The sequence below is a fragment of the Polyangium jinanense genome (genome assembly GCF_028435365.1).
In genome coordinates this window covers 1-50,291 of sequence record NZ_JAGTJJ010000073.1, presented here as the reverse complement: position 1 = coordinate 50,291, position 50,291 = coordinate 1, and the positions used below count along the sequence as shown (strand labels likewise).

Genomic DNA, 50,291 nt, shown 5'->3' with positions numbered 1-50,291 from the left:
TGGTCTTGACCTGGCCTGTTCGATGAACTGCGCATCGCGCAGTTCATCGACCCCGAGTCCAGCGCTTGCGCTGGTCCGGGTCCAGGGGCGGACAGCCCCTGGTGGGGCCTGGGGCAACGCCCCAGCGCAGCGCCTCTCAGACGGGTGACCTTTCGCTCGGCCCTCTGCGGCATACAATCCGGCCTCGTGGAGCCGCGATTCTTTTGCGACGCGATGCTGGGAGGGCTTGCGCGGTGGCTACGCGCCGCGGGCTACGATGCCGCGTTCGAGCAAGGGATCGACGACGGGGTCCTCGTTGCGCGGGCCGGGGAGACCGGGCGCATCCTTTTGAGCTCCGACGGAGGCATCTTCGAGCGCACGGCCGTCCGGGAAGGGCACGTCCGCTCGCTCTTCGTGCCGCGCGCGCTGGGTTTGTCCGGGGAGCTCCGGTTTGTCCTCGGCGCGTTCTCGCTCCCGCTCCTTCCGCCGCGGTGCATGACCTGCGGCGGTGCGCTCGTCGAGCTCACGAAGGATGAGGCGCGCGCCGAGGCGCCGCCGAGGACGCTTTCGAGGATCGAGACGTTTTACCGCTGCGCGGGCTGCGGCAAGCTGCTCTGGCGAGGCTCGCACTGGGAGCGCATCGCGCGCGTGCTCGCCGAGGCGGAGGCGGCCGCGCGCGTGCGCTGATGCGGCGTGCTCAGGGCGTGCCTGGACGAACCTCGACGTTCGTGACCTTCGTGTTCCACGGGCAGTATTGCTTGACCTGGTCGATCCACTCCGCCGTGTGCTCCTCGACGTACTCGGGCGTCCCGTCGCAGAGCTCGATCGTGGCGTCCACGAACGTGGCCTTCTCGGGGTCGACGTGGAAGGTCCACTTCGGATCGCAGTCCTGCCCGTCGATGACCTCTGCGAAGTTCGGGATGCGCGTCGTGCCCTGCTCCTTCAACTGGATCGCCTCGTCGATGAAGGCCTGGTTCGTGATCCAGACCGTGAGCGACTGCCCCACGACATCGAACGTCACGAGCGCGCCGCCCGTCCGATCCGCGCAGAGCGCGCTGCCGCCGCCGCCTTGACCGCCCTGCCCTCCGGCGCCGCCTTGACCGCCGGAGCCGCCTTGACCGCCCTGACCTCCGGCGCCGCCTTCACCGCCCGCGCCGCCCTGCCCTCCGGCGCCGCCATCGCCGCCCGCGCCGCACTGGATGTCGCACGTTTGCGCCTCCTCGCAGCCCTGGAGGAACGCGGTGGTCACGGCAAGCGAAAGTACCATTGCAAGCGAACGAATCTGTTTCATGCCCTCCCTTCAGCACGCTCTGTGCCAGCGGAAAAATCGATTCTCGACACACCTTCGCCGCACCGCGTCTGGCCTCGGCGCCGTACCTGGCACAACCTGGGCCGGAACGAGGGCTTCGACGTCTTGCGGTGCGGGCGGGGTTTTCGTTTAGAATGCGCCCATGCACCCCACGCTTCGGCTCTCGGCAGGTTACGCCGACAAATCCCCGCACCTGCGGGACGAGGTGAAGATCCTCCAGCGCGCGCTCGTGGGCTGGGGGTTCGACGTGACGCCCGACGGGCAGTTCGGCCCCGGTACGGAGCGGGCCGTCCGCTCCTTTCAACGGCGCCAGGGGTTGGTCCCGGACGACGGCATCGTGGGGCCGAGGACCTGGGAGGCCTTGCTGCAGAAGAAGGCCACGCCCGTCGGCACGTCGGTGCGCGACACGCCCATCATCACGGGCAGCGAGTGCTTCCCGCTCAGCAAGCTCCCCACGGTGAACTGGACGAGCTCGCCGCGATCGTTCGGATCACGCCGGAGCGGCGGCACGCGTGCGCATGCGGGCTGCGACCTTTACGCCTCGCTCGGGACGTGGATCCACGCCATCGCCGACGGCGAGGTGATCCAGGGCCCGTACCCGTTCTACTGCGAGACGTACGCGCTCGAGGTGCACCACGGCTCGTTCCTCATCCGCTACGGCGAGATCCAGCGGTTCACGACCGTGAAGGCAGGCGACAAGGTCAAGGCCGGGCAACGGATCGCCAAGGTCGGGCACCTCGTCGGCATCAAGGTCCCGAGCGACATGCTCCACCTCGAGATGTACAAGGGCAACCTCTCCGGCGCCCTCACGCAACGCTCGGGCGGAGCGAAAACGGCGGACGGCGCGGCCTTCCAGCGCCGCGCGGACCTCATGGATCCGACCCAGCACCTGCACCGCTGGGCGAGCAATTTGCCGCACGATTGACGCGGATCCGCGGGGCGGACGCGCTGCTTGCCAAGCGCTCTGGATTCGCTGTACCAACGTTCCATGCGCCCGCTCCGCCCGTCCTTCGCCTTCCTCTTCGCGTCGCTCCTCGCCCCCACGCTCGCTGGCTGCGGCGGAGATGAATCGCCGCCCGAGGGCCCCGCGCGCACGCCGATCGCCGACGATCAAGGCAAAGCGACGAACCTCTCGTGCCCCGGGGCCGCCGGGTGTGAAAAGGCCGAGGGCGACCTCTTCGTCGGCGCCTCGGCGCAGAAAATCACGCCCACGATCGAGACCTGGACGGACACGAACGAAAATGGCCAGCGGGACGAGGGCGAGGCGTACGAGGACGCGAATGGCAATGGCAAGTGGGACGGCATCTGGCTCGCGGGCTTCAGCAATGGCCGCGCCGCGACGGGCGTGCACGACGACGTCTGGGCGCGCGCGGTCGTCCTCGAGCAAGGCGACGTCTCCGTGGGCATGGTCTCGCTCGACCTCGTGGGGTATTTCCAGCAATACGTGCTCGACATCCGCAGGGCCGCGTCGGCGGAGGGGCTCGATTTCGATCACATCCTCGTCGCCTCCACGCACGTGCACGAGGCGCGCGACACGATGGGCATGTGGGGCCGCGACCCGAGCACCACGGGCATCGATCCGGCCTACATGGATCACATCGTCAAGCAAGCCGTCCTCGCGCTGAAGGAAGCGAAGGCGGGCCAGAAAAAGGCGAAGCTCGTGGCCGCGCAGGCCGAGGCGCCGGAGCTCGTGAACGATACGCGAAGGCCTTTCGTGATCGATCAGAACATCACGACGCTGCAGTTCCGGGACGAGAGCGACGCGGTCCTCACGAACGTGGTGTTCTGGGGCAATCATCCTGAGGCGCTCGGATCGGACAACACCCTCGTCACCTCGGATTACCCGCATTTCCTCCGCGAGACGATGGAGGCGAAATGGCCGGGGGCGCCGACGGTCTTCTTCAATGGCCCGCTGGGCGGCCTGACGACGACGATCGGGATCGTCGGCTGCCCGGATTTCAGCGGGATGGAGACGTGCAAGCAAGGGACGTGGGAGCGCGCGGAATACGTCGGCAAGGGCGCGGCGGAGGCGGCGATCGCGGCGCTCGAAGGCGCGAATACGACGAAGGACGAGGCGCCCTCGCTGGAAGTGCACCGCCGGTCCTTCCTCATGCCGGCGACGAACACCTCGCTCGCCATTGCGGTCCTCTCGGGGCTCATGCCGCGCGAAATCTACTGGTCCGATGGCAAACGCGTGGTGGAAGAGGAGCGCCCGGGCATCGGCGTCGGGCTCTTGCTGAATGGCGACGTGGTCATCGCGACCGAGGTGAACGGCATTCACATCGGCCCGGTGGCGATCGCGACGGTGCCCGGCGAGCTTTACACCGAGCTCTGGCTCCAGAAGCCGGACGGGAGCTCGTACATCGAACAACCCGAGGGCGCCGATTACCCGGACGCGGTCCCCGAGACGCCGATCCAGGCCGTCCTGCCGAAGGACTCCATGAAGGTGATGGTGAACAACGCGAACGACGCGGTCGGCTACATCATCCCGCTCCCGCAATGGGACGTGCTGCCGCCCTACGATTACGGCGACAACGACAACGAGTACGGCGAGGAGAACTCGTCGGGTTACCAGGCGGCGCCGATGATCACGAGCGAGTTCGGCAAGATGTACGAGAAGTGAAACGTCACGCCCGCCCGACGACGAGCACCACCGCCGTCGTCGCGCTCCCGCCGATGTTCAGCGTCGCCACGCGCTTCGCCCCCGGCACCTGATTCTCTCCCGCTTCGCCCGTCACCTGCTTCTGCGCGTCGAGCAGCATCCGCACGCCCGTCGCGCCCACGGGGTGGCCGATGCCCATGAGCCCGCCGCCGGGATTCACCGGTAGCTTCCCGCCGCGGAGCACCGTGCCGTCCTCGATGACCCGGAACGGCTCGCCCGCCGGCGCGATGCCGAAATGGTCGATGCCCATGTAATGCGAGATCGTGAAGCAGTCGTGGACCTCGACGGCCGAGAGCGCGCTCGGGCCTTCGATCCGCGCCCGGGAGAACGCGTCGAGCACCGCGCCGCGCACATGGGGGAACACGTACGGCTCGCCACGGCTCCCCTCGAGTTTGTCCTTCATGCTCATTCGTGCCGTCCGATGCCCGTACCCCTCGATACGCCCGAGGCCCTCGAAAGGCACGCCGCGCCGCCGCGCCCATTCGGCCGCGTACTCCGCCGACGCGAGCACCACGCAAGCGGCGCCGTCGGTCACGGGGCTCGCGTCGTAACGGCGCGTGCGGCCGGCGATCACCGGGTTTTCCTTGTCGTCCTCGGCGAGCGCCGCTTCCGAGAGCGTCCACTTGCGGGTCTGCGCGTTCGGGTTCTTCAGGGCGTTCTCGTAATTGTTCCGCGCCAGCGCCGCGAGGTGCTCGCGCCGAAGCCCGTAGCGGCGATCGTATTCCTCGGCCACGTGGCTGAAGAGCTCCGGCCATGGATACGCCACGCCTTCCGTCTCGCGCGGCACCCAGGCGGCCGCGCCGAGCTTCTGCTGCGATTCGAAGCCCGGCAGCACGCGCATGAGCTCCACGCCGACGACGAGCGCGACGTCGTATCGCCCGGCCTGCAGATCCGCCATCGCCGCGAGCACGGCGACGCCGCCCGAGGCGCAAGCGGCCTCGTGCCGCGTGATGGGAATTCCCGCAAGGTCGGGATGCACCTCGGCGACGAGCCCGCCGAGATGGCTCTGGCCCGTGTAAAGCTCGGGGATGAAGCTGCCCACGTGCCCCACCTCGACCTCGCGCGCCAGAACGCCTGTATGTGCGAGCGCGAGCGTCGTCGCCTCACCGATGAGGTCGACCAGGCCTTTGCCCTCACGCGTGACATTTCGAGCGAAATCGGTCTGGTGGCCGCCGAGGACGAAGACCGGGGGCAGCGCGCGATCACGCGGCGCGACGCGGGGGGAAGTCGTCATGGTGAGACGACTCTACGGCGCGCGCGGCCCCGGCGGCAAGGGCGTCCATGTGCGTGCCCCGGGACCGGCGCGCCGACCTGGATATCGGCCATCATCCCCGCGCGTGTTTGGCACGACGCGCGCGATGGTGCTCGCGCATCACCAGAATGCGCCGGGTCCGCCGCAGGGGCCGCAGGGGGGGGCGATGCCGACGCCGCCGCAGGGGCCGCAGGGGGGGGCGATGCCGATGGGACCGCAGTTCACTTCGAAGGGGTCGTCGCAGGGGCCACCGCCCCAGATGCCGATGCCGCAGTCGCCCCCATAGAAGCCGCCGACACAGCCGCCGCCCCAGCCCCCGATCGGGCCGCCGCACGGTGCGCCACAGAGGCCGCCGAGGAATCGGCGGCCATAGTATCGGCCCGCCCCCCACCCCCAGGTCGAGAGGGCCGCAGCATCTTCCGCCGTGGCCTCGTCGTTTGCGTCCGCAACGGCGGCGTTCTCGTCCGGCGCGGCCAGGGTGTCGTCCGCAGCATCGGCGCTTTCGTCCGCAACGATGGCCCCTTCGGCGGCGATATCGTTCTCGGTGTCGGCTTCGGACATCTCCGTAGCGCAGCCCGTGCAAAGCATGGCCATCGAGGCAGACAGCGCGAGCAGCAGCGTCCCGACCTTCGACATGGAATGCATAGCGGGTGACCTCCCGTTTCTCTTGGCTTCCTGGACCTCTCCGACGAGGCCGCTTCACGATGCTCGCCTCGTGCGCAGGTCGGCCAGGTGCCCATTTCCTTCGGGCCATTCGCTGGGATGTCCAGTCGTCTGGGCCACGCCCATTCAAGAAGGAAAAACAGACGACAGGAATGCGCGCTGCCCGCGCGAAGGCGGGAGCTTCAGCGGGACGGAAACGGGAGCGGGGATCTCGGGATCCCGCCCGGGGACGGAGATCGTACCGTCGTGCTCGGCCTTTTCAGGGCCATGCCGTCCTCGCCGTCTTCGCGCTTCGCGCTCTGGGCGTTCCTCATACCGGTGACGAATACCTTGCAGGCCATTGCAGTCCTCTCGGGGCTCATGCCTGTCGCAGCGGGCTCCTTCGTTCATGTTGGAGGAGCCGGCGCGCGTCCCGGAGGCGACCGCCGCTTCGACGCGTGCTGCCCCTTCTCCCGTCACGCAAAGCGCACCTTGACGAATGCCTGCATTCGATGCGAAGACAAGATATGCACCTCGCTCATTCCATTCGCATCTCCGCCGCCGCGTATTTTCTCCTCGCCGCTGGATGCGCTCCAGAATCGCGAGAATACTCCGCCGGGAGCGCAGGAGGAGGTGGCGGCGCGGGCGGTGCGGGCGGCGCACCGGCTTCTTCTTCGTCGTCCGCGGGCGGCGGAGGCTCGTCAAGCAGCGGCATGCAATGCACCGACGATGGCGAATGCGCCCCCGGGTATTGCGGTGGCGGCGCGTGCGTGCAGCCCGAGCTATTCGCGTCGGGGCAGAATTACCCGAGCTCGCTTGCGCTCACGGCGGACGAGGTCCTGTGGACCAACAACACGGGCGGTGAGGTCATGCGCCAATCCAAGGCCGGCTCCGTGCCCGCGCCTTTCGTGAAGGGGCAACAGGCTCCGAGCGAGCTCCTCGAGCGCGATGGGGTCCTCTTCTGGTGCAATACCGAAGGCAACTCGATCGGCACGGCCAAGCTCGACGATCCGCCCGGCGGCGTCGGGCAAAAGGCCCTCGACATCGACTCGCCGCGGCGATTGGCCACCGATGGTGTGACGTTCTTCATCGCCACCCCCGATCTCTTGCTCCGCGCGCCGGTCACGGGCGGGCCGATCTCGGACCTCGTAACCGACGTGGATTGGTACGGCATGCTCTCGCAAACGGTAGGCATCGCGCATCACGAGGGGATGGTGTATTTCAGCGAGTATCTCGGCGGGCGTGCCGCGCGCGTGCCTGTGGCAGGCGGCATTCCGGACGTCCTCGCGCCCGGCCCTGGCATGCTCGGGACGATCGCCGTCGACAAGAGCGGCGTCTACTGGATGAGCGTCGAGGCGACCGGCACGAAGCTCTGGGTCTCCGACCACGCGGGCGTCGGCGCGACGAGCGTCTTTCAAGGAGAAAAGGTCATACCGTTCTCGCTTCCGAAGGTCGTCACCGACGACGAGGCCATCTATTTCAGCATGGATCCGGAGAGCGGCGGCGGCTCGGCGCTCCGGCGCAAGACGAAGGTTGGCGCGGACGTCGCACGTGTGCTCGCGAGCGGGCAAGAGGTGATCGTGGACATCGCGGTGGACGCGACGCACCTTTACTGGATCTCGGGGTCGTCCATTCTGCGGATCGCGCTCCCCTGATCGGCGGACCTGGCGAGCCGAACTGCTAACGGCCCCGGCCCAGGATCGCGTCCACGGTCTCGACGTCGATCTCGGGGTTGAAGCTCGCTCTTTCTACTTTGTTGGGGCGCAACACCACGAAATCGGGGTGATCGGCGCGCGAGTTCTCGGTCCACGCGCCTCCGCGCACGATGAAACGACGCCCCTCCCACGCGCCGTGGAGGTCGTAGGTATACTCGCGGGTCGTCACATCCATACCCACGTAATCGTATGTCTTCACGTCGGGGGTGGACACGAACAGGACGGTACGGACGTGCACGACGTCGCGCGCCCTCGCGTCACGCGTGATCTTCGTGATGGCCTTGTACACCGGCAGGTTCCAGACCTCGTGCCCGGCGTCCCTGTCGATGATGAACGGACGCCGATTCTTGAAGAGCTCGACGACGAGGACTCGATGGAACGTATGCGGCAAGATGTCCGCGTAGACATCGTCCCACTCGCCGTCATTGCGATCGCCGATGGTGGGCGTGTCGGTCACGGCCTCGTACGTCTTGAGAAGAAGCGCCTTGAGGTCACCCACTTTGAAGCGCAGCGAACCGTGGACCATCGGCTTGTTCGGCTCGGGCTCCATGATCGAGGCGAGCGCCCACGCAAAGCATAGACCCGACCATGTATCGGCCCGCGCGTCGTACAGCTTATCGCGCTCGTAGGCCGCGGCCTTCGTCGTCTTGCGCTGGAACGTGCTGTTGTAGAGGTCGTACTTTTGGAGAGGCGAGAGCTCTCCGTTCTTCTCCGCGAAGAGGAAATCCTCCGCGGTCGGGAACCACCACGAGGACCAGGGCTTGGTCGTTGCTTCGGCGGAAAACTCCCCCTCCGATACCACGAGGTTTTTCCGGGTGCTCCCACGTCTCTCGGTGACTTCCTCCACGGAAATCTCGACATCGCTGTCTTCTTCCGGTGCGACATCGCCGCACCCAGCGAGCGTACCGAACAACATCAGCAAGAGGGCAGCATGATGGACACGAGACGCCATGGTGGAACTCCTCTGTGCAAACGAGCGATTGTCGCGTTTTGGACTCCAAAGGCTACAGACGGGAAGAGCCGGAAAGGCTGACCGCTCGGCGGTCCGCCTTCCCGGCGTGAGACGGCTCCTTCTACCGCTGCGGCGTCTGCGTAGCAGCCTCACCGCAGGTGTTCACGACATTGCCGGTCTCCCTCGCATTCACGAAGGACCACGCTCCCTGGGCTTCCTTCAGCTTGGCATCGCACAGCTCGGCGACGCTGCTGAACGACAAGAGCTCCCTGCAGTCGGAGACGGTCACGTCACGCTTGAACGTGGTCTCCATTTCGGTGAACTCGCGACAAGGAGCCTGGACCACGATGGTCTTCCCGTGCTCCTTGTTGCCCGTGTCGCTGACGCAGGCCTTTTCGCAGCTCATCTCGGCGTAGGTCGAGCTGCTCACCCCGAGCTCGATCGGCACGAGGAACTCCCTCTGCTTCCATGTGAGATCCGTGCGCGTGCACGAGATGCTGAACCACTTCGGCTCCCTCTGCCAGCCCATGGATCGCGGGTCCCCGCACCTGTTTTGGATTTCCTCGAAACTGAAATGCTTGGCGCAGGTGGCGTCGGACTCGACGGGCCGATAGCCTTCCTGTCCGGCGAGGGCCTCCGAGGTGGTCGCGTCCACGAATGCGAGAGAACCGAATGCGACGGCAGTCAGACCGATGGCGAAAATGCGCTTCAACATGGCTTCCTCCGGTTTGCGTGGAGAGGGCGCCCGCACCTCGAGAGCCCCCCCACGCGCAGCGTCCGCGATGCAATCGTTCTGCCGCGGGCAAACCCGGACGAACGTGATGTGGAGGCCCGCGCTCCTCCGGACAGGCCAGGATTGCCTTGCCTCGGACGGGGTCGTCAGGGGGCGCAAATTGCTCCGTGGGTATGCCCCGCCCAGGCGCGGCGGGCGTTGGGCTCCCCGCCGGCGGCGCATGCGCCATCCTGGAGGACCAGGTGGGGGAAGACCCGGGACGTCGTAAGGTCCGGGCGGCAGAAGGGTGTAGCCGGGGACGTCGTGCGGGGCCCTACGAAGGCCGCCTCAGCCTCAATGCGAATGCGCCTGAACGGGCGTGCCGACCTGAATATCGGCCATCATCCCGTTCTCGCTGTGCTCCGAGATGTGACAGTGCACCATCCAGCGCCCGTGGTTCTCGAAGTACGTGAGAATCGTGGCGGTCTCGTTGCCGCGCACCTCGACGGTGTCGCGCAGCCCGGGCTCGAAGACGGGTTTTCCGCCGCGCTCGAGGATCTGAAAGAACTGCCCGTGGATATGGAACGGGTGCCGCGGGCTCACGTTGCTCGACAACGTGATCTTCACGGGCACGTTCGGCTCGAATGTCTCGAGCAGCACGTGCTCGTGTCCCTCCCCGACGTAGGACGGCACGCCATTGATGGTGAATTGCACCTGACCGTCCACGACCCCGCCCGAGAGCTTCCATTCGTGCGACGCCGCCTCCACGGACGTCGCGGGCAACGACACCTTCGGGTAGATGGGCTCCGCCGTCACGGTTTCGCCTTCGATCGTGCCACGCGCGAGCTCGAAGGGGGCCTCGACCACGTTGTCGTTCTCGTCGAGCACCAGGACGAGCGCCTCCAGCACGACCTCGGTGGCGTCCGGCTTCGGGCGCACCTCGAAATCGTACCGTTGTCCCGGCGCGATCTCGACGCGTTCGAGCGCGAAGGGCTCGGGCAGGAGCCCGCCGTCGGTGGAGATCACGCGCACGTCGGCGCCCCGGATCCGCAGCCCGTACGAGAGCGCGTTCGTCGCGAGTACGAAGCGCCAGCGCTCGATCGAGCCGCGTGGCATCGTGAACGTCACGGGCCCCTCGCCGCCCTCGCCGTTGATGATCCTGCCATTGGAGAGGAGCCGATTGCCGACGCGCCCCGCGCCGATATCGGGTCCGCTCGTGAGAAAACCCGAGACCTGGTTGTTCGTGGTCCGGAGCCGGATGTCGTCGCCGACGAAGATCCGCTCGGTCGAGAACACGGGAAACTCTCGCTCGTGGACCACGATGGCGCCATAGAGCCCGTATTCGAGCTGCTGGATCTGGTGCAGGTGCGTGTGATACCAGAACGTGCCAGCGTCGGGGACGACGAAATCGTACGTGAAAGACGCACCGGGCTGCACCGGATTCTGAATCACGGGCGAGCCGTCCATTTGATCCGAGATCCGGAGCCCGTGCCAGTGCACCACTGTCTCCTCGGCGAGCTCGTTCTTGAAATGGACGATGACTCGATCGCCGACCCGCGCGTGGAGCAGCGGCCCCGGGAATTGATCATTGTAATTGAAGAGCTGCGTCGGTTCCCCCGGGAGGAGCTGCACGGCGTGGGACCGCGCGACGAGATCGACCTCCAGGATGTGGGGGTCCGGGTTCAGGTCCGGCAGGGGCGTGAGCCCCGATACCTCGGGAAGCGGCGGCAACGCGGGATGAACGACCTCTCCGACGGTCGTGCTCGGCGCGGGCGCATCGCTCCCGCAACCCACGAGGATCCCGACAAGGGCAAACGCGCCCATCGTGTAACGACTCATGGAACGTGAAGCTACCAGTCCCTGGCAAAGATGAAAATGAAAATCGTTCTCATCTTCACAGGCCGAACCATGTGACCTGAGCCACAACAAGTTGCGCCCTACCCTCCACCCCACGTGGTTTGTCCTGCGAAAACATCGAGCCGCGAATCAGCGCTCTTGCAGCCTCCCTCTTGACGTCCCGCGCGTATTCGTGTCCCGTCGGGCCATGCGCACTTCGCTCGTCCTTCCGCTCTGTTTTGGTGTGATCGTCCTCGGCTGTGGTGACTCCGGCGAGATCGGAGAGACCGCCGGCTCAGGCTCGAGCTCGGTCGGATCCGGAGGCCGCGGAGGAATGGGCGGCAGCGCGACCGTGGGATCCGGGGGAATGGGCGGTCTCGGGGGCATGGGCGGCGCCGGCGGGAGCGGTGGCGGCGGAAGCGGTGGCGCGGGCGGAAGCGGCGGCGCTGGCGGTGCCGGAAGCGGCGGCATGGGCAGCGGCGGAATGGGCGGCTCCGGCGGCATGGGAAGCGGCGGAATGGGCGGCTCCGGCGGCATGGGCAGCGGCGGAATGGGCGGCTCCGGCGGCATGGGAAGCGGCGGCATGAGCGGTAGCGGTGGAATGGGCGGCTCGGGCGGCATGGGCGGCGCCCCTCCCCTTTGCGTCCCCGGCTCGGTCGAGCCCTGCTACACGGGCCCGCGCGGCACGCAAAACGTCGGCGCTTGCAAGGCGGGAACAAGGACCTGCAATCCGGATGGAATGGCCTACGGCCCCTGCACTGGCGAAGTGCCCCCCTCCGCAGAGGTCTGCGCGACGGCCGAGGACGACGATTGCGACGGACAAACCAACGAGGAAGGCGTCGACTGCGTCTGCGCCCCCGGCACGTCCATCCCTTGTTATACCGGGCCCATGGGCACCGACGGCGTCGGCATCTGCATGGCGGGAACGCAGCTCTGCAATGATCTCGGCACGGCCTACGGCCCCTGCGCCGGCGAGATCACGCCCGCGGCCGAGACCTGCGCGACGGCCACCGACGACGATTGCGACGGACAAACCAACGAGGAAGGCGCCGATTGCGTCTGCCCCCCGAACGCCGTCCTCCCTTGTTACACCGGACCGGCGGGCACACTCGGCGTCGGCCTTTGCCAGGCGGGGACCGCGATGTGCGACGTGCTCGGCACCTCGCTCGGCCCCTGCATGGGCCAGGTCACGCCCGCGGCCGAGTCCTGCGCCACGACCGGCGACGACGATTGCGACGGACAAACCAACGAGGGCTGCGTCTGCGTCCCGGGGACGACCCAGAGCTGCTACAGCGGCCCCGCGGGCACGGCGGGCGTCGGCGCCTGCAAGGCCGGCACGCGGAGCTGCAATGCGCAAGGCACCGGATACGGCGCCTGCACGGGCGAGGTCCAGCCGCAGCCCGAGAGCTGCATGACGGCAGCCGACGACGATTGCGACGGACAAACCAACGAGGGTTGCGCCGGACAGACCTGCGCGGTCTACCAGGAGAACTTCGACGACGGCACCGCGAGCCCGCTCAGCGCGGGCGTCTACAAGGTCGAGTGGTGCGACGATTACATTCCGCTCGCCTCGAACACGCCGCTCTGCATGACGGGCCGCACCCTCCGGACGAACGAATCCACGATCGATCCCACGATCTGGGTCTACAAGGGTGACGCGAGCTGCACCTCCGTGCGCTTGAATTACACCTACTACCAGTTCGCGCTCGCGAACGTGAACGTTTCCTACCAGCAGAGCAACGACACGATCGAATCCTGCGAGAAATCGGGCAGCTTCACCAGCGTCACCGGCCATAACGCGCTCCAGGCCTGCACGGTGCAGACGCAGATCACGATCCCGTTCGGCAGCTCGAAGGGCGTCTACATCCGCTTCGACCACGGCACGGGGCAGAACGCGCTCTGGATCGACAACCTCTCCCTGGAGCTCGTCGGCTGCGGCTGTTGAGCCTCCGCGCGAGTCGCGTTATCGTCGGGCATGGTCTCCCGCGCCCGTCGCTCGCCCTCCCCTGCCCTCGCCGCGCTCCTCGCCGCCCTCCCGCTCGGATGCGGCGCGCCGCAAACCCCGGCAAAGGTCGACGCGAACGCCCCGAAGCCCGCGGAATCCCCGGCCCCGCTCGCGAGCACGGCGCCGCCGCCCGAAGCCGCGCCCGCCACGAACGAAACGCCGAGCCCCGCCCCCGAAAAACCCGCGCGGCCGCCGAGCCCCTTTTACCCCCTGATCGTGCACGGGCAGCCGAGCTTCCGGATGTTCGTGCTCCCCTCGTTCATCGCTGCGATCAGCGGTGATTACCTCTCGACGCCCATTCGCATCGACGGAAACGGCGCCCGGGTCGATGGAAGCCTCTACGCCGGGCTCAAGGGCCTCGGCGAGCAAAATGCATTTTACGTCATGTGGATCACGGGGGATCTGCCAAAGCACGGCAAGCTCGGGCTCAACCTGCCCGGCGAGCGCGGCGGCGAGGACGTCTTTTACTCGTGGAAGGGCTCGGCCTGGGCCCGCGACCCGGACAAACCCATGCCACCCGCGGTCTCGTCCGCGTATTATATGGGCGGGATCTATTCGAGCGCGCCCTGGGGCGATCGGGCGCTTTACGAGATCAACGATCCCAACCTCGACGAAGCCAAGCCCATCTTCGTGCTCGGCCCCGGCGGAAGCAGCCCGCCCGTGCCCGAAATCGCCAAGGGCACGGGGCGCTGCAAGACGAAGCTGCTCGGGCATGCAGACCTCAGGGCATTACCTTCGGGGGACCTGATCGGCTTCGGGAAGGAGTGCCGTGAGGGAGACCAGCCCTCGTTTTACGGGCAATCGGGCGCGGGACCGCTCGCCGTGGAGCGCTGGCCCAAGGGATCACGCACGTCGGTGATCGATGTGCTGCCGGGCTCCGACGTCGTGACCTCGCTCCGCCCCGGCTCGCGTTTTTACGTGCTCGGCCCGAACGACGTCCTCGCCGTGGCCCTGCCCGGCGACCGCGGGGCAGCCTACGCGGCGCACTGGAATGGCAAGAGCTGGAGCGACATCTCGCCCGGCGGCAGCGAGAGCGTGAACGACGCCTTCCGCACGAAAGACGGCTCGCTCTGGCTCCTGCGCGAGAAGGGGCTCGATCGATACACGTCCGGGAAATGGACGACCTTCACGCCCGGCGGCATACACAACACGATCGAATGGGCAAAGGTCGGCCCGGACGACAAGATCTGGGCCGGCCGCTCCGAGGAGCTCTTGACCCTCGAAAAGGACGGCTTCCGCGTGATCCCGCTGCCGGAGCTCGATCCCCGGGAGGAAGGCACGCCGATCGACATCCTCTTCCGCGGCGACGAGATCCTCGTCCCGGCGCGCGCCGGCGGCCAGGTGACGGTGCTCTCCACGAAAAAGCCCACGAAGGTGCTGGATCTCGACGCCCCGGACGAGCCCGCGGAAGGCGCGCCGCCGCCGCGCCCAGCACCCAAGACCGAGCTCCACGCCTTCTCCCGCATCACGCCCGGGACACCGGGCTGCAAGGAGCTCTTCGTCGTGCTCTACAAGCTCGCGAAGGTGGCCCCGCCCGATTACGATTTTCCTCTGACCCGCGCCGCGCTGAAGGGCCACACCGAGCTTTCGAGCGTGAAATTCGCCGAGACCGAGGACGCGGGGCGCCGCTATTTCGTGGCCTTCGTGCCGAGTTTTTCCATCGGCCAGAAGCTCGTGAAGACCGTGCAGGAAGGTGTAAAAAACTCGACGCCGCAGCTCCTCTGCGGCAAACCCGCCCGGACGAACCGCGATATCCGCATCGACCTGCGCACCGGGGAGATTGTCAAGGCGAACCCATGATCTCCGGAAGGATCGTCCTCCTCGCCACGCTCGCCTCGGGGCTCTTCGGGCTCGCCGCCGCGCAATCAGCCGAGCCACCGAGAATGCCGGGGCCCGCGCCCGTGCCACGCCGCGCCCACGCGGCCGAGGAGAACACCCGCTGCGAGGGTTGCCACGCGGATATCGCAGCGGAATGGCGCGCCTCGCTGCACAAGAAGGCCCACGACGATCCGGCATATCAACGGGCCCTCGCCATCGAGCCCCTGCCCTTTTGCCGCGGCTGCCACGCGCCGGAGGCCGATCCGATGCGCGATCCGCCGCCCGAGCTCGGCTCCCTCGGCGTCGCGTGCACCTCGTGCCACGGCGACCTCGCGCACGTGCTCGCCGCCCCGCGGGAGACGCCGCGAAGTGCGCTGCATCCGGTCGCGCGCGACGCCGCCTTTGCCTCGGCCTCCGCGTGCGCCCATTGCCACGAATTCTCCTTCCCCGATCCCGATCGCCGCTTCGCGCCGCTCTTCATGCAATCGACGGCGAGCGAGCATCGCGCCTCGCCGTTCGCCGGCCAAAGCTGCGCCGAATGCCACATGCCCCTCGTCGGCGAGGGCGCGTCGAAGCACCGCAGCCATCGTTTCCCGGCCTCACGCGATCCCGCGCTCCTCCGCGCCTCGGCCCGCATCACGGCCTCGCGCGGAGGCACGGGCGCGGTCGTCGTGCGTATCGAGCCCCTCGCCCTCGGGCACGCATTCCCCACCGGCGACCTCTTCCGGCGCCTCGCCATCCGCGCCGAGGCCGTGGGCCCGGAGCAAAGCGTGCTTTCCGAGAACGTCCGATACCTCTCGCGGCGCTTCGGCCGCGGCAAAGGCCGCGACGGCCGCTCCATCAAGGTGCTCACCGGCGACGACCGCGTGATGCCCGGCGCGCCAACCGTCGTCACGCTGTCGCTCGGCGAAAAAGCGGAAGGCGCGCCGATCCTCTGGCAAGTCGCCTACGAGCGGGTGGAGCACCCGATTGAAGAGGACTCGGATCAGGCCGTCGTGGAAGGCGAAGTCGTTCTCGCCGAAGGGACGCTCGTGCCGCCCTGAGGTGGTGCTCGACAGCGTAGCGCCGGGGTTTCACCCCGGACCCGAGCAGGGGCTATCCGCCCCTGCACCCGGACCAGCGCAAGCGCTGGACTCGTGGTCGATGAACTGCGCTCCGCGCAGTTCATCGAACGGGCCGGGTCAAGACTGGCGACGACCTTGCCAGTCAAAACCGCAGCGCCGACGTGTCTGCTGGAGGCTGGGGCAGCGCTGCCGTCTTGGTTGGCAACGTGGTCCGTGGCCTTGCCCCGGACCTGTCCGAGAAACCGCGCATCGCGCGGTTTCTCGGCCCTCGGTCCAGGCCGTGCCTGGTCCGGGGTGCAGGGGGCGGACAGCCCCCTGCTGGGGTGCGGGGCAAAGCCCCGCGGCGTTACGCTCGAATCTCCGATCCGGGCACCCACCACGCGTGATACCCGGTCGGTACGCGTTGCGGGAGTTTTACCCGCGCGAGAGGCGCCCTCGTGACGTCCTTCGCGTCGAGTACATACGCCTCGCTCTCGCCACTCGCCTCGTCGACGACGAACGTCACGAGATAACCGTCGTCCTCGCCGACCGAGCCCACGCGCGGCGCGAACACGACCTCGCTGCCGAAGCGGCCCGCCGGATACGAATGCGCGGCGCTCGTCCCCGCCTCGTAATCGTACTTGACCACGCCGTCGAAGAGCAGCGTCGGCGAAGACGCGTGGAGCCGCGGGTTGTAGCTATATCGCGTCTTCCGGCCGAGCGCGCGGTTATCCATCCGCGGGAACTCGGTGAGCACGTCGTCGAGGCGCGACTCCTTCACGCCCCCCGTCTTCGTATCGAGCTCCCATCGATACAGGTTCGGCTCGAGCCGCAAGAACCCGATCGTCGGCACCTCGCGCGCGGGATTTTGCGGATCCCCGACGACGGGCGCGTCGATCTTGCACCCGACGAGCACGATCCGATCTCCCTCCTCCCATGCATTGATGGTGTGGTACATGTAAAACGGCTCGGTCTCGAACCAGCGAATCTGCGACCCCGGCGCATGGCGCGGGAGCAAGCCGATCCGCGCCGGTTTGTCACGAAAATATTTGACCTTCGTCTTGCCGACGGCGAGGAGCGCCGGGTCCCATTGCATCGACATGTCGAAGAAGAGGGTGAAACGCTCGGTGATCGCGAGATCGTGCTGGAGGCGCGGGCCGGGCAGATCGATCTCAGTCCTGTGCACGAGCGCGCCCGAGGGCGAGACGACGGCGTACGTGAGGTACGGCGGGTACGGCTTGTAATCGAACAGCATCATCTCGCCCGTGACCGCGTCGACCTTCGGGTGCGCCGAGATCGTCGGCATCCTGTCGCCCCACGTCTCGGTGCCGCAGGTCTCGAGCGAAAGCGGATTCACGACATAGGCCGCGCCTCCAAGCCACCAGAGCGAATACAGCCGGCCCCCGTGAAACACGAGGTCGGTGTTCGAGGTGTCCTTGAAGGGCCCGCGTGGATTCGTGAAATCGGGCCGCTCGGTGACGCCCGTCCAGAGCGACGCGCCCGCCTTCTCTTCTTCGAGGAACGCCCATGTGCGCACCCAGCGGTTCGCATACCTCGCGCGCCCATCCTCGAACTGGAGCGCGTGGATCATGCCGTCGCCGTCGAACCAGTGATAACGCCCCTTCTGCCGGAATCGCGGGTTCGAGCCGTTGCGCACGAACACGCCCGCGAGGTCTTTCGGAATCTCGCCGATCACGGGCAGATCGTGCGTCGTGATCTCGCGATCGATGGGCGCATAGTTGCCCGAAAGATAAGGCGGCGCGGGGCTCTCGGCGCTCGAAGTCATGGACATCGTCATGGCTCTCTCCGGCGTGGACGGGGCGGCTCGCGCGCCCCCCGTGCGCGAGCCCGGGAGGATAAGGAACCACGTTTCGGTGCGCAAGGGCCGATGTCCCAGGGAAACGAGCTCTCGCAAGGGACGTGGCGGCGGCCCGCGCACGTGCTAGCCGAAAGCATCCCGTGGCCAAGCCTTCTCCCACTCCCGTCCTCGAAAGCCGCACCGCGCACATCCCCGTCGGCCCCCGGCTCGAAGCCGTGCTCGAGCTCGCCTATCGAGCGCGCCGCCCCGTGCTGCTCGAAGGGCCGACCGGCATCGGCAAGAGCGACATCGTCAAGAAGCTCGCCGATCGCCTCGGTATCGCCCACGTGGTGCTCGACCTGTCACTGCTCGAGCCGCCGGACCTCGTGGGCCTGCCCGTCATTCAGGACGGCCGCACGCGTTACGCCGTGCCCGACATCCTGCCGCAAGACGGCGCAGGCATCCTGATGCTCGAGGAGCTGAACCGCGCCGAGCGTTACATCCAGCAGCCGGCGCTGCAGCTCCTCAGCGCGCGGCGCCTGCACGGATACGAGCTGCCTCCGGGCTGGGCCTGCTTCGCCGCCGTCAACCCCGAAAGCGAAGGCTATCACGTGACGCCGCTCGACAAGGCGCTCCGGGCCCGCTTTCTGAGCCTGCCCGTGCGCGCCGATCGCCCGAGCTGGCTCGCGTGGGCGCAGGTGAACGACGTGCACCCCGGCGTCATCGCGATCGCGCAGGCGCACGAGCGCGTGCTCGACGACGTGCCGCCGCGGACCTGGACGTACGTCTCGCACCTGCTCAAGACGCTGCGCCCCGAGGAAATCGAGAACGTGGGCCTCCTGCGCGACGCGCTCTCGGGGTATTTGCCGACGTCGTGGCTCGAGCTCGTCGTTTCGAGCCGCGGCGTGTGGTCGAGCCGCCTGCCCTTCGACGTGCGCGCGCTGCTCGCCGACTACGATCGCCGCGCCGATCTCTCGCGCGCCGTGCGGGGTTTTGCGGAGGCCGGACAAACCGATCGGCTCGACGAGATCACGACGCGCCTCGTGCGCCTGCTCGAAGGGCCCGAAGCCGGCGTGCTCGCCGGCGAGCGTCAAATCACGCTCGCCTCGTTCGAGGCGCTGCTCGCGGATCTGCCCGGCGATCAGCGGGACAAACTCGTGGAGGCGCTCGGGCGAAACCCCACGGCGACCTCGCTCATCGACGTGCGCCCCGAGGAGCTCTGCGAGCGTTACGCGAATAGCCCCGCGCAACGCAAGCTCCAGGGCTGGGCTGCCGATCCTTTGAAGCAGCACCGCGTGGGGCTCTCCGTGACGGCGCTCTCGTCGCACCTCGAACGACAAACCAAGCTCGCGGAGGTCAAGCGCAGCAACGTCGTCCGCGCGAGCCTCGGCGTGCTGCTCGCAGAGCTGCCCGAGCGCTGGGCGCTCGATCTCGTGGCGACGTGCAAACGCCTCGGCATCACCCCCATCCGCCCCGGTTGACGTTCAAACGATGGTGGCTACGCTCGGACGAGCCGAGCTCCGCCCCCAAACCCCCCGTCATGGTCGATCCCGTCCGCGCCTTCCTCGACGATTTCGTACGGACGAGCGATTTCGCGCGGCGATACCCATATTACGCGGCCGTCCTCGCGAAAATGGTGCCCGTCGCCGATCCGTCGGTGAAGCGGATGGCCGTCTCGCTCCACGAAGGTCGGTTTTTCCTGCACGTGAACGTGGACTCGTTCCTGCGCGAGCCGCAATGGCTGCGCGGGGTGCTCCTGCACGAGGTGCATCACGTGGTCCTCGGGCACCTCTCGCACCCCAAATTCGCGGATCCCGCCGAGCCGGAGCTCCTCGATCTCGCGCTCGAAATGAGCGCGAACGAGTTCATCGAGGAGCCGTTGCCCGACCCGATCACGTGGCAAAAATACACGTCGTTCGGCATTCGTGCGGGCCAGAGCAGCCTGGAGCGCTACGAAAAACTGCTCGAAGCGGCGCGGGCTGGTAAATTCACGGCCAAGCACGCGCCGGGCGGCGAGACGGTCGACGAGCACAAGCTGCTCCGGCGCGCGGCAGGCGCGCCCGGCTCGGTGGAACAAGCCCGGATGCTCGTGGCGCGGGCGATGGACACCGCGGGAGACGTGGGGCCGGAGGGGCCGCCCGAGCGCAGGCTGCTCGCGGGAAAGGAGCCGGGGCGGCTGCTCGCGGAGCTCGACGGCGTGCTCGGGCCGCCCGAATGTTACGTCGACTGGAAAACGGCACTGCGCATGTTCACGTCGCGAAGGCGCACGCCCGTGGGCACATTCGCGCGGCCGAGCCGGCGTTTTCCCACGCGAATCGGCGAGGTCCCGGGGCGCGCGTGGTCGCCGCGGGCCATGGCGCGGCCGCGCGTACTCGTGACGATCGATACGTCGATGAGCATGACGGACGCCGAGCTCGCCGAGATCGGAAAACAGCTCGCGCTGCTCGCCGAGGAGGCCCGGATCACGGTGGTCGAATGCGATTGCGAGATCCAGCGCGTCTACCCGTTCACCGGCGTGCTCACCGACGTGCAGGGTCGCGGCGGTACGGATCTCCGAAAGGTTTTCGCCGAGAGTTTTTGGCGCACACACACGCCCGACGGAATCGTGTATTTCACCGACGGCGAAGGCCCGTTCCCCGAGGAGCCGCCGCCCATCCCCACGCTCTGGATCCTCACGAAGCCGCAGAATTTTGCGTGCCCCTGGGGCGAACGCGCAATCCTGGAGCGCCGTCGCGCGCGCTGACAGGGTGCCGACATGGGAGCCTTCGACGAAGTCCTCGCAAGGGTGTCTTGCCCTGCGTGCGTCATGAATGCAAACCGCTGCGCCGGGGCGCTGCCCCGGGCCCCGCGGGGGCTGTTCGCCCCTCGACCCGAACCAGGGCAAGCCCTGGACTCGGGGTGGAAGAACTGCGCGATGCGCAGTTCTTCCAACAGGCCGGTGGCAAGACCATGGAGGTGCGTTGCACGCTGGCGACGGGCACGTTGCCTGTTGAATCGTCAGCGCTGCGGTCTTGATGGGCAGGCTCGTCGTTGGTCTTGACCTGGCCTGTTCGATGAACTGCGCATCGCGCAGTTCATCGACCCCGAGTCCAGCGCTTGCGCTGGTCCGGGTCCAGGGGCGGACAGCCCCGGTGGGGTCTGGGGCAAAGCCCCAGCGCAGCGCCTCCCCATCAGCTCGCCATCAAGACCGCGGCAGCGGCGTCGCTCCGCTGTCCGACCCCTTCGAGGCCGCGCGGTTTTTGTCGACGACCGCGTAAATGATGAGGGCGTTCGCGACGAGCCGGACGAGATACACGTAAGGATAATTGTCCTCGGGCAGCTTCACGATGGCGAGGATCAGCCGGTTCACGGCCATGAGCGTGAACGAGAGCGCGAAGAGCGCGAAGAGCCGATCCCGCGTGCTGCGCCAGAAGCGCAGGAAGAACAGCGCGATCACCGCGAATCCGAGGATCAGAGCTCCGCTGAGCAGATCGTTCATACCCTCACGTCTCACCACACCGGCGCTTCATTCGCGCAGATCGTACACCAAACCATAAAGGAGAAACGTGACGCCCATCAGGGCGGGAATTTGCCTGACCGTGGAGAGATCGTGCTCAGGGATGACGATCAGATCCGCGAACAGAAGCACGTTGTTCAAGGCGAGCCCGGCGAAGCAGAGGCCACTCCACAGCAAGAGGCGCACCTTGCGCGCAGCATACGCACGCAACAGCAGCGTCATCGCGACGAGGCTCGTGAGCGTGCAGAGGATGTACACGACGGCCGGTACCATGCTCCCCCCTCATTTCTTCTTCAGCATGAACGCATCCGAGAACGCGCGAAGGTCGCTCTCGGGACGCCCATAAACGAGATCGATCACGGCGAGCCGTCGCTCCTTGTAGAGCCTCGCCGCGGCGTCAATCAGCGCGGCTATGTCCTCGGATTCGGGGCCGTGTTGGTACACGGGCCCGCGCTCGGTGTGTCGGACCTTGATGAACTGCTGGTCCGCGAGGTGCTCGAGGCGACGGCCGATCGACATCAAGCTCGATCCGAGCTCACGGCTCACCTCGTCGGCGCGCCATTCCCGCGGCGCGCTGTTACGCAAGAGGCAGATCACCTCGAGCTGCTCGAGGGAGGAGACGTGCTCCTGGATGAATCGCACGAGCTCGACCGGAATGGGCCCCGAGAAAAACTTGACGCCTCCGTCCGGTTTCGAGCCCCGATCGTGCTGGTCTCCCCCCATTGCAATCGTCCAGGATCGCCGTCAGGGGACCTCGCGGAGGGCCACGGCCTCCGCAGGTTCGACGCGCGAGCACGGCGCACCCACGAGCCCCGCAATGGCGCGGACGAGCTCGGCAGGATCGATGGGTTTGGCGGCGTGGCGCTGGAAGCCCGCCGCGAGCGCGCGGGCCTGATCTTCCGCGCGCGCGTGCGCCGTGAGGGCCAGCGCAGGCACCGCGCCCCCGCGCTCGGGCGCGCGGCGTCGAACGAAATCGATGAAGTCGTAGCCATCCTCGCCCGGCATCGCGATGTCACTGACGAGCACGTGCGGGCGCGCGGCGTCGAGCTCGGCGATCGCCTCGCGCACCGTGGCCGCGATGCGGACGTCGGCGCGATGCGCGGCGAGGACCTGGCGCAAGATCTCGCGCGTGTCCTGATCGTCGTCGACAACGAGAACCCGCAGGCCGCTGAGATCGGGCAGCGGGAGGCGCGCTTTGCCGTAGGGCGGAGGCGTCGGGCCGTCGCCCTCGCGGGGCAGGAACGCCGAGGGCAGGCGCACGGTGAACGTCGAGCCCTGGCGCGGCCCTTCGCTGTGCGCGGCGACCGTGCCGCCGTGCGAGACCACGATGTGCCGCACGACCGCGAGGCCAATGCCGAGTCCGCCGTGCATGCGGCGGCTGGAGCTGTCGCCCTGGCGAAACCGATCGAAGACGTAGGGCAGAAAATCGGGGCGGATGCCCTCGCCGTTGTCCGCGACGGCGAGCTCGAGCTCGTCGCCCACGCGGCGCAAGCGCACCTCGATGCGGCCGCCGCGCGGGGTGAATTTGATGGCGTTCGAGAGCAGGTTCGTCGCGACCTGCCGCAGCCGCTCTGGATCACCCTCGACCGAATCCCTGCCCGCCGAGCAGACCACCACGAGCGTGATGTCCTTGGCCTGCGCGGCGGGGCGGAGCGCGTCGACGGAAGCCTCGACAAGCGACCCGAGGCGCACCTGCCGTTGCTCCATGCTCATCTTGCCGGTGACGATGCGCGAGACGTCGAGCAGGTCCTCGATGAGCTTGTTCTGCGCGCCGGCGTTGCGATCGATCACTTCGAGCCCGCGCGCGAGCTTGGCCGCGTCGGGCTGCGTCTCGCGCAGGATCCGTGTCCAGCCGATGATGGCCGTGAGCGGCGTGCGGAGCTCGTGCGAGAGCGTCGCGAGGAACTCGTCCTTGAGCCGGCTCACCTCGCGCTCCTCGGCGTGGAGCAGGTTCTGCAGCGCGACCGAGGCGAGCTGCGCGGAGAGCAGGAGCAGCGACTCGTCGTCCTCGCTGAAGCCGTCGGCCTCGCCGTTCGTGACCTCGATCCACCCGACGCACGTGCCGTCCGCGCCGACGAGCGGCACGGCCATGAGCGGGCCGGGTTCGTCCGCGTTCACCGGCTCCCGTTGCGCGCGCTCCGACGCGGAGAGCGTGACCACGCTCCCCGCGGTGGCGACGCGCGTTAAGATCCAGTCGCTCGCGGGATCCGCCGGGACCGTCCGCGGCGCGGCGAGCCCGCCCGCCGAGCACGCGGCGGTGCCGTGCTTCGAACCGCTCACGAGCGCGACGAACGACGACCTCGCCCCGAGCGCGGCGCATGTGCCCGAGGCGATGGCGTCGAGCATCGCCTCGACCGATCGCGCTGCGTTGATCGAGAGCGACGCTCGCGCCAGCGCCGCGAGCTGACCGGCTTTCCTGGCGATCGCCTGCGCCGCGAGGTTCGCCTCTTCCGTCTTGCGGTAGAGCTCGACGAAGACGGAGACCTTCGCGCGCAGGATGTCCGGATCGACGGGCACCAGCATGTAGTCGACGGCGCCGAGCGCGTAGCCCTGCTCCGCCTGGATCGCGTCGCCGAACGCGGTGAGGAAGATGATCGGCGTCTGCCGCGAGCGCTTGCGCTGTCGGATGAGGCGCGCCGTCTCGAAGCCGTCCATGATCGGCATGTCGACGTCGAGCAGGATGACCGCGAAGTCCTCCTGCAGGAGGAACCGAAGCGCGTCCCGCCCGCTCTGCGCGAGGACGACCCGCTCCCCGAGCTCGGAGAGCATGGTCTCGACCGCAAGGAGCCTGTCCCTGCGATCGTCCACGACGAGAATTCCGACCTTGTCGCGAGCGTGCTTCATGCCGCTCTCCCCTCTTGGTGGATGGCCCCCGCTCACCTGTGCAGCCAGAACCGCAGCCGCGCGAAGAGCTGCTCGGGATCCACGGGCTTCGCGATGTAGTCGGTCGCCCCGGCCTCGAAGCACTTCTCGCGATCACCCTTCATGGCCTTCGCAGTCACGGCGACGATTGGGAGCGCGCGCCATTCCTCGCGTGCCCGTATCGTCCGGATCGTATCGTATCCGTCCATCTCGGGCATCATGATGTCCATCAGAACGACGTCGATCTCGGGGCTCTCTTCGAGCACCTTGATCGCGTCCCGCCCCGTCTCCGCCGCCTGCGTGATCATCCCCTGCTCTTCGAGGATGGTCGTCATGGCGAAGATGTTACGGATGTCGTCGTCGACGATGAGCACGCGCTTGCCGGCGAGAACTTGCTGCGAGCTGTGAAGCCGCTCGAGCGCCTGCCGCTGCGCGGGCGTGAGCCTGTCGATGGGCAGGTGCAGGAAGAGCGCGACCTCGTCGATGAGGCGCTCCTCCGAGCGGCTGTGCTTGAGCACCCCGACGTGCCCGAGCCGCTCGATGCGCTCCTCGTCGGCCGGTGACATGCCGCCCGGCACGTGCACGATGAAGGGCACGTTCGCGAGCGCCGTGATGCTCGAAGCGCGCCGCACGAGGTCGAGCCCGTGCCCGTCGGGCAGGTCGACGGCCGTGACGACCGCGTCCGGCCGGTCCACGGTGAGCGTCTCGATGGCCTCGTCGAGCGAGCCCGCAACACGGACCTCGACGTTGTCGTGCTTGAGCAGGTTGATCTTGGCCGTGCGCTCCGGACCCTCGGGCTCGACGACGAGGAGCGTACGCCGCGGCGCGTCGAGGAACTCGATGAGCCGCTCGATCGCGTGGGAGAGCGCGTCCCGCGTGCGGACGGGCTTCGGGAGCACGTCCCGCGCGCCCATCCGCAGCGCGCGCTCGCACTCGTCGACGTCCGTCGTGATCACCTGCACCGGCACGTGCCGCATGCCGAGGTCGTGCTTGAGCCGATCGAGGACGCGCAGGCCGTCGATGTCGGGCAGGTGCAGATCGAGCGAGACCGCCGAGGGCTTGAGCTCGCGCGCCATGGAGAGCGCGTCCGCCCCGCGATGCGCGACCACGGCCTTGAGCCCGCGCTCGCGCGCGACCTCCACGATGAGCCGCGCGAACGCGAGATCGTTCTCCACGACGAGCAGCGATCGCTCGCCCGGCCGGATGATCGTGCGATCGTCCTCGATCGACACGGGCAGGAGCGGCGGGGCGTCGATGATCAAGGGCTCGGGCACCTCGTAGGCCGCGATCGCGCTCGAGGACTCGAGCATCGCGGTCGGGCGCGCGCGGGACACGCGCTGCGGCGCCGCGTACACGTGCGGCACGTAAAGCGTGAAGGTGCTCCCGCGCCCCGGCTGGCTCGACAGGCGCAGCTCGCCGCCGAGCAGGTTCGCGATGCCGCGGCTGATGGCGAGGCCGAGACCCGTGCCGCCGTACTTGCGGCTCGTCGAGCCGTCCGCCTGCTGGAAGGCCTCGAAGATGATCTGCTGCTTGTCGGGGGAGATGCCGATGCCGGTGTCGTGCACGCTGAACGCAATCGCCCAGCCCGCGCGGCCGATGTGTTCGTTCTCCGGGCTGTAGCCGTCCGATACGGTGCGAACCTCGAGGCGCACCTTGCCGCGCTCGGTGAACTTGAAGGCGTTCGAGAGCAGGTTCTTGAGCACCTGCTGCAGGCGCTTGGCGTCGGTGTGGATCGAGCGCGGCAGCATGGGCGCGAAGTCGAGCTCGAACTCGAGCTTCTTCGCGTCCGCGACGTGCCGGAACGTGCGCTCCACGTAGTCGGCGAGGTCGCGGAACCAGACCTCCCCGACGTCGACGACCACGGTGCCCGACTCGATCTTCGACAGATCGAGGATGTCGTTGATGAGGCCGAGAAGCTCGTTGCCGGATGAGTGGATCGTCTTGGCGAAATCGACCTGCTTGGGAAAGAGGTTGCCGTCCGTGTTCTTCGAGAGCTGCTCGGACAGGATCAGGAGGCTGTTCAGCGGCGTCCGGAGCTCGTGCGACATGTTCGCGAGGAACTCGGACTTGTACTTCGAGGTCAGCGCGAGCTGCTTGGCCTTCTCTTCGAGGGCCTGACGGGCTTGCTCGACCTCGCGGTTCTTGCGCTCGACCTCCACGTTCTGCTGGGCGAGCAGGCGCGCCTTCTCGCCGAGCTCCGCGTTCGTCTGGCGCAGCTCCTCCTGCTGGCTCTGCAGCTCCCGCGCGAGGGACTGCGACTGCTTCAGCAGATCCTCGGTGCGCATGTTCGCCTCGATCGTGTTGAGCACGATGCCGATCGACTCCGTGAGCTGATCGAGGAACGCGAGGTGCGTGGGGCTGTACCGCTCGAACGAGGCGAGCTCCAGGATGGCCTTGACCTGGCCCTCGAAGAGCACGGGCAGGACCACGATGTTCACGGGCGCGGCCTCGCCGAGGCCGCTCGTGATCGTGATGTAGTCGGGCGGCGCGTTGACGAGCAGGATGCGCTCCTTCTCGAGCGCGCACTGGCCGACGAGCCCCTCGCCGAGGCGGAACTGGTTGTCCGAGTGCTTCCTCTGCTTGTACGCGTAGCTCGCGAGGAGCTTCAGGATCGGCTCCTCCTTCGAGACGTCCATCGTGTAGAAGACGCCCTGCTGCGCGGAGACGACGGGCGCGAGCTCCGAGAGGATCAGCCGGCCGACGGTGAGCAGGTCCTTCTGGCCCTGGAGCATGCGCGAGAACTTGGCGAGGTTCGTCTTCAGCCAGTCCTGCTCGCTGTTCTTCAGCGTGGTGTCGCGCAGGTTCCGGATCATCTCGTTGATCGTGTCCTTCAGGGCGGCGAGCTCGCCCTGGGCCTCGACCTTGATGCTCCGCGTGAGATCACCCTTCGTGACGGCGGTCGCGACCTCGGCGATCGCGCGGACCTGGGTGGTCAGGTTCGCGGCGAGCTGGTTGACGTTGACCGTCAGATCACGCCACGTCCCCGAGGCGCCCGGCACGCTCGCTTGGCCGCCGAGTTTGCCCTCGACACCGACCTCGCGCGCGACGGTCGTCACCTGATCGGCGAACGTCGCGAGCGTGTCGATCATGCCGTTGATGGTGTCCGCGAGCTCGGCGATCTCGCCCTTCGCGTCGACGGAGAGCTTTCGCTTGAGATCACCGTTCGCGACGGCGGTCACGACCTTCGCGATGCCGCGGACCTGGTTCGTCAGGTTGCCGGCCATCGAGTTGACGTTGTCGGTGAGGTCCTTCCACGTGCCGGCGACGCCCTTCACCTCGGCCTGACCGCCGAGCTTGCCTTCCGTGCCGACCTCGCGCGCCACACGCGTCACTTCGGAGGCGAACGAATTCAGCTGATCGACCATCGTGTTGATGGTGTTCTTCAGCTCCAGGATCTCGCCCTTCACGTCGACGGTGATCTTCTTGGAGAGATCGCCATTGGCGACCGCCGTCGTCACGGCCGCGATGTTGCGGACCTGCGCCGTCAGATTCCCGGCCATCGAGTTCACGGAGTCCGTGAGATCCTTCCACGTACCCGCGACGCCCTTCACGTCCGCCTGACCGCCGAGTTTGCCCTCCGTGCCGACCTCGCGCGCCACACGCGTCACTTCGGACGCGAACGATCGGAGCTGATCGACCATCGTGTTGATGGTGTTCTTCAGCTCCAGGATCTCGCCGCGCACGTCGACGGTGATCTTCTTCGACAGATCACCATTCGCGACAGCCGTCGTCACGGCCGCGATGTTGCGGACCTGCGCCGTCAGGTTCCCGGCCATCGAATTCACGGAGTCCGTGAGGTCCTTCCACGTACCCGCGACGCCCTTCACCTCGGCCTGACCGCCGAGCTTGCCTTCCGTGCCGACCTCGCGCGCCACGCGTGTCACTTCGGAGGCGAAACCCGAAAGCTGATCGACCATCGTGTTGATGGTGTTCTTCAACTCCAGGATCTCGCCCTTCACGTCGACCGTGATCTTCTTCGACAGATCACCATTCGCGACCGCCGTCGTCACGGCCGCGATGTTGCGGACCTGCGCCGTCAGGTTCCCGGCCATCGAATTCACGGAGTCCGTGAGATCCTTCCACGTACCCGCGACGCCCTTCACGTCCGCCTGACCGCCGAGTTTGCCCTCCGTGCCGACCTCGCGCGCCACGCGCGTCACTTCGGACGCGAACGAATTGAGCTGATCGACCATCGTGTTGATGGTGTTCTTCAGCTCGAGAATCTCGCCCTTCACGTCGACGGTGATCTTCTTCGAGAGATCACCATTCGCGACGGCCGTCGTCACGGCCGCGATGTTGCGGACCTGCGCCGTCAGGTTCCCGGCCATCGAATTCACGGAGTCTGTGAGGTCCTTCCACGTACCCGCGACGCCCTTCACGTCCGCCTGACCGCCGAGCTTGCCTTCCGTGCCGACCTCGCGCGCCACGCGCGTCACTTCGGCCGCGAACGAGCTCAGCTGATCGACCATCGTATTCGTGACGTTCTTGATCTGAAGGATCTCGCCACGCGCATCGACAGTGATCTTCTGGGTCAAATCGCCGTTCGCAATGGCCGTCGCGACCTTCGACACGTCGCGGAGCTGCACCGTGAGGTTACCGGCCATCGAATTGACGGAGTCCGTGAGGTCTTTCCACGTCCCCGCGACACCCTTCACGTCTGCCTGACCGCCGAGCTTGCCTTCCGTGCCGACCTCGCGCGCCACGCGCGTCACTTCGGCCGCGAAGGAGCTCAGCTGATCCACCATCGTGTTGATGACGTTCTTGATCTGGAGGATCTCGCCGCGCGCATCGACGGTGATCTTCTGGGTCAAATCGCCGTTCGCAATGGCCGTCGCGACCTTCGACACGTCGCGGAGCTGGACCGTGAGGTTACCGGCCATCGAATTGACGTTGTCGGTGAGGTCCTTCCACGTACCGGCGACACCCTTCACCTCGGCCTGGCCGCCGAGCTTGCCTTCCGTGCCGACCTCGCGCGCCACACGCGTCACTTCAGACGCAAACGAGTTCAGCTGATCGACCATCGTGTTGATGGTGTTCTTCAGCTCGAGAATCTCGCCCTTCACGTCGACGGTGATCTTCTTCGAAAGATCACCATTGGCGACGGCCGTCGTGACGGCCGCGATGTTACGCACCTGGCTCGTCAGGTTGCCGGCCATCGAATTGACGGAGTCCGTCAAATCCTTCCACGTGCCGGCGACGCCTTTCACCTCGGCCTGGCCGCCAAGCTTGCCTTCCGTGCCGACCTCGCGCGCCACGCGCGTCACTTCGGACGCGAACGAGTTCAGCTGATCCACCATCGTGTTGATGGTGTTCTTCAGCTCCAGGATCTCGCCGCGCACGTCGACGGTGATCTTCTTCGAAAGGTCGCCATTGGCGACGGCCGTCGTGACGGCCGCGATGTTACGCACCTGGCTCGTCAGGTTGCCGGCCATCGAATTGACGGAGTCCGTCAAATCCTTCCACGTGCCGGCGACGCCCTTCACGTCCGCCTGACCGCCGAGCTTGCCTTCGGTACCGACTTCGCGCGCCACGCGCGTCACTTCGGACGCGAACGATCGGAGCTGATCGACCATCGTGTTGATGGTGTTCTTCAGCTCCAGGATCTCGCCGCGCACGTCGACGGTGATCTTCTTCGAAAGGTCGCCGTTGGCGACGGCCGTGGTCACGGCCGCGATATTGCGGACCTGGGCCGTCAGATTGCCGGCCATGAAGTTCACGGAATCGGTCAGGTCCTTCCAGGTGCCGGCGACGCCTTGCACCTCCGCCTGACCGCCGAGCTTGCCTTCGGTGCCGACTTCGCGCGCCACGCGCGTCACTTCGGACGCGAACGAGCCGAGCTGATCGACCATCGTGTTCACCGTCTTCGCGGTGCGGAGGAACTCGCCTTCGAGCGGACGACCATCGACTTCGAGCGCCATGGCCTGCGAGAGATCGCCCTTGGCCACGGCGCCGATGACGCGCGCCATCTCGCTCGTCGGATGCACGAGATCGCTGATCAGCGCGTTGACGCTGCCGACCTTCTGCGCCCACGCGCCGAGCAGCCCCGCGACCGCGGCGCGATCGCCGATGCGGCCCTCCTTGCCGACGACGCGGCTCACGCGCTCGAGCTCCGTCGCCACCCGGCTGTTCAACTCGACGACGTCGTTGAAGGTATCTGCGATTTTTCCATCGAGGCCCTCCCAATCGATGGGCAGGCGCACGGAGAAATTGCCCTTTTTGAGCGCCGTGAGCGCCTCGAGCATCAACCGGCGATCGAGGGAGCCGCCGGTCGGCGAGGTGTCGCGTGGTTGTCGCTCGGCGGCATTGGCGCCCCGCGTCTTCTTCACCTCGGCGGAAGCGGCCTTCGACTTGGCCCCCACGGGTTTCGAGCCGGCTACCCTCTTTTCACGAGCGCTCGACGTCCGCGCACTACGGGTCGCTCCATCCAAAGCACGTTTGGGCATGGTACCCCCTGGGACGACGACGCGCCGCCCGCAACAATGCGCATCCTACCGAGGGAGACCCTTGGCGGAATCCGGGGCTCACCGGTTCCGGCGTAGGGCACACCCTTATGCCCCAGTGGAATTCGTGCTTATGGATCGTGTGCGCCCAAACGGCTCAAGAAAAACCGTTCGAGGTCCAATTGTCGGTCCGGACAACCAGACTGTGATTTGCCGCTAGGACGCAAAATTGCGAATGTCGTCGAACGTGCGAATACGCACCCCGGCCGTGTCATCGGATACCAAGCCGCCCACCATGGCCGCCGCGACGTCACGCGCCTCAATGGCGCGATAAACGCGCAACGGGCCGATCATCGCTCCACTCACGATGCGCAGGATGGGGGCGGCGAGCGCCTCGCCCGTTCTGTGCTCGGTGCGATCACCGAGCAGCATGCTCGGACGCAGGATATCGACGCATTCGTAACCGAGCTCGCTGATATCGCGCTCCGCCTCACCTTTGACACGCAGATAAAAATTCATCGATGTGCGATCTGCCCCGATACTGGATACGAGCGAAAGCCTGCGGGCCCCCGCACGTTTACCGAGCTTCGCGACCGAGACCACATAATCGTGATCGACCTTGTAAAATGCCGGTCGTGATCCCGCCGCCTTGATGGTCGTGCCGAGGGCGATGAAGACGTCGTCGACGGCGGGCAAGGCCGGAAGATCGTCCAGCGCGTCGAAATCGGCGCGGAGCTCCTGCAGTTTGTCGTGGTTCATTCCCGTCGATCGGCGCACGAGCACGACGACACGCGCGTACGCCGGGTGCTCGAGCAGACGCGCGAGGCAGTCCCGGCCAACGAGGCCCGTCGCGCCCGCGAGGAGCGCGGTTCGCCCTTCCAAACTCATTCCGGCTTTCCTTTCCCTTTGCGAAGAAAAAACAGGGCGTAGCACGCGAGGACCACGGAGGCGATCACCACGACGACGCCCTTCGTGCCGAAACCCGTGCTCGGCGCCGGCGGCGGGCTCGTCGCGGCGGGCGCCGCCGGAGGCGCGGAGGCGCGGGCATCGAGGAGGTTCTGCTCGGTCGTGGCCACGCGCCGGGTCTCGGGATCGGGATGCGATTTCGCCACGCGGGCGAGGATCTCCCGCGCGGACGGCGAACTGATGCGGCGCAGGCTTCCGAGCGCGGCGAAGCGCAGCTCGTCCGGCTCCCGATCGACGGCGCGCCCGAGCGGCTCGACGGCGGCCTCGTTCCGCTCGACGCCAAGGGCCCGCGCCGCCGCGATCGCCGCGTCGCGATCGCCCTTCTCGAGGATCGAAGCGAGCTCGGCCGTGACGGCCGGAACGAAGGCACGCGCCCCCGCCGCGCGGATGACCTGCACGCGATCGTTCGGAGGCGCCGAGCGGAGGAGCGGGATCCAGCTCGGCCCGACGGGGACGAGCTTGCGGCGTTCGAGCTCCATGAGCAGGCCGACGCGCAAGGTGGCGGGCCGCGCGGCGTCGTCGAGGAGCGTGGTCAGCGCGGGGACGTCGGCGTCGCCGATCAGGGGCGTGGTGCCGGCGAGCGTGAGATCCCGCAGCGCGAAGGTCGCGATCCGGGGCTCCTTCGAGCCGAGCATGGTGGCGGTGACGCGCCCGAGCGCGGCTGGATCGCCGCTGCGCGCGCCCTTGCCGAGCGCGGCATACGCGCGCGTGGCGTCGATCCACGTCGCGCGCGTCGCGGGCACGAGCACGATACGATCGGCGATGGCCTCGACGGATTCATACGGCACGGCCGCGGCGTCCTTCGCGTCAGGGCGCCTGCGTTCGAGGAAAAGAAGGATCTCCTCGCCGGGGACGTAACTCTCGTCGGCGTGACGGTGCGGCACGAAGCGGATCGGGCCGACCATCGCGTCGCCCTCTCGAAAAAGCTCGAGAATCCGGGCCTCGACGGGCGAGAGCGGACCGGCGCCGCGGGGCTCGGGGCCGACGCGCTCGATCCGCGCGGCCGCGATGACGTCGGCGGCGCTCGCCATCTGGTGCAACGTGAGTCCGCCGGGAATCGTATGGGCCTCGGCAAAGGTCGGCGCGAGCGCCGCGAGCGCCAAAGCTGTGGCGGAGACGAAAAGCGACGCGCGGACGCGGTGCACGGCGCGGATGCTACTCGAAATCGGCTTCGGGTGGCGGCGGCGCGCCTTAGCAGGATCGGGGCCCGGAGCAAGCGACGGAGCCTTGCTCGGACCTCGGAAACACGTCAGGATCGGGCCTCAACGTCGGGGGCGAATGGCCCGGGGTGGGGAACTCGGGAGAAAAACCATGAACGATCCGCAGGACCCGCAAGAGATCGTCGATCAGCTCGAAGAGCGGCTCGATCTCCCGGTCCATCCCACCTACCCGCTCCGGGACCGGGAAATCGTGGGCATCTGGCGCAAGCGGAGCGTCGAGGCGCTCCGCGCGCTCGGGAGCCGCGGCTTCTTCGAGCGCAAGGACGCATTCGGAAAACCGCTGCACGAGAGCCTCTGGACCGTGGCCGACGCGCCGATGGTGGCCTCGTTCGAGGATGCGCCGGGACGAACCATCCTGCTCGGCGAGCTCATCCGGAACATCGTTCATCCGGGCCGCATCACGCAGGGCCTCAAGGGCACGTGCGCCGCGACGTGCGTGGAGATCTACGTAGCCGAGCGGGATCCGGCGGAGTACGCGCGGATCGTCGCGGGTCTCGTGAGCCCCGCGGGGCGGGTTTTGCTGCGGAGCGGCGGGGAGCTCGTGCGCGACGAGGACGTGCTCGAGCCGGACGAACAGGAGTTCCGCAGGAGCCCGGTGAGCCGGATCTTCCAGGTTGCCTGCATGGAGTTCGCCTACCCCGAGCTCGACTACCGCAACGCGGCGGACGGGCAGTTCGAGGGCGTGAAGAACACCGGCACGGGGCTGAGCCTCGGCGCGTTCGATCGGCTGCTCGTGGGGATCACCGGGCACCGCTGGGAGACGCTCTCCGACGGGCACGCGCGTTTCGCAGCGCTCTTCAAGCGGTTCGGCCTGGATACGAGCGGCGTGGCCGACCTGCACCGCGACGCGCTTTCGATCATCGAGCGCGTGACGAGCGCAGGGGAGGCAGTCTTCGCCACGCTGGAGCTACCCAAGGTGCGGAGCCCCGTGCGGCGAGCCGCGGGCAACGTCGATCACGCGGCGCACAAGATCCGGGTGCTCAAGCTCGATCGTCCGAATGGAACCGTCGTGTACGACGATCCGATGGACCCCCAACAAAGCTGGTTCGAGGGGATCCGGACGAACATCGTGGACCGGTACGGCCGCTGTACGATGCCGATCGCGGATTTCGAGAAGCTGCTCGTGGAGCTGAGTTATCCGCCCGAGCTCTGGCCCGGGCCGGAGCAGGCGCGGCCTGCCCCGACCGAGACGCAACCGGAATCGCGTTAACGCGGAGGCGGAGGCGGGGGCGCCTCGGCGTGTCGCGCAGCATCCACGCAAATCTTCGCGACGTGATGCTCGAAGTGCTGCCTTCGTTGCCCGCTGTGACAACGCAGGCTCGCGAAGCCGGCGGCATATCCGCCGATGGTCCCCAGGGTCAATAGCACGATCGCAAGTCTCCGCTTCATGGTCTCACCTCTCGTCTGAACACGCTCCGCGCCTCAAATCTCCACGCCCCGCCCACCAAAACCGCCCCAGAACCCCGGGGCCTGCTCGATGAAATCGGAAAGGCGCGCCCGCTGCCGCTCGTCGAGCACCTCGTGCACCTTCGCCAGCGAGCCCACCAGCGCCTTGCGCATCGCCTCGAGCGCCGCGTCGTGCCGCGCGAAAAGCTCGCCCATCACGGTCTCGTCGAAGCTCGGGCTGCGCATCGCCTTCGCCAGATCCTCGCGGCTCTTGCGCAGCTCGCCGCGGTGCTTCGCCGCCGCGTCGCGCATCTCCTCGAACGCCGCCACGATGGCCTTCTCCTGCCCCGGCGTCGTGTCGAGCGCCTCGAACAGTCGCCGCAGGACGAAGTGCGGCACGCCGTACCCGCCGGGCCGGAAGCCCGCCCGCCCGTGCGTCCGGAAGGGCCCGCCGTGCTCGCGGTCGTACCCCCCCTCCCAGCCGCCGTGGCCGTACCCACCCCCACCCCAGCCGCCGCCGCCGTACCCGTTGCAAGCGCCGCCGTAGCCGAAGCTCCGGTAGCCGTAGCCGCGGTGACAACCGCCATGGCGCAAAACCTTGATGAGGCCGATGAGGCAAGCGGTGCCGATCAGAAATCCGAACATGTTCCCTCTCTTCCGCGGCTCGTCGCGCGCCGCGTCGTTCACGCAGAGGAACATCACTCGCTCGTGTGAAGCGCGCGCCCCGCTCGATGTGAAGAAGCGCAAAGGCGCGCCGAGGCCCAGAAGACTGGCCGGATCCGACCGGCCGCGGGTATAGTCCTTTCGATGCAGCGGTGGTTCTTCGGGCTCGTTTTCCTGGTCTTCCCCGGCTGCGCGGCCACCGCGCCCGCGGAAGCAGGCCCGAAGACGAGCGGGCGCGCGCCGATCCTGGTGCAGCCGGTGCAAGCCACGGCCCCCAAACCCGCGCCGAGCCCCGCGCCCGTCGCGACGAACGAGCCCGCCGCGGACCCCGATGCCGATGACGAGGAGGGGCCGGACGACGACGAGGCCGAGGCCGCGGAGGAAGCCGCCGAGGCGGAAGGCCCCGCCCCCACCCCGCCGCCGGCCCCCAAGCTCCCCTCCCCGCTCCTCGCCCTCAGCGTGACCCAGCTCGAAGCACGCTACCGCAGCGATCCGGCCTCCGTGGGCCCGCTCTCGCTCGGCGCGACGAACGCGGGCGCGCTCGTGAACGGCGTGCAGATGCCGAAGAGCGAGAAGTGGCTCGTGGCGGATCCCTCGTGCGCCTGGGGCACGCAGGAGACGGTGGACGCGATCGCGCGCAGCATCGAGAAGGTCGCGGCCGAGCACCCGGGCGCCCCGCCCCTCGCCATCGGGCACATCAGCAGCCGGAAAGGCGGCCACCTCTCGCCGCACCGGAGCCACCAATCGGGCCGCGACGTGGACCTCGGCTACTACCACAACCCCCCGAAGACCCACTTCGTCCGGGCGACCGAGGCAAACCTCGACCTCGAACGCACGCTCGCCCTGGTGAAGACGATCGTGAGCGACACCGACGTGGAGCTCGTGCTCATCGACACGTCCGTGCAACGCCTGCTCGTGGCCCACGCGCTGCGCAAGGGTGAGGACGAGGCCTGGCTGGATCAGGTCTTCCAGGTCCGCGGAAAACACCCCCGGCCCGTGGTGCGTCACGCGCGCGGGCACGGAAACCACCTGCACGTGCGCTTCGTGAGCCCGGTCGCGCAGGAGCTCGGGCGCCGCGCGGGCGCGTTCCTCCGGCGGGAGAAGGTCGCGCCGCCGCACGTGGCCGACTCCGTGGTGATGCACAAGGCCCGGAGCGGCGACACGCTGCAGATCCTGGCCCGCAGGTACGGGACGACCGTCGAGGCGATCCAGGGGGCAAACGGGCTCAAGACCATCGACATCAAGATGGGCCGGACCTACCGGATCCCGGTGCCCAAGCCCCCGGCGCCTTCGAAGGCGCCGGCCGTCTCCAAGCGACGCGTGGCGCCGCCTCCGCGGACCACGGCGCACGGGCGGTAGGGCCATGGAGTACCGGAACAACCTCGACGCGGCGCGGATGCGCATCGAGACGCTCGAAGCGAAGCTCGCCGAGCGTGAGGCCTCGCTCAAGGCGCGGGAGGCGGAGCTCGCCGAGCAGAACGCCGAGATCACACGGCTGCGACAAACCGGCGGAAAACCGGCGGAATCGCGCGGCGTTTGGATCGCGCTCTTCACGTTCACCCACTTCGCCGTCGCGGGCCTCGGCGGCCTGATCTTCCTCGGCGCCTTCGGACGGTCGTCGCCCTCGTACATCAACTGCCCCGAGTGCCCCCCCGCGCCGCCCTCCTTGGCGCTCGTAGACGACCCCGCCGCCCACCCCCCGACCCCGAGCGTCGAGGGCAAGGCCACGGACAGCGATACCGAGGAGAGCGCGGTCACGCAGTCGAACGACCGCATGCGCCCCGAGGTGCGGGCCTGCCAGCTCGAGCAGCTCAAGAAGCACCCCGACGCGTACGGGTTTCTCGCGGTCGTCTTCGAGGTCGAGCCCGAGGGCAAGGTCGGCCGTGTCTCTTTCCAGGGCATGTCGCCCGGCTCGGCCCGCTGGTGGAGCGCGGACTTCGAGACTTGCGTGACCAAGGCCTACCGGAGCCTCGCGTTCCGCCCCTTCGAGGGGACGAAGACCACCGCGAAGCACACGTACTTCCTCTCGACGAACACGAACCTCGGCTTCTGAATCCCGTGCACGCGCGCGCGCGCTGGCAGTATCCTCGCGCCCATCGTGCGTCCTCTCCGCCCCACCTCTTCGGCAAACACGAGCGTCGCGCTCGTCCTCGCCTCGTGCCTCTCGGCTTGCGCGTCCGAGCCGCTGCGCCCCGAGAATCCCTGTCCGCCGCCCGCGAAGAGCACGGCGCCCGTGGCCACGACGCCGCCGAAAGCCGAGAGCACGACACGCACGCTCGAAGTGCGCCTCACGCCGACGCGTGACGGAGGGAGCGAGGTCGTCGCGATCGACGTGTCGATGCGCTTCTCCGTGCCGCCCGTGGATTTCGGCGAGGCGCGGCCGCTCGTGTTCCGGCTCGACGACGCGCGCGTGGAAGACATCGACGAGCTCGCCGCGCGTGATGCGGAAGGCTCGCTCGCGCTCGTGCGGGACGAGGGCGAAGGCAAGGACGTGGCGGGCGCGCCCGTCGCGTGGCGCGCCGAGCGTCGCGCGCGTGGGCCGGTGACCGTGAGTTACACGCGCAAGCTCCTGGCCGGCGGCGCCGCGCAAGCCGCCGCGCCGCTCGCGGCGTCGGCGGGGGGTTTTCTCGGGATCGGACGCACGTTCTTGCTCGTCCCGGACACGACCGAGCCGCACGAGATGCGCGTGCGCTGGGACGTCGCGGCGCTCGGCGAAGGCGCGAGCGGCGCGTCGTCGCTCGGCGCGGGGGACGTGGAGGTCAGCGGCTCGCCGACGACGCTCGCCGCGGCGGCGTGGGCCGCGGGGCCCTTGCATCGGGTGACGATCGAGCGGCCGGCGACGCGCGAGGGCGAAGGTGCCTCGTTCGCGGTGACGTCGCTCGGGGGCGGCGTGTTCGACGCGCTCGACGCGGGTGCCTGGGCGAGCCGGGCGTGGGTCTCGGTGCGGCCGCTCGCCGACGCGCCGCTCGGCCATTTCGATATTTTCCTGCGTTCGAGCGGCGTGACCGGGCGCCGCTTCGACGCTGCCGTCACGGGCCGGAGCGCCATTGCGGTCGGGGACGAGGGACTCACGTTCGGTTGGCCCGAAAAACGCGTGCTCGGGCGTGCGATGGCACGGGCGAGCCTCGGGTATTCGGTGGTCGCGTGGTTCGACGAGGGGTTCGTCTCGTATTTCGCGGTCGACGCGCTGCGACGGGCGGAGCTCATTCCGGCGCGGGACGTGCTTGCCGAGGTCGATGCGCGGGCGACGCGGTATTTTTCGTCGGCCGAGAAGCAAGCGGAGGATCGAGGAATGTTGTTCGCCGCCGAGCTCGACGCGCGCATCCGGGCCAAGAGCGGCGGGAAGCGCTCGCTCGCCGACGTGGCACGCGAGATCGCACCGAAAGCAGGTGAAGGCGAGGCCCCGGCGAGCGGCCCGCGCCGCGTGCCCGAGAGCACGCTGCGTGAGGCGATCATCAAGGAGCTCGGAGCCGAGGGGAATACGCGCTTCGGCGCGCTCCTCGGCAAAGGTGGCGGCCCCGAGGTGCCCGACGACGCATTCGGCCCGTGCTTCGTGAAGGTAAAGAAAAAGATCCCGCGTTACGAGCTCGGCTTCGATCCGGCATCCGTGAGCGAAAAAAAGGTGCGTGGTCTCTCGCCGAAATCGGCGGCGGCGAAGGCGGGACTCGCGGAGGGGGATCGCATCACGGCGGCGGATCTCGGGGACGGGACCATCGATCGCCCCGTGGAAATCGAGGTCGACCGCGGCGGCAAACTCACGAAGGTGCGGTGGCTGCCGCGGGGCGAGGCCGTCGAGGGATTCTCGTTCGCCTTCGCCCCGAAGGCCCCCGCGAGCTGCGACGCTCCGAAGGGGCGCTGAGGCGGAAGCGGGAGCGGAAGCGGTCAAGTTCGGGGAGCGACCGGTCGAGCGGCAAGCACTCCCCGAGAGCACGACGCGCGTCGATGTCTGCGCTCGTGTACGGGTACACGGAGGACACGCCCCGCGATCCCGTCTGTTTCACGCCCGCGACAGCAGAGCGTTGCTGTAACGACGGCGTGTCAGTGTCACGCGCGCGTGACACCCTCCGTGCAGGTGTCCTGTCTCGATGCCCGGGATTCCGCGGCGCGAATCGGGTGGTACGAGGATTGCTCACGTCAGCATTGGAAATCGAATCGTCATGCGCTTGTTCCATGGCCCCCGATGGTTTTCCCTGGCGGCGACCTTTTGCCTCGGTCTCTTGGCCCCCTCCTCCGCCTCCGCCGCCGGAGACGCGGTCCTCACCGGGACCGTCCGCGACGCGGCGACACGAAAGCCCCTCGCCGACGTCGTCGTCACCGTGACCCTCCCCGCGATGCAGGGCGAGCAGATCGTCGTGACCGACGCGTCCGGCACCTATCGCGTTCCTTGGCTCTCGCCGGGCGAATACACGATCCGGTTCGAAATCGAGGGGCACAGGCCCTCCTCACGCGGCGGGATCACGCTCGGGAAGGGCACCACGTTCCGCGCCAACGTCCTGCTCACGGAGTTCTTGCAGAACCCCGAGGAGATCTTGCTCATCGGCCCCATCCCGTCGGTCGACATCTATTCGATGACGACAGGCTTGATCGTCGATTCGCATGTCTCGCATCGCCTCGCGGTGGCGCCGCCGGGAGGTCGAGCCTCGGCCGTGCGATCGTTCGAGAGCCTCGGGGCGCTCGCGCCCGGCGCCCAGCCGACGAGCCTCGGCTTTTCCATCCACGGCTCGTCGGCGCCCGAGAACCGGTTCCAGATCGACGGCGTCTCCGTGGGCAGCGCTTCGGACGGCATCAACGACATGCCGCTCTCGCTCGAGTTCGTCCAGGAGGTCCACGTCGCCACGGCCGGATACATGCCCGAGTTCGGCCGTACCACCGGCGGCGTCTTCAACGTCGTCACGAAGGCGGGTGTCGACAGGTTTCACAATTCGTGGGTGGATCGCAACGAGTTTCGCGGGTCGATCTTCGGCAGCTACACGCCGGGCGCGTTCGAGGGACAACGGAAGCCCGTGCGCGCGGAGGGCACGGTGGTCGCCGTCGATCAGAAGCTCGGCGCGATGCGTGATTTCGGGTTCGAGCTCCGCGGACCCATCAAGGAGGATCGCCTGTGGTTTTACGCGGGATTGAACGTGGCCTTCCAGGACCTCGACATCGTGCGATCGCTCCACCGTCTGCGGTACGAGACGAACCCCGACGGATCCGTGAAGCTCGACGCGAGCGGCCATCCCATCAGCCTCCGCGATGAAGACGGATTTCAGCTCACCGAGCCCATCGCGGGCGGGACGCGTCGCTACATCGCCTCGAAAGAGACGCTGCAATACATCGGCAAGCTCACGTGGTACAGCAGCCCGTCGAATGCGGACCCGTTGCATACGTTGACGCTCTCGGTATTCGGTTCGCCCACGTGGTCCGGGGGGGACGGGCGGATCTCGCTCAATGGGGTCACGGGCACGACCACGACGATCGACACGAGCTCGCTGGAAGGGCAATACGCGGCCTTCGGGCGGCGGGAAGAGCAGATGAGCCACACCGCCTCCCTCAAGCTCTCGTCGGCGTTCCTGCACAAGATGCTCCTCTTCGACGCGACGATCGCATATCATCACGCCTCTTCGAGCCGCCTGCCGGTCGACGGGGCGGGGATCGGCAGTGGCCAGGGGCTCGACGCTGTCCCCGGGATCTCCTGGACGCGTGGGGCGCCGGGGCCGCATACCCTCGCCGATTTCGAGGATCTCCCGGCAGGGAGCGGCTGCGAGCCGAAGGGGTCGACGAACGTCATCCATTGCCCCGTGCGCGCCTACCTGACGGGTGGACCCGGGAACGTGAACGAGTCCATCACGAACCGCTTCCAGGGGAATGCCGTTGTCACGTACCTGTTCCGAGCGCTGGGGCAACACGTCATCAAGGCGGGGTTCGACATCGAGGTGTCGAACAGCCTGTTCGCCCGGGCGAACACGGGGAACGTGTGGTTTTCGGAGACGTGGGATGGCTCGGGGTGGCAAGTCTTTCGCATGGGCAACCTGACGAACCCGGACGACGTCTACGTCCCGAAATTGCAGTCCTCCACGACGCACTCCACCCTCGTCGGCGGGTATGTCCAGGATAGCTTCAACATCCTCGATCGGGTCACGGTGAACGCAGGCTTGCGGTACGACGCGCAGATGATGTCGAGCAGCGAGGGGATGGGCATGGTGCTCCCGAACCAGTGGTCTCCACGCGTCGGAGTCATCTACGACCCGACCCGTTTCGAACGGTCGAAGATCTTCGCGAGCTACGCGCGTCATTACGAGAACGTGCCCCTCGGCCTGGCCGACGCCTTGTTCGTCCGGCGGCCCCTCACCGTGTCGGAAGTGTCGAGCTCCGTGTGCGACCCGAGCGACCCTGCGAAGGTCGCGGCCTGCCTGGACCCGAAGAACAACCTCACGATCGGGCAGCCCTACGCACCGAACCGGCAATGGGGTGTTCATCACGGCGATAGCGCGCTGGTGGATCCGGAGATCGAGGCGCAGTCGATGGACGAGATCTCGGCAGGCGGCGAGTACGAAATCTTCCGCGACGCGCGCGTGGGCGTCAACTACGTGCACCGTTCGATCCACCGCGCCATCGAGACCATGAGCCGGGACGAAGGCACGTCGTTCTTCGTGGGGAACCCCGGCCATGGCGCGGCCGCAGGCTTCCCCGAAGCCCGGCGCGACTACGATGCGGTGACGGTGTTCTTCCTGAAATCGTTCACCCGGCAGTGGCTCGCGCTCGCCAGCTACACGGCGTCGTATCTCCGCGGGAACTACCCCGGGCTCGCCTCGGGGCCCTATCCGTCGCCCCACATGCTCCCCGACTTCGACCTCCTGTCGCTCCAGCCAAACCGTGACGGCCCGCTCCCCGGGGATCGGCGTCATTCAGTCAAGGTCTTCGGCGCCAAAGAGTTCGTCCTCTCGAAGAACCTCTCCATCAACATGGGAGTGGGCTACACGGGCACGTCGGGCGCGCCGCTCGATGTCCTCGGCGCTCACCCCTCCTACGGCCGAGGTGCCGCCTTCATCCTGCCCCGCGGCTCGGGGGGCAACTTGCCCTGGGTCCACAGCGTCGATTCGAACCTCGCCGTCGGCTACAAGGTGGGCAAGGACAGCACGCTCTCCGTGAGCGTGGACGTGTTCAACCTGTTCAACTTCCAAGCCGAGACCAGCCGCGATCAGTCATTCACATACGCGAACGTCCGGCCCATCGAAGGCGGCACGGCCGCAGACCTGCCGAACAAGGGAGAGGCAGCCTGCGCCACCGGCGCAGGTTGTCGCTACAAGCTCGTAAATTTGGAGGACGGCTCGCCCTTCGATCCCGCCGACCAAAACCCCAGGTACGGCAGCCCCACGTCATACCAGACCCCGAGGACAATCCGCATGGGCATGCGGTTGACCTTCTAATCCTGGGAGGCGCTTCGCTGGGGCTTTGCCCCAGGCCCCACCGGGGCTATCCGCCCCTGGACCCGGACCAGCGCAAGCGCTGGACCCGGGGTCGATGAACTGCGCAATGCGCAGTTCATCGAACAGGCCAGGTCAAGACCGCGGCACTGACGATTCAATAGGCAACATGTCCGTCGCCAGCGTGGAACGCACCTCCATGGTCTTGCCACCGGCCTGTTGGAAGAACTGCGCATCGCGCAGTTCTTCCACGAACGGTCCAGGGCTTGCCCTGGTTCGGGTCGAGGGGCGAACAGCCCCCGCGGGGCCCGGGGCAGCGCCCCGGCGCGACGCCTCGCGATGAGACTCTGGATGGTGATGCTCAGTCTCCGCAGCTGAAGCGCTCAGGCAGCAGCAGCGGCGGATGGAGACTGGGTTTGAGGTCCCTCGTACTCAGTGTCGCGGTGTCCGCGATTCCGGGCCGGCGCGCCGAAAAGACGGGCTGGGGCCTGCCTCGACATCACCTCCCAGGAGCCGTGTTCCACGGTGGCATCGATCTTGAATTGACGACCTGACACATCGCCGTCGGCGCCGGCTCGGCGTCGCGCGGCACCCCACCCTTTGGCGAGAACAGAAAACTAGACATGCGTTATCTCAAGAGCTCTCTCTCCTATTTGATGATCCCGGCTCTCTCCGCCCTGCTCCTCGCGGGCTGCGCCAGCGCTGACCCCTCCGAGGCCGACAGCCACGAAGGCGACGAAGCCGTGGGCGAGACCCATGACGCGCTCACCGCCGAGCAGTGCAATTACTTCGATGTCAATGGTACGGTCCAGCTCTGCCACAAGACCAGCTCGACGATTTATCCCTACACGATCATCCGTGTCAGCGAGCAGGCGTGCATCAATGCGCACAGCGCTCACGACGGCGATTACGTCACCAGCCTCGACCCGACCTCGCCGCTCTTCGACCCGACGTGCGGCGGCCTGGGCTGCCTGGCCGTGAACGCGCCGTGCGACGCCACGGTGCCCTGCTGCGACGGCCTCACGTGCCAGAGCGGCACCTGCGTCGACGTCGACGAATGCGCCGCCGGCACCGACAACTGCGATGAAAACGCCACCTGCACCAACACCGCGGGCTCCTTCACCTGCGCCTGCAATGCGGGGTACGAGGGCAACGGCGTGAGCTGTACCAACATCGACGAGTGCGCCGCAAGCCCGTGCCTGAACGGTGGCACCTGCACCGACGGCATCAATAGCTACACCTGCGCGTGCGCTCCTGGCTTCACCGGCACCAATTGCGAGATCAACATCGACGAGTGCGCCGCAAGCCCCTGCCAGAACGGCGGCATCTGCTCCGACGGCATCAATAGCTACACCTGCGAATGCGCGCCCGGCTTCACCGGCACCAACTGCGAGACCAACATCGACGAGTGCGCCGCTAGCCCGTGCCTGAACGGCGGCACCTGCTCCGACGGCATCAATAGCTACACCTGCGCGTGCGCTCCCGACTTCACCGGCACCAACTGCGAGACCAACATCGACGCGTGCGCCGCTAGCCCGTGCCAGAACGGCGGCATCTGCACCGACGGCGTGGGCAGCTACTCCTGCGCGTGCGCGCCCACCTACGAGGGGACCCACTGCGAGGCTTGCTCCGGCACCCTCGCGGACTGCAACGCGAACTCGTCCGACGGCTGCGAGGTGAACCTCCAGAGCGACACCGAGAGCTGCGGCGCCTGCGGCAGCGCGTGCGCGACGGGCGAAATCTGCTCGAACGGTACCTGCCAGGCCGCGCCCACCGGCCAGGTCCCCGGCACGCCGGTCAGCTCCCCCGCGAACCACAACCCGCTGGCCCCGGCGGTCGCCGATATGAATGGCGACGGGAAGCTCGACATCCTGGTGGCCAACGCCGAATCCGGATCGATCGTGACCCCCTCCGGCTCGCTCTCCGTTTTCCTGGGGAACGGCGACGCCAGCGTCCAGTCGGAGGCCAACTACACGGGCGCCCCGCTCTCCAGCAACGCGGTCGTGGCCGCGGACGTGGACGGTGACGGGTGGCTCGACGCCGTCACCGTCAACGGCCAGACCAACCTGCTCCTCAGCAACGGGAGCATCAGCGTCTACCGAAACCTGGGCCCGAGCGCACCCGGGACCTTCGGCGCGCCGACGAGCTTCACCACCGGCACCCCGGGCTCCGTCCACCTCTGCACCGGAGACTTCGACAACGATGGGCGGGCCGACATCGCCACCACCAGCGTGACCCTGAGCCAGGTGAGCGTGATGTTCGGCGACGGCGCGGGCAGCTTCGGCACGCCCACGTTCATCACCATCCCGGCCACCGGCGGCGTGCAGTCGACCATCGCCTGCCGTGATCTGAACAGCGACGGCTTCTCCGATCTCGTGGTGACGAGCCCCGCCAGCGCACGCCTGTCGGTCCTCCTCAACCAGGGCAACGGCTCGTTCGCCGCACCCGTCGCCTACGCCAACGCCGTCAACGGCCAGACGGCGGGCATCGCCTTCGGCGACGCCAACGGCGATGGCACGCTCGACATCCTCTCGAACGGCGCGGCCGGCCGGTACCTCTTCTTCTTCAAAGGGAACGGCAACGGCACCTTCGCGAGCGGCGTTCAGTCCGCCGCCGCGCCCACGACGGTCGCCAACTCGGCGCTGGGCGTCGTAGCCGATGACTTCAACGGCGATGACAAGCTCGACGCCTACATCCTCGTCACCACGGCCTCGGGCGGCGTCCGCCCGATGACCGGCAACGGCAACGGAAGCTTCACCTCGGGCACCGTCGTCACGACCGGCGCCTCGCCTGGCCTCAATGCCATCGCCACCGCAGACATGGACGCGGACGGGTACGCCGACCTCATCCTGACCAACAGGGGCTCTGGCACCGTGACCGTGGTCCCCAACGGACTCTGACAGCCGCTGCGCTGGGGCGTTGCCCCAGGCCCCACCAGGGGCTGTCCGCCCCTGGACCCGGGGCCTGCGCAAGCGCTGGACTCGGGGTCGATGAACTGCGCAACGCGCAATTCATCGAACAAGCCGGGCCAAGACCGGCGACGACCCTGCCAAACCGAGACAGCAGCGCTGATGGTTCCGCTTGAAATGCACCTCCGCGGTCTTGCCACCGGCCTGCTGGAAAAACTGCGCACCGCGCAGTTTTTCCACCTGAGGTCCAGGGCTTGCCCTGGTTCGGGTCGAGGGGCGAACAGCCCCCGCGGGGCCCGGGGCAGCGCCCCGGCGAGGCGGCTTCGTCTTCGCTTTAGCGACTGCGTGTGAGAGCATCGCGCCATGGGCGCTTGCATGCGGAAGCGGTTGCTTGGCATCTCAATGGTCCTCGCCGCGGGCGCGATCGCCGGTTGTGTTGGCGCGCCGGCCGATCTCGCCAGCGGCGGAGGCGAAAGCGGCAGTGCCTCGCGGGCCGCGCCCGCGGCGTCCCCTGCCTCGCTCCGCGCGGCGGTGCTGCATGCGGCGCAGCGCGATGCGGGTGACGCCTACCACGCGCGCTTCCAGGACGGCGCGCTCCGGGCGGCGGCGCCCGGCTTCGAGGCGAGGTTCGACGCCGAGGGTGTGACGCTGCGGCGCGACGGTGGCGGCGCCGTTGATGGCGCGCTCGCGCTCGCTCGCTTTGGTTGCGAGGACGCGCTCGAGCCGACGTTCACGGCCGAGAGAGCCGAGCCGGTCGCCGACGCGAACCGCGTGTCGTACGCGCGTCGTGCGGGCGCGGTGCATGTCGAAGAGTGGTATCTCGCCGGCCCGCACGGCCTGGAGCAGGGCTTCACCGTTGCCGAGGCGCCCGCATGTCTCGCGGCTGGGGGCGAGATCGTCCTCGAGCTCGGGCTCGCCGGGCTCGAGGCCCACCTTGCTCCCGACGGCAGGGCCGCGGTGCTCCGGCGTGAGGGCGAGGAGGCGGGCTATCGGTACGCCGAGCTCTATGCCGAGGACGCCGCGGGCCAGGAGTTGCCGTCGCGGCTCACGGTCCGCGGCGGTCGCATCGAGCTCCGCGTCGCGGCGTCGGGCGCGGCGTTCCCCGTGCGAATCGATCCCCTCGTCGCGCTGCAGCAGGCCAAGCTCGTCGCGGACGACGCGGCGGCGGACGACTACTTCGGCCACTCGGTGGCGATCTCCGGCGATACGGCGCTGGTCGGGTCGTACGACGACGACAATGCAGGGGGCACGAATGCCGGCAGCGTCTATGTCTTCGTCCGCTCGGGCACGGTGTGGACGCAGCAGGCCAAGCTCGTCGCGAACGACGCGGCGTCCGCGGACCTGTTCGGCACCTCCGTGGCCCTCTCCGGCGACACGGCGCTCATCGGGGCCTCGCTGGATGACTTCGTGGGCAACACGGACCAAGGCAGCGCTTACGTCTTCGTCCGCTCGGGCGGGGTGTGGTCGCAGCAGGCCAAGCTCGTGGCGGGCGACGCGAACGACCGTTTCGGCTCCTCGGTGGCGCTCTCCGGTGACACGGCGCTCGTGTCGGCGCCGCGCGACAGCGTGGCGGGCGGCGGCACGGCTGCTGGCAGCGTTTCCGTCTTCGTCCGCTCGGGCACCACGTGGTCCGAGCAATCGAAGCTCACCGCGAGCGACCCGGGGGCGAGCGATTTCTTCGGCTTCTCGGTCGCGCTCTCCGGCGACACGGCGCTCGTGGGAGCCTGGTCGGACGACCACGCGGGTGGCGTGGATGCCGGCAGCGCCTACGTCTTCGTCCGCTCGGGCGCCGTGTGGTCGCAGGAGACGAAGCTCGTGGCCGACGCGGCGGCGGGCGACCACTTTGGCCGCTCGGTCGCGCTCTCCGGCGACACGGCGCTCGTGGGCTCGCCCGATGCGTCCGGCAGCGGTAGAGCCTACGTCTTCGTCCGCTCGGGCGCGGAGTGGTCGCAGCAGGCGAAGATCCAGGCGGCCGACGCGGCGGGGGGCGACTGGTTCGGCTACTCGGTCGCGCTCGCCGGCGACACGGCGCTCGTGGGCGCTGCGAACGACGACGCATCGATGTTCGTCACGGACGCCGGCAGCGCGTACGTCTTCGTCCGCTCGGGCGCCGTGTGGTCGCAGCAGGCGAAGCTCGTTGCGGCCGACGCGGCGGTGAACGACTGGTTCGGCAACGAGGTGGCGCTCTCCGGCGACACGGCGCTCGTGGGGGCGCACTACGACGATCACGCGGGCGGCACGAGTGCCGGCAGCGCTTACGCCTTCGTCCTGAAGCAGGCCGCCGGAGACCCCTGCGCGACCGCCGCTGAGTGCGCGAGTGGCTTCTGCACCGATGGCGTCTGCTGCGACGCCGCTTGCGGCGGGGGGGCTCCCGACGACTGCCAGGCCTGCAGCGTCGCCCTCGGCGGGACGGCGGATGGTGTCTGCACGCTCATCACCGGCACGAGCTGCGACGACGCCAATGCCTGCACCCCGGCCGACATCTGCCAGGCGGGCGTCTGCATCGGGAATCCCATCACCTGCACCCCGCTCGACGCCTGCCACGACGCTGGCGTCTGCGATCCGGCGACGGGGATCTGCTCCAATCCGGCGAAGCCCGACGGCTCACCGTGCATGCTTGGGACCTGCGAGGGCGGGACGTGCGCGGGGTCCGGCTCCGGAGGCGCGGGTGGCTCCGGCGGCGTGGGCGGCGCGGGAGGCGCGGGCGGCTCCGGAGGCGCGGGCGGCGTGGGCGGCTCCGGAGGTGCGGGTGGCTCCGGCGGCACGGGCGGCGTGGGCGGCTCCGGAGGCGCGGGTGGCGCGGGAGGCGCGGGCGGCGTGGGCGGCTCCGGAGGCGCGGGTGGCGCGGGCGCGACGACCAGCACGGGCTCGGGCGGCTCCAACAGCTCCGCGGATGCGGACGAAGGTGACTGCGCATGCCACGTGCCCGGCTCCCAGGGCGGCGCCGGCAATGGCGCCCCCGCGGCGCTCGCGCTCGCTGCCATTGCGATGACGTTGGGCCGCCGTGCCCGCCGTGCTCGCGATTCCGGCAACGGGCGCGGGTGAATGTACACCTCCCACGGGTCGATCGGTATGTTCCTCCCTCCGCGCCGGAACGTCGCTCGCTCGATCGTGCACCCTTTCCCCGGTGGATCCTGGCCCCAACATCCCAACGAGGGGGTGGACGCGACACCCGAGCTCATTCGAGCGTCATCGAGGGACAAAACGGGGCCATGAACGAGCGCGATACGAGTCGACGACGCTTGATCGCCGCCATTGCGCTGATGGGCGCGCTCGTCGTGGTGACCGCCTCGGGCGCGGCCCACACGATGGCGATGGAGGGCATCTCCGTCCTCACGACGATGCTCGCTCGCCACCCGATCGCCGCCATTGCGCTCTTCGTCCTGCTCGCCGGCGCCTCCTCGATGCTCACCTTTTTCTCGAGCACGGTCCTCATCCCCGTTGCCCTCGACGCCTGGGGCGCCTTGGCGACCTTCGTGCTCCTCTGGGTCGGGTGGCTCCTCGGTGGCGTCGGCGCTTATGCGGTCGGCCGCGGCGTCGGCGGAACGCTGCTCGGCCGGCTCGTCCCGCGCCGGCGCATCGCTCACTATGAGCGCCGGCTCTCGGTCGATACGCCCATCTGGATCGTCCTCCTGCTCCAGCTCGCGCTCCCCTCCGAGGTCCCGGGGTATCTGCTCGGAACGCTTCGTTACAGCTTTTTCCGTTATCTGTTCGTCGTGAGCGTCGGAGAGCTGCCGTATGCCCTCGGGAGCGTCTACCTCGGCGAGAGCTTCCTGCGCGGCGATCCGGTGATGCTCACCCTGGGCGCGCTGGCCGCAGTCGTCCTGATCGGGCTCGCGGCCATGCTCTTGCGCCGTCGATTCGGTATCTCTGTCGTCGAGGGGAGAAAAGACGACCCCACCGGCGCGCGATCTCGGTAACCTACGCTGGATGACAGAGAAGATCGTTAAGAACTGTAGAAGCTCGGGGTCAAGAAGCTCGGATTCATCTCGACGTCGAGGAGCGGCTGAGCCCGATGAGGAATCCCGCCTGCCAACCGGCGGAGGAGCCGCTCGCTCTGGATGACAAGCATCCGACGACGCTGACGACCCGATGGATCGAACGGCTTTGCCAGGGGCCGTGGTGCCCGGGACAAAGCTGGGACGTGTCGATCGGGACGACGGGAGGAGCGCTGGAGGCACAAGTCATCGGCTCTGGCGATGACTCGAATTTCTCCCAGGCGAGCTCTACATCTGCTCGGAGCCGTGCCCGGAGGACACGAGCCATTGCGAGCTCCTCGCATTGGACCCGGAGGGCCGTCCCGTCCGGTCGACGCAGACGTTCGAGCCTGGCGCCGTGTTGCACCTGGGCGCACCGGCGGCGCCGTTCGCAGATCGCTTTGTCGTGCGGCTGCGCGTCGCTCCGGAATAGAAGGATCGCGCGAAGGACACGCGAACGCTGAATCGCGGAGGGTGCGCCTCGGGGGAGGCTTCCCGAGCACGGTCGAGCGTCACCCCCGGCAACCAAGCCCGCACCCAAACAGGCCCCCTCTCGTCCTCCCGCCCCGGCCCATCGTCATCCCGCCCCCGGGCCGTCTTCATCCCGCCCCCCGGGCCGTCGTCATCCCGCCCCCGGGCCGTCGTCATCCCGCCCCCGGGCCGTCTTCATCCCGCAGAGCGCCGTCGTCATCCCGCCCCTGGGCCGTCGTCATCCCGCCCCCAGGCCGTCGTCATCCCGCCCCCGGGCCGTCGTCACCCTGCAGAGCGCCGTCGTCATCCCGCCCCCGGGCCGTCGTCATCTCGCCCCCGGGCCGTCGTCACCCTGCAGAGCGCCGTCGTCATCCCGCAGAGCGCCGTCGTCACCCCGCCCCCGGGCCGTCGTCACCCCGCCCCCGGGCCGTCGTCACCCCGAAAAGCGCCGTCGTCACCCAAGGATACGCCGCCGGCCCCCCCGGTCGGCGCGCTCAACCCCCCGCGGCGCCCGTCTTCTTCTTTCTCGTTCGCCGCGTCGAGCCCGCCGGCGTCCCGCAAGGCCGAGGCGGCCTGGTCCCGCAGCGCAACCCCTCCGAGGCGCCTTGCCAGGCGTCGAACGACGAGGCGTGGAGTGTCAAGCGCACGTGGGCCAGGTTGCATGTCGAAGCCGCTGCGCTGGGGCGTTGCCCCAGGCCCCACCAGGGGTTGTCCACCCCTGGACCCGGACCAGCGCAAGCGCTGGACCCGGGGTCGATGAACTGCGCGATGC

The 50,291-nt window shown here is 68.1% G+C and carries 33 protein-coding genes; 17 read left to right on the top strand and 16 right to left on the bottom strand.

The window, feature by feature from the left end; genetic code table 11:
* Window positions 1-186: 186 nt before the first annotated feature.
* Window positions 187-666, top strand: a complete 480-nt coding sequence (locus KEG57_RS48875) for a Mut7-C RNAse domain-containing protein (protein WP_272423992.1) — start codon at window positions 187-189, stop codon at window positions 664-666.
* Between the two features lie 10 nt (window positions 667-676).
* On the opposite strand, the gene KEG57_RS48870 is transcribed toward KEG57_RS48875, so the two are convergent.
* The gene (locus tag KEG57_RS48870; RefSeq protein WP_272459816.1) at window positions 677-1,270 is read right to left on the bottom strand and encodes a BP74-related protein; all 594 of its coding nucleotides are present in this window, start codon (window positions 1,268-1,270) and stop codon (window positions 677-679) included.
* A 160-nt stretch (window positions 1,271-1,430) separates the two neighbouring features.
* Between KEG57_RS48870 and KEG57_RS48865 the strand changes: the two genes are divergently transcribed.
* A complete protein-coding gene (locus tag KEG57_RS48865) occupies window positions 1,431-2,213 on the top strand; it encodes a peptidoglycan-binding protein (protein WP_272423996.1) in 783 nt (260 codons plus the stop codon).
* A 63-nt stretch (window positions 2,214-2,276) separates the two neighbouring features.
* Window positions 2,277-3,911, top strand: a complete 1,635-nt coding sequence (locus KEG57_RS48860) for a hypothetical protein (RefSeq protein WP_272423998.1) — start codon at window positions 2,277-2,279, stop codon at window positions 3,909-3,911.
* Between the two features lie 4 nt (window positions 3,912-3,915).
* On the opposite strand, the gene KEG57_RS48855 is transcribed toward KEG57_RS48860, so the two are convergent.
* Both KEG57_RS48855 and KEG57_RS48850 read right to left on the bottom strand, forming a co-directional pair.
* The gene (locus KEG57_RS48855) at window positions 3,916-5,184 is read right to left on the bottom strand and encodes an acetyl-CoA acetyltransferase (RefSeq protein ID WP_272424000.1); all 1,269 of its coding nucleotides are present in this window, start codon (window positions 5,182-5,184) and stop codon (window positions 3,916-3,918) included.
* 138 nt (window positions 5,185-5,322) lie between these two features.
* A complete protein-coding gene (locus KEG57_RS48850) occupies window positions 5,323-5,838 on the bottom strand; it encodes a hypothetical protein (RefSeq protein ID WP_272424002.1) in 516 nt (171 codons plus the stop codon).
* 719 nt (window positions 5,839-6,557) lie between these two features.
* Here KEG57_RS48850 and KEG57_RS48845 point away from each other — a divergent pair.
* The gene (locus KEG57_RS48845; RefSeq protein ID WP_272424004.1) at window positions 6,558-7,499 is read left to right on the top strand and encodes a hypothetical protein; all 942 of its coding nucleotides are present in this window, start codon (window positions 6,558-6,560) and stop codon (window positions 7,497-7,499) included.
* 25 nt (window positions 7,500-7,524) lie between these two features.
* Here the strand turns inward: KEG57_RS48845 and KEG57_RS48840 are convergent, their stop codons facing one another.
* The 3 genes from KEG57_RS48840 to KEG57_RS48830 form a co-directional block, all read right to left on the bottom strand.
* A complete protein-coding gene (locus KEG57_RS48840; RefSeq protein WP_272424006.1) occupies window positions 7,525-8,511 on the bottom strand; it encodes a hypothetical protein in 987 nt (328 codons plus the stop codon).
* 121 nt (window positions 8,512-8,632) lie between these two features.
* A complete protein-coding gene (locus KEG57_RS48835) occupies window positions 8,633-9,226 on the bottom strand; it encodes a hypothetical protein (protein ID WP_272424008.1) in 594 nt (197 codons plus the stop codon).
* Between the two features lie 351 nt (window positions 9,227-9,577).
* A complete protein-coding gene (locus KEG57_RS48830; protein WP_272424010.1) occupies window positions 9,578-11,062 on the bottom strand; it encodes a multicopper oxidase family protein in 1,485 nt (494 codons plus the stop codon).
* A gap of 205 nt (window positions 11,063-11,267) precedes the next feature.
* On the opposite strand from KEG57_RS48830, the gene KEG57_RS48825 reads away from it, so the two are divergent.
* From KEG57_RS48825 to KEG57_RS48815, 3 genes are read left to right on the top strand one after another with little or no spacing between them, the layout of a single operon-like run.
* Window positions 11,268-13,004, top strand: coding sequence for a MopE-related protein (locus KEG57_RS48825; protein ID WP_272424012.1), 1,737 nt, complete (start codon window positions 11,268-11,270; stop codon window positions 13,002-13,004).
* A 30-nt stretch (window positions 13,005-13,034) separates the two neighbouring features.
* Entirely contained in the window at window positions 13,035-14,864 is a 1,830-nt protein-coding gene (locus KEG57_RS48820; protein WP_272424013.1) for a hypothetical protein, read from the top strand.
* The gene (locus KEG57_RS48815; protein WP_272424015.1) at window positions 14,861-15,925 is read left to right on the top strand and encodes a multiheme c-type cytochrome; all 1,065 of its coding nucleotides are present in this window, start codon (window positions 14,861-14,863) and stop codon (window positions 15,923-15,925) included. The genes KEG57_RS48820 and KEG57_RS48815 overlap by 4 nt, the downstream gene beginning before the upstream one ends.
* 367 nt (window positions 15,926-16,292) lie before the next feature.
* Here KEG57_RS48815 and KEG57_RS48810 read toward each other — a convergent pair whose 3' ends face one another.
* Window positions 16,293-17,723: a carotenoid oxygenase family protein gene (locus KEG57_RS48810; protein WP_272424017.1), complete on the bottom strand. Its 1,431-nt coding sequence runs from the start codon at window positions 17,721-17,723 to the stop codon at window positions 16,293-16,295.
* 161 nt (window positions 17,724-17,884) lie between these two features.
* On the opposite strand from KEG57_RS48810, the gene KEG57_RS48805 reads away from it, so the two are divergent.
* Both KEG57_RS48805 and KEG57_RS48800 read left to right on the top strand, forming a co-directional pair.
* Window positions 17,885-19,204: an AAA family ATPase gene (locus tag KEG57_RS48805; protein WP_272424019.1), complete on the top strand. Its 1,320-nt coding sequence runs from the start codon at window positions 17,885-17,887 to the stop codon at window positions 19,202-19,204.
* Window positions 19,201-20,466, top strand: a complete 1,266-nt coding sequence (locus KEG57_RS48800) for a vWA domain-containing protein (RefSeq protein WP_272459815.1) — start codon at window positions 19,201-19,203, stop codon at window positions 20,464-20,466. Before KEG57_RS48805 ends, KEG57_RS48800 begins: the two co-directional genes overlap by 4 nt.
* A 438-nt stretch (window positions 20,467-20,904) precedes the next feature.
* Here KEG57_RS48800 and KEG57_RS48795 read toward each other — a convergent pair whose 3' ends face one another.
* The 7 genes from KEG57_RS48795 to KEG57_RS48765 form a co-directional block, all read right to left on the bottom strand.
* The gene (locus tag KEG57_RS48795) at window positions 20,905-21,201 is read right to left on the bottom strand and encodes a DUF5985 family protein (RefSeq protein WP_272428456.1); all 297 of its coding nucleotides are present in this window, start codon (window positions 21,199-21,201) and stop codon (window positions 20,905-20,907) included.
* A gap of 27 nt (window positions 21,202-21,228) precedes the next feature.
* Window positions 21,229-21,492: a DUF5985 family protein gene (locus tag KEG57_RS48790; protein ID WP_272428454.1), complete on the bottom strand. Its 264-nt coding sequence runs from the start codon at window positions 21,490-21,492 to the stop codon at window positions 21,229-21,231.
* Between the two features lie 9 nt (window positions 21,493-21,501).
* On the bottom strand, window positions 21,502-21,942 hold the full coding sequence (locus KEG57_RS48785) for a hypothetical protein (protein WP_272428452.1): 441 nt from the start codon (window positions 21,940-21,942) through the stop codon (window positions 21,502-21,504).
* A gap of 21 nt (window positions 21,943-21,963) precedes the next feature.
* Entirely contained in the window at window positions 21,964-24,063 is a 2,100-nt protein-coding gene (locus tag KEG57_RS48780; protein ID WP_272428450.1) for a hybrid sensor histidine kinase/response regulator, read from the bottom strand.
* Between the two features lie 32 nt (window positions 24,064-24,095).
* On the bottom strand, window positions 24,096-30,440 hold the full coding sequence (locus KEG57_RS48775) for a HAMP domain-containing protein (protein ID WP_308215671.1): 6,345 nt from the start codon (window positions 30,438-30,440) through the stop codon (window positions 24,096-24,098).
* Window positions 30,441-30,737: 297 nt separating this feature from the next.
* Complete coding sequence (locus tag KEG57_RS48770; RefSeq protein WP_272428448.1) at window positions 30,738-31,409, bottom strand: oxidoreductase; 672 nt, start codon at window positions 31,407-31,409, stop codon at window positions 30,738-30,740.
* Complete coding sequence (locus KEG57_RS48765; protein WP_272428447.1) at window positions 31,406-32,632, bottom strand: HEAT repeat domain-containing protein; 1,227 nt, start codon at window positions 32,630-32,632, stop codon at window positions 31,406-31,408. The genes KEG57_RS48770 and KEG57_RS48765 overlap by 4 nt, the downstream gene beginning before the upstream one ends.
* A 166-nt stretch (window positions 32,633-32,798) precedes the next feature.
* Here KEG57_RS48765 and KEG57_RS48760 point away from each other — a divergent pair, with 166 nt between their 5' ends.
* Entirely contained in the window at window positions 32,799-33,917 is a 1,119-nt protein-coding gene (locus KEG57_RS48760) for a hypothetical protein (RefSeq protein WP_272428445.1), read from the top strand.
* Here the strand turns inward: KEG57_RS48760 and KEG57_RS48755 are convergent.
* Entirely contained in the window at window positions 33,914-34,096 is a 183-nt protein-coding gene (locus KEG57_RS48755) for a hypothetical protein (RefSeq protein WP_272428443.1), read from the bottom strand. The two genes, KEG57_RS48760 and KEG57_RS48755, sit on opposite strands and share 4 nt — an antisense overlap.
* 33 nt (window positions 34,097-34,129) lie before the next feature.
* Window positions 34,130-34,738, bottom strand: coding sequence for a Spy/CpxP family protein refolding chaperone (locus tag KEG57_RS48750; protein ID WP_272428442.1), 609 nt, complete (start codon window positions 34,736-34,738; stop codon window positions 34,130-34,132).
* 162 nt (window positions 34,739-34,900) lie between these two features.
* Between KEG57_RS48750 and KEG57_RS48745 the strand changes: the two genes are divergently transcribed.
* The 7 genes from KEG57_RS48745 to KEG57_RS48715 all read left to right on the top strand — a co-directional run bounded on the left by KEG57_RS48745 (window position 34,901) and on the right by KEG57_RS48715 (window position 48,991).
* Complete coding sequence (locus KEG57_RS48745; RefSeq protein WP_272428441.1) at window positions 34,901-36,115, top strand: LysM peptidoglycan-binding domain-containing protein; 1,215 nt, start codon at window positions 34,901-34,903, stop codon at window positions 36,113-36,115.
* Window positions 36,116-36,119: 4 nt separating this feature from the next.
* Window positions 36,120-36,809, top strand: a complete 690-nt coding sequence (locus KEG57_RS48740; RefSeq protein ID WP_272428440.1) for a hypothetical protein — start codon at window positions 36,120-36,122, stop codon at window positions 36,807-36,809.
* A 45-nt stretch (window positions 36,810-36,854) separates the two neighbouring features.
* Entirely contained in the window at window positions 36,855-38,615 is a 1,761-nt protein-coding gene (locus KEG57_RS48735; RefSeq protein WP_272459814.1) for a M61 metallopeptidase family protein, read from the top strand.
* 358 nt (window positions 38,616-38,973) lie between these two features.
* On the top strand, window positions 38,974-42,165 hold the full coding sequence (locus tag KEG57_RS48730) for a TonB-dependent receptor (RefSeq protein ID WP_272459813.1): 3,192 nt from the start codon (window positions 38,974-38,976) through the stop codon (window positions 42,163-42,165).
* A 620-nt stretch (window positions 42,166-42,785) separates the two neighbouring features.
* On the top strand, window positions 42,786-45,062 hold the full coding sequence (locus KEG57_RS48725; protein ID WP_272459812.1) for an FG-GAP-like repeat-containing protein: 2,277 nt from the start codon (window positions 42,786-42,788) through the stop codon (window positions 45,060-45,062).
* Window positions 45,063-45,434: 372 nt separating this feature from the next.
* Window positions 45,435-48,116, top strand: coding sequence for an FG-GAP repeat protein (locus KEG57_RS48720; protein WP_272459811.1), 2,682 nt, complete (start codon window positions 45,435-45,437; stop codon window positions 48,114-48,116).
* A gap of 167 nt (window positions 48,117-48,283) precedes the next feature.
* Window positions 48,284-48,991 carry a TVP38/TMEM64 family protein gene (locus KEG57_RS48715; protein ID WP_272459810.1) on the top strand — a complete coding sequence of 236 codons (708 nt, stop codon included), beginning with the start codon at window positions 48,284-48,286 and terminating at the stop codon, window positions 48,989-48,991.
* Window positions 48,992-50,291: the final 1,300 nt, after the last annotated feature.

Excerpts from the sequence above, each read along its gene's own strand:
- KEG57_RS48870 (WP_272459816.1), bottom strand. The coding sequence starts at position 1,270 with ATGAAACAGATTCGTTCGCTTGCAATGGTACTTTCGCTTGCCGTGACC.
- KEG57_RS48865 (WP_272423996.1), top strand. The coding sequence starts at position 1,431 with ATGCACCCCACGCTTCGGCTCTCGGCAGGTTACGCCGACAAATCCCCG.
- KEG57_RS48860 (WP_272423998.1), top strand. The coding sequence starts at position 2,277 with ATGCGCCCGCTCCGCCCGTCCTTCGCCTTCCTCTTCGCGTCGCTCCTC.
- KEG57_RS48855 (WP_272424000.1), bottom strand. The coding sequence starts at position 5,184 with ATGACGACTTCCCCCCGCGTCGCGCCGCGTGATCGCGCGCTGCCCCCG.
- KEG57_RS48850 (WP_272424002.1), bottom strand. The coding sequence starts at position 5,838 with ATGTCGAAGGTCGGGACGCTGCTGCTCGCGCTGTCTGCCTCGATGGCC.
- KEG57_RS48845 (WP_272424004.1), top strand. The coding sequence starts at position 6,558 with ATGCAATGCACCGACGATGGCGAATGCGCCCCCGGGTATTGCGGTGGC.
- KEG57_RS48840 (WP_272424006.1), bottom strand. The coding sequence starts at position 8,511 with ATGGCGTCTCGTGTCCATCATGCTGCCCTCTTGCTGATGTTGTTCGGT.
- KEG57_RS48835 (WP_272424008.1), bottom strand. The coding sequence starts at position 9,226 with ATGTTGAAGCGCATTTTCGCCATCGGTCTGACTGCCGTCGCATTCGGT.
- KEG57_RS48830 (WP_272424010.1), bottom strand. The coding sequence starts at position 11,062 with ATGAGTCGTTACACGATGGGCGCGTTTGCCCTTGTCGGGATCCTCGTG.
- KEG57_RS48825 (WP_272424012.1), top strand. The coding sequence starts at position 11,268 with ATGCGCACTTCGCTCGTCCTTCCGCTCTGTTTTGGTGTGATCGTCCTC.
- KEG57_RS48820 (WP_272424013.1), top strand. The coding sequence starts at position 13,035 with ATGGTCTCCCGCGCCCGTCGCTCGCCCTCCCCTGCCCTCGCCGCGCTC.
- KEG57_RS48815 (WP_272424015.1), top strand. The coding sequence starts at position 14,861 with ATGATCTCCGGAAGGATCGTCCTCCTCGCCACGCTCGCCTCGGGGCTC.
- KEG57_RS48810 (WP_272424017.1), bottom strand. The coding sequence starts at position 17,723 with ATGACGATGTCCATGACTTCGAGCGCCGAGAGCCCCGCGCCGCCTTAT.
- KEG57_RS48795 (WP_272428456.1), bottom strand. The coding sequence starts at position 21,201 with ATGAACGATCTGCTCAGCGGAGCTCTGATCCTCGGATTCGCGGTGATC.
- KEG57_RS48790 (WP_272428454.1), bottom strand. The coding sequence starts at position 21,492 with ATGGTACCGGCCGTCGTGTACATCCTCTGCACGCTCACGAGCCTCGTC.
- KEG57_RS48785 (WP_272428452.1), bottom strand. The coding sequence starts at position 21,942 with ATGGGGGGAGACCAGCACGATCGGGGCTCGAAACCGGACGGAGGCGTC.
- KEG57_RS48780 (WP_272428450.1), bottom strand. The coding sequence starts at position 24,063 with ATGAAGCACGCTCGCGACAAGGTCGGAATTCTCGTCGTGGACGATCGC.
- KEG57_RS48770 (WP_272428448.1), bottom strand. The coding sequence starts at position 31,409 with ATGAGTTTGGAAGGGCGAACCGCGCTCCTCGCGGGCGCGACGGGCCTC.
- KEG57_RS48760 (WP_272428445.1), top strand. The coding sequence starts at position 32,799 with ATGAACGATCCGCAGGACCCGCAAGAGATCGTCGATCAGCTCGAAGAG.
- KEG57_RS48755 (WP_272428443.1), bottom strand. The coding sequence starts at position 34,096 with ATGAAGCGGAGACTTGCGATCGTGCTATTGACCCTGGGGACCATCGGC.
- KEG57_RS48750 (WP_272428442.1), bottom strand. The coding sequence starts at position 34,738 with ATGTTCGGATTTCTGATCGGCACCGCTTGCCTCATCGGCCTCATCAAG.
- KEG57_RS48745 (WP_272428441.1), top strand. The coding sequence starts at position 34,901 with ATGCAGCGGTGGTTCTTCGGGCTCGTTTTCCTGGTCTTCCCCGGCTGC.
- KEG57_RS48740 (WP_272428440.1), top strand. The coding sequence starts at position 36,120 with ATGGAGTACCGGAACAACCTCGACGCGGCGCGGATGCGCATCGAGACG.
- KEG57_RS48725 (WP_272459812.1), top strand. The coding sequence starts at position 42,786 with ATGCGTTATCTCAAGAGCTCTCTCTCCTATTTGATGATCCCGGCTCTC.
- KEG57_RS48720 (WP_272459811.1), top strand. The coding sequence starts at position 45,435 with ATGGGCGCTTGCATGCGGAAGCGGTTGCTTGGCATCTCAATGGTCCTC.
- KEG57_RS48715 (WP_272459810.1), top strand. The coding sequence starts at position 48,284 with ATGAACGAGCGCGATACGAGTCGACGACGCTTGATCGCCGCCATTGCG.